Origin of the sequence: Chryseosolibacter histidinae (assembly GCF_018598225.1) — a bacterium.
Taxonomy (GTDB): Bacteria; Bacteroidota; Bacteroidia; order Cytophagales; family Cyclobacteriaceae; genus Chryseosolibacter; species Chryseosolibacter histidini.
Window position 1 is genome coordinate 57672 of record NZ_JAHESF010000019.1, and the last position, 57671, is coordinate 115342.

At 50.0% G+C, this 57671-nt stretch carries 47 protein-coding genes (2 of these 47 cut by a window edge); 26 read left to right on the forward strand and 21 right to left on the reverse strand.

Going from position 1 to position 57671, the window contains the following annotated elements:
* Nucleotides 1-270 carry the 5' end (the start) of a 2-oxoglutarate dehydrogenase E1 component gene (locus KK083_RS18750; RefSeq protein WP_254166043.1) on the reverse strand. Its footprint begins 2451 nt before the window's first position, so only the first 270 of its 2721 coding nucleotides appear in the window; the start codon lies at nt 268-270; the stop codon falls past the left edge of the window.
* A 300-nt stretch (nt 271-570) separates the two neighbouring features.
* Between KK083_RS18750 and KK083_RS18755 the strand changes: the two genes are divergently transcribed.
* The 7 genes from KK083_RS18755 to KK083_RS18785 all read left to right on the forward strand — a co-directional run bounded on the left by KK083_RS18755 (nt 571) and on the right by KK083_RS18785 (nt 7834).
* On the forward strand, nt 571-1104 hold the full coding sequence (locus tag KK083_RS18755) for a 30S ribosomal protein S16 (protein ID WP_254166053.1): 534 nt from the start codon (nt 571-573) through the stop codon (nt 1102-1104).
* Between the two features lie 69 nt (nt 1105-1173).
* A complete protein-coding gene (gene rimM, locus KK083_RS18760; RefSeq protein ID WP_254166062.1) occupies nt 1174-1686 on the forward strand; it encodes a ribosome maturation factor RimM in 513 nt (170 codons plus the stop codon).
* 104 nt (nt 1687-1790) lie between these two features.
* Nucleotides 1791-2474 carry a tRNA (guanosine(37)-N1)-methyltransferase TrmD gene (gene trmD / locus KK083_RS18765; RefSeq protein WP_254166070.1) on the forward strand — a complete coding sequence of 228 codons (684 nt, stop codon included), beginning with the start codon at nt 1791-1793 and terminating at the stop codon, nt 2472-2474.
* 218 nt (nt 2475-2692) lie between these two features.
* Nucleotides 2693-3046, forward strand: coding sequence for a 50S ribosomal protein L19 (gene rplS / locus KK083_RS18770; protein WP_254166071.1), 354 nt, complete (start codon nt 2693-2695; stop codon nt 3044-3046).
* Between the two features lie 189 nt (nt 3047-3235).
* Nucleotides 3236-4306, forward strand: coding sequence for a class I fructose-bisphosphate aldolase (locus KK083_RS18775; protein ID WP_254166073.1), 1071 nt, complete (start codon nt 3236-3238; stop codon nt 4304-4306).
* Nucleotides 4307-4372: 66 nt separating this feature from the next.
* On the forward strand, nt 4373-5215 hold the full coding sequence (accD, locus tag KK083_RS18780; RefSeq protein ID WP_254166081.1) for an acetyl-CoA carboxylase, carboxyltransferase subunit beta: 843 nt from the start codon (nt 4373-4375) through the stop codon (nt 5213-5215).
* A gap of 171 nt (nt 5216-5386) precedes the next feature.
* Nucleotides 5387-7834, forward strand: coding sequence for an ABC transporter permease (locus tag KK083_RS18785; protein WP_254166083.1), 2448 nt, complete (start codon nt 5387-5389; stop codon nt 7832-7834).
* A 4-nt stretch (nt 7835-7838) separates the two neighbouring features.
* On the opposite strand, the gene hemE is transcribed toward KK083_RS18785, so the two are convergent.
* The 7 genes from hemE to rplU all read right to left on the reverse strand — a co-directional run bounded on the left by hemE (nt 7839) and on the right by rplU (nt 19955).
* Entirely contained in the window at nt 7839-8861 is a 1023-nt protein-coding gene (hemE, locus tag KK083_RS18790) for a uroporphyrinogen decarboxylase (RefSeq protein ID WP_254166085.1), read from the reverse strand.
* A gap of 107 nt (nt 8862-8968) precedes the next feature.
* Entirely contained in the window at nt 8969-10567 is a 1599-nt protein-coding gene (locus KK083_RS18795; protein ID WP_254166087.1) for a RagB/SusD family nutrient uptake outer membrane protein, read from the reverse strand.
* Between the two features lie 20 nt (nt 10568-10587).
* The gene (locus tag KK083_RS18800) at nt 10588-13746 is read right to left on the reverse strand and encodes a SusC/RagA family TonB-linked outer membrane protein (protein WP_254166093.1); all 3159 of its coding nucleotides are present in this window, start codon (nt 13744-13746) and stop codon (nt 10588-10590) included.
* A 466-nt stretch (nt 13747-14212) separates the two neighbouring features.
* Nucleotides 14213-15706, reverse strand: coding sequence for a RagB/SusD family nutrient uptake outer membrane protein (locus KK083_RS18805; RefSeq protein ID WP_254166095.1), 1494 nt, complete (start codon nt 15704-15706; stop codon nt 14213-14215).
* Between the two features lie 18 nt (nt 15707-15724).
* Nucleotides 15725-18814 carry a SusC/RagA family TonB-linked outer membrane protein gene (locus KK083_RS18810; protein ID WP_254166105.1) on the reverse strand — a complete coding sequence of 1030 codons (3090 nt, stop codon included), beginning with the start codon at nt 18812-18814 and terminating at the stop codon, nt 15725-15727.
* Nucleotides 18815-19249: 435 nt separating this feature from the next.
* Nucleotides 19250-19513, reverse strand: a complete 264-nt coding sequence (gene rpmA / locus KK083_RS18815; RefSeq protein WP_254166116.1) for a 50S ribosomal protein L27 — start codon at nt 19511-19513, stop codon at nt 19250-19252.
* A 133-nt stretch (nt 19514-19646) separates the two neighbouring features.
* Complete coding sequence (gene rplU, locus KK083_RS18820) at nt 19647-19955, reverse strand: 50S ribosomal protein L21 (protein WP_254166122.1); 309 nt, start codon at nt 19953-19955, stop codon at nt 19647-19649.
* Between the two features lie 425 nt (nt 19956-20380).
* On the opposite strand from rplU, the gene KK083_RS18825 reads away from it, so the two are divergent.
* Together KK083_RS18825 and KK083_RS18830 are read left to right on the forward strand one after the other, a co-directional pair.
* Nucleotides 20381-21370: a ribonucleotide-diphosphate reductase subunit beta gene (locus KK083_RS18825; protein WP_254166124.1), complete on the forward strand. Its 990-nt coding sequence runs from the start codon at nt 20381-20383 to the stop codon at nt 21368-21370.
* 51 nt (nt 21371-21421) lie between these two features.
* Complete coding sequence (locus tag KK083_RS18830; protein WP_254166133.1) at nt 21422-23887, forward strand: ribonucleoside-diphosphate reductase subunit alpha; 2466 nt, start codon at nt 21422-21424, stop codon at nt 23885-23887.
* Nucleotides 23888-23969: 82 nt separating this feature from the next.
* Here the strand turns inward: KK083_RS18830 and KK083_RS18835 are convergent, their stop codons facing one another.
* The 7 genes from KK083_RS18835 to acs form a co-directional block, all read right to left on the reverse strand.
* Entirely contained in the window at nt 23970-26438 is a 2469-nt protein-coding gene (locus KK083_RS18835; RefSeq protein ID WP_254166142.1) for an ABC transporter permease, read from the reverse strand.
* A gap of 265 nt (nt 26439-26703) precedes the next feature.
* Complete coding sequence (locus tag KK083_RS18840) at nt 26704-27768, reverse strand: helix-turn-helix domain-containing protein (protein WP_254166144.1); 1065 nt, start codon at nt 27766-27768, stop codon at nt 26704-26706.
* A 73-nt stretch (nt 27769-27841) separates the two neighbouring features.
* Nucleotides 27842-28420, reverse strand: a complete 579-nt coding sequence (locus KK083_RS18845) for an HPP family protein (RefSeq protein ID WP_254166146.1) — start codon at nt 28418-28420, stop codon at nt 27842-27844.
* Between the two features lie 70 nt (nt 28421-28490).
* Nucleotides 28491-29975: an MBOAT family O-acyltransferase gene (locus KK083_RS18850; RefSeq protein WP_254166148.1), complete on the reverse strand. Its 1485-nt coding sequence runs from the start codon at nt 29973-29975 to the stop codon at nt 28491-28493.
* Nucleotides 29953-31197 carry a GDSL-type esterase/lipase family protein gene (locus tag KK083_RS18855; RefSeq protein ID WP_254166157.1) on the reverse strand — a complete coding sequence of 415 codons (1245 nt, stop codon included), beginning with the start codon at nt 31195-31197 and terminating at the stop codon, nt 29953-29955. Before KK083_RS18855 ends, KK083_RS18850 begins: the two co-directional genes overlap by 23 nt.
* Nucleotides 31198-31240: 43 nt before the next feature.
* Entirely contained in the window at nt 31241-32602 is a 1362-nt protein-coding gene (locus KK083_RS18860; RefSeq protein WP_254166158.1) for an SGNH/GDSL hydrolase family protein, read from the reverse strand.
* 72 nt (nt 32603-32674) lie between these two features.
* Nucleotides 32675-34567, reverse strand: a complete 1893-nt coding sequence (gene acs / locus KK083_RS18865; protein ID WP_254166160.1) for an acetate--CoA ligase — start codon at nt 34565-34567, stop codon at nt 32675-32677.
* A gap of 151 nt (nt 34568-34718) precedes the next feature.
* Between acs and KK083_RS18870 the strand changes: the two genes are divergently transcribed.
* From KK083_RS18870 to KK083_RS18930, 13 genes are all read left to right on the forward strand, one after another.
* Nucleotides 34719-35561: a glycosyltransferase family protein gene (locus tag KK083_RS18870; RefSeq protein WP_254166162.1), complete on the forward strand. Its 843-nt coding sequence runs from the start codon at nt 34719-34721 to the stop codon at nt 35559-35561.
* Nucleotides 35558-36766 (forward strand): hypothetical protein, encoded by a 1209-nt coding sequence (locus KK083_RS18875; RefSeq protein WP_254166164.1) that lies wholly within the window; start codon nt 35558-35560, stop codon nt 36764-36766. The genes KK083_RS18870 and KK083_RS18875 overlap by 4 nt, the downstream gene beginning before the upstream one ends.
* Nucleotides 36767-36847: 81 nt before the next feature.
* Nucleotides 36848-37540, forward strand: coding sequence for a glycosyltransferase family 2 protein (locus tag KK083_RS18880; protein ID WP_254166166.1), 693 nt, complete (start codon nt 36848-36850; stop codon nt 37538-37540).
* A complete protein-coding gene (locus KK083_RS18885) occupies nt 37530-38357 on the forward strand; it encodes a glycosyltransferase family 2 protein (RefSeq protein WP_254166168.1) in 828 nt (275 codons plus the stop codon). Before KK083_RS18880 ends, KK083_RS18885 begins: the two co-directional genes overlap by 11 nt.
* Nucleotides 38350-39696: an O-antigen ligase family protein gene (locus KK083_RS32670; RefSeq protein ID WP_254166170.1), complete on the forward strand. Its 1347-nt coding sequence runs from the start codon at nt 38350-38352 to the stop codon at nt 39694-39696. Before KK083_RS18885 ends, KK083_RS32670 begins: the two co-directional genes overlap by 8 nt.
* Complete coding sequence (locus tag KK083_RS18895) at nt 39683-40615, forward strand: nucleotidyltransferase domain-containing protein (protein WP_254166172.1); 933 nt, start codon at nt 39683-39685, stop codon at nt 40613-40615. The genes KK083_RS32670 and KK083_RS18895 overlap by 14 nt, the downstream gene beginning before the upstream one ends.
* A 1-nt stretch (nt 40616) precedes the next feature.
* Nucleotides 40617-42074 (forward strand): B12-binding domain-containing radical SAM protein, encoded by a 1458-nt coding sequence (locus KK083_RS18900; RefSeq protein WP_254166174.1) that lies wholly within the window; start codon nt 40617-40619, stop codon nt 42072-42074.
* 12 nt (nt 42075-42086) lie between these two features.
* Entirely contained in the window at nt 42087-42884 is a 798-nt protein-coding gene (locus KK083_RS18905; RefSeq protein WP_254166176.1) for a methyltransferase domain-containing protein, read from the forward strand.
* 6 nt (nt 42885-42890) lie between these two features.
* On the forward strand, nt 42891-43706 hold the full coding sequence (locus KK083_RS18910; RefSeq protein ID WP_254166178.1) for a class I SAM-dependent methyltransferase: 816 nt from the start codon (nt 42891-42893) through the stop codon (nt 43704-43706).
* Nucleotides 43703-44497 (forward strand): class I SAM-dependent methyltransferase, encoded by a 795-nt coding sequence (locus KK083_RS18915; RefSeq protein ID WP_254166180.1) that lies wholly within the window; start codon nt 43703-43705, stop codon nt 44495-44497. The genes KK083_RS18910 and KK083_RS18915 overlap by 4 nt, the downstream gene beginning before the upstream one ends.
* 97 nt (nt 44498-44594) lie before the next feature.
* On the forward strand, nt 44595-46349 hold the full coding sequence (locus KK083_RS18920; protein WP_254166182.1) for an ATP-binding cassette domain-containing protein: 1755 nt from the start codon (nt 44595-44597) through the stop codon (nt 46347-46349).
* Nucleotide 46350: 1 nt separating this feature from the next.
* On the forward strand, nt 46351-47262 hold the full coding sequence (locus tag KK083_RS18925) for a glycosyltransferase family 2 protein (protein ID WP_254166184.1): 912 nt from the start codon (nt 46351-46353) through the stop codon (nt 47260-47262).
* Nucleotides 47263-47281: 19 nt separating this feature from the next.
* Nucleotides 47282-48355 carry a glycosyltransferase gene (locus tag KK083_RS18930; protein ID WP_254166186.1) on the forward strand — a complete coding sequence of 358 codons (1074 nt, stop codon included), beginning with the start codon at nt 47282-47284 and terminating at the stop codon, nt 48353-48355.
* Here KK083_RS18930 and KK083_RS18935 read toward each other — a convergent pair.
* Both KK083_RS18935 and KK083_RS18940 read right to left on the reverse strand, forming a co-directional pair.
* Entirely contained in the window at nt 48327-49421 is a 1095-nt protein-coding gene (locus KK083_RS18935; RefSeq protein ID WP_254166188.1) for a glycosyltransferase family 4 protein, read from the reverse strand. The two genes, KK083_RS18930 and KK083_RS18935, sit on opposite strands and share 29 nt — an antisense overlap.
* Nucleotides 49422-49424: 3 nt before the next feature.
* Nucleotides 49425-50501 carry a hypothetical protein gene (locus KK083_RS18940; RefSeq protein ID WP_254166190.1) on the reverse strand — a complete coding sequence of 359 codons (1077 nt, stop codon included), beginning with the start codon at nt 50499-50501 and terminating at the stop codon, nt 49425-49427.
* Nucleotides 50502-50545: 44 nt separating this feature from the next.
* On the opposite strand from KK083_RS18940, the gene KK083_RS18945 reads away from it, so the two are divergent.
* Both KK083_RS18945 and KK083_RS18950 read left to right on the forward strand, forming a co-directional pair.
* Nucleotides 50546-52054, forward strand: a complete 1509-nt coding sequence (locus tag KK083_RS18945) for a B12-binding domain-containing radical SAM protein (RefSeq protein ID WP_254166198.1) — start codon at nt 50546-50548, stop codon at nt 52052-52054.
* The gene (locus KK083_RS18950) at nt 52051-52743 is read left to right on the forward strand and encodes a HemK2/MTQ2 family protein methyltransferase (protein WP_254166200.1); all 693 of its coding nucleotides are present in this window, start codon (nt 52051-52053) and stop codon (nt 52741-52743) included. Before KK083_RS18945 ends, KK083_RS18950 begins: the two co-directional genes overlap by 4 nt.
* On the opposite strand, the gene KK083_RS18955 is transcribed toward KK083_RS18950, so the two are convergent.
* The 3 genes from KK083_RS18955 to KK083_RS18965 form a co-directional block, all read right to left on the reverse strand.
* Entirely contained in the window at nt 52715-53737 is a 1023-nt protein-coding gene (locus tag KK083_RS18955; RefSeq protein ID WP_254166202.1) for a radical SAM protein, read from the reverse strand. The two genes, KK083_RS18950 and KK083_RS18955, sit on opposite strands and share 29 nt — an antisense overlap.
* 223 nt (nt 53738-53960) lie before the next feature.
* The gene (locus KK083_RS18960; protein ID WP_254166204.1) at nt 53961-54728 is read right to left on the reverse strand and encodes a ZIP family metal transporter; all 768 of its coding nucleotides are present in this window, start codon (nt 54726-54728) and stop codon (nt 53961-53963) included.
* Nucleotides 54729-54736: 8 nt separating this feature from the next.
* Nucleotides 54737-55687: an FAD:protein FMN transferase gene (locus KK083_RS18965; protein ID WP_254166206.1), complete on the reverse strand. Its 951-nt coding sequence runs from the start codon at nt 55685-55687 to the stop codon at nt 54737-54739.
* 193 nt (nt 55688-55880) lie between these two features.
* Between KK083_RS18965 and ruvB the strand changes: the two genes are divergently transcribed.
* Nucleotides 55881-56909 carry a Holliday junction branch migration DNA helicase RuvB gene (gene ruvB / locus KK083_RS18970; RefSeq protein ID WP_254166214.1) on the forward strand — a complete coding sequence of 343 codons (1029 nt, stop codon included), beginning with the start codon at nt 55881-55883 and terminating at the stop codon, nt 56907-56909.
* 115 nt (nt 56910-57024) lie between these two features.
* Here ruvB and KK083_RS18975 read toward each other — a convergent pair whose 3' ends face one another.
* Nucleotides 57025-57444, reverse strand: coding sequence for a nucleoside-diphosphate kinase (locus KK083_RS18975; protein WP_254166216.1), 420 nt, complete (start codon nt 57442-57444; stop codon nt 57025-57027).
* Nucleotides 57445-57653: 209 nt separating this feature from the next.
* Between KK083_RS18975 and KK083_RS18980 the strand changes: the two genes are divergently transcribed.
* Nucleotides 57654-57671, forward strand: partial view of a DHH family phosphoesterase gene (locus KK083_RS18980; RefSeq protein ID WP_254166218.1) — the 5' end (the start) only. The gene runs 996 nt beyond the window's last position; 18 of the gene's 1014 nt are visible here — the first part of the coding sequence; the start codon lies at nt 57654-57656; its stop codon lies beyond the right edge, outside the window.

Here is a 57671-nt window from a genome sequence, read left to right on the forward strand (position 1 = left end):
GTTTCTTCGTTCCCGTACGGGATTGGTCTTTGATACCAGGTGACCGAAAGATCTGTAAGCGAAGATCAGGTTCCGTACCTGTGTTTCCTTGATCGATATGGGATCTTCTGCACCATGGCCGTTCTCTCCGTAACGTTGCGTGGAGAAATCATAGCCTTCAAAAAATTTCTGCCAGGTAAGATCCACAGAGGAGGGATCTTTCTTGTAGTTCTGATAAAGCTGGTCGACATAACCAACGTCGGCGTTGCTGATATAGGAATATTTATCCATGATTGTAAAGTGAAGCGAACAAATGTAGAAAACGATATCAATAATATAAAACCGGGTAATCGACTACGCGATTATTCACAATATTTTAACCATTACTTGAAGGGAAAAGTGCCATTTATGGCTGATTTTCAGGCATTTTTGACGTTCAGAGGCGCAAACATAAAATAAAATGCCCCAGCAGGCTGGCGGGCATATTCTGAAATGTGCGATTTTACCTTTCCGGGATTGCCAAACCGGAAATTACCCTTAAATTTGCACCCTTGTTTAATAAAAACGGACGAGTTCCACTAATTACACACCATGGTAAAAATCAGATTGGCCCGCAGAGGCCGCAAGAAACTGGCGATGTTCGATGTAGTCGTTGCTGACGCCAGGGCACCACGTGATGGTCGCTTCATTGAAAAGATCGGTACTTACAATCCTTTGACAACTCCGGCTTCTATCGTGCTGAACGATGACCGTGCTTTTCATTGGTTGATGAACGGTGCACAACCTTCTGACACCGTAAAAGCTATGCTCTCTTTAAGGGGCATTATGCTGAAGAAACACCTTCAGATCGGTGTGATCAAAGGTGCTATCACACAGGAGCAGGCAGACGGCAAGCTTGCTGACTGGGTAAAAGCTAAGGAGACCAAGATCCAGGCTAAACGCGATACGCTGGCACAGAGCAAACAAGCTCAGGCCAAAGCCCGCAAAGAAGCCGAAACCAAAGTTAAAGAAGCCCGCGCTGAAGCCATCCGCAAAAAGCAACAGGTTGCAGCTGAGGCAGCAGCACAAGCTCCCGCAGAAGGCGCAGAAGCTCCTGCTGCAGAGGGTGCAGAAGCTCAGGCTTAATTCGATTCAGAATCTTCCAAATGCCAATACGTTAAAGCGTGTTGGCATTTTTATTTCATCCTATACAACATGGACATCAGCACGTGTTACAAGGTCGGCTATATCTTAAAGCCCCATGGCCTCAAAGGTGAGGTTACCCTTTCGCTCGATCCTGGCGGTCCTGACTTCGACTCACTCGAATCGCTGTTCATTGAAAAGAACAACAGGCTGATCCCGTACTTCATCGAGTCGGTTTCGGTGCGGGGAGACAAGGCCTTTGTAAAATTCGAAGATGTCGATTCGTCGGAAGGTGCCAGCGCCATCTCCAAATGTGCAGCGTATCTTCCGAAAGCATCACGCGAGAAATCAGGAAGGGGTGAATTTTACGACGACGAAATCATCGGCTTCGAAGTGAGCGACAGCGAGGCCGGCGTGCTTGGAAAAGTGGTGGAAGTAACGCAGGCTGGTCCTAACAAATTGTTATCTGTAGACCGCAACGGACAGGAGGTGCTCATTCCCGTGAACGGTCCTTTCATCACCAGCATCAACAAATCGAAAAAGAAGATCAGTGTTGAATTGCCGGAAGGGTTTCTGGATATTTAATGCGTCTCCCGCAGATTTCGCAGATCAACGCAGATGTGAAGAGAAAATAAAATCTGCGCAAATCAGCGGGATCTGCGGGACATGCATTTCTATTAACTTGCAGCATGCACATCGATATTATTACCTGTCTTCCGCGGCTGATCGAAAGTCCTTTTAACGACTCCATCCTGAAGCGCGCACAGACCAAGGGCATCGTAGAGGTCAACATCATTGATCTGCGGCCGTACGCCACTGACAAGCACAAGTCAGTGGATGATTATGCCTATGGCGGCGGCGCGGGAATGGTGATGATGATCGAGCCGATAGACCGGTGCCTTACCGAGCTAAAAGCGAAGCGCAGCTACGACGACATCATTTACATGAGTCCTGATGGGCAGCTGCTCACGCAATCCCTCGCCAACGAGCTGAGCCTGAAGAAAAATCTTGTGCTGCTTTGCGGCCACTACAAAGGTGTGGATGAGCGCGTGCGTGAGCACCTGGTGACCCGCGAGATCAGCATCGGCGATTATGTGCTTTCGGGTGGAGAGTTGGCTGCGGCAGTGGTGGCCGATGCGGTGGTGAGGCTGATCCCGGGCGTGTTGTCTGATGAAACTTCGGCCTTAAGCGATTCATTCCAGGACGACATGCTGGCGCCCCCCGTCTATACCCGCCCGGCTGAGTACAATGGCTGGAAGGTGCCCGACGTGCTGTTGTCGGGGCATGAGGCTAAAATCGAGCAGTGGAAGCATGACCATGCGCTTGAGCGGACCCGGCAGCGCAGGCCAGATCTGCTGAAAAAGCATCAGTAAAGTTTAAGGTTTAAAGTTTAAGGTTTAAAGTTGGGCCAGCTGGAAACGGGGTTTCTGATCCGATTCAGGGGTTTGAGCTTAAAATCCGTGAATTTTCGACGTTCCCGTTGAGCCTTGAAGTAACTCCCAAGAACTTTAAACTTCAAATTTTAAACTTTCAACTGGAAATCCCCGATTCTTTCCATACATTTGCAGTCCGTTTTAAAAACCATCGAGTTATGGCCGATCTAATCAAAGTTGTTGAGCAGGAATTTGCTAAGGTGCGCGAGTCTATCCCTAACTTCAAACCTGGCGATACCATTATTGTTCACGTTAAAATAAAAGAAGGGAACAAGGAAAGGGTTCAGCAGTTCCAGGGCACTGTGATCCAGCGCAGGGGTGCAGGAACCAACGGTGAGTCATTCACTGTAAGGAAAGTATCCAACGGCATCGGTGTTGAGCGCATTTTCCCGATCGTGTCACCTTCTATCGATAAGATCGAGGTCATCAAAGAGGGTAAAGTAAGAAGGGCGAAGCTCTATTATATGAAAGGCCGCCAGGGCAAATCAGCCCGTATCAAAGAGAAGCTTTAATCTCAAAGGCATATACTTTTATGAAAGCCATTCCGCTTGCTCCGGGATGGCTTTTTTTATGACCAAAAAGTTAAGGACGGTAGCTAAAACGTTTGAAATTGCACTAAAAACGCGCTTTTCGGGGCAATTAGCATACTATTAAATTATTAATAACTTTGTCACCTCCTTAAAACCAACCAGAACGAGTCTATGGCAAGAAACATTGCAGAATTACTTGGAAAAGACGCAGAATTCCTGCTCAAGCACAAGAGCAAAACCATCTCTAAAGAACAACTTCATACCCCCAGCCCCGATTTTGTAGACAGGATATTTGCGCCTACTAACCGGAACACACAGGTGCTCCGCAGCCTGCAGTCATTGTTCGGTACAGGCCGTCTCGCCAACACCGGATACCTTTCTATTCTGCCGATCGATCAGGGCATCGAGCACAGCGCGGGAGCGTCGTTTGCCAAGAACCCCATTTACTTCGATCCGGAAAATATCGTGAAGCTCGCCATTGAAGGTGGCTGTAACGGCGTTGCCACAACCTACGGCGCGCTGGCCATGGTATCGAGAAAGTATGCACACAAGATCCCTTTCATTGTAAAGATCAACCATAACGAGCTGCTGACGTACCCTAACAAACACGACCAGATCATGTTCGGCTCTGTAGAAGATGCCTGGAACCTGGGCGCTGCAGCGATCGGTGCCACCATCTATTTCGGCTCCGACCAATCTACCCGCCAGATCATTGAAGTGGCTCAGGCATTTGAGCGCGCGCATGAGCTGGGCATGGGAACGATCCTGTGGTGCTACATCCGGAACAACGCCTTCAAAAAAGATGGCGTGGATTACCACGTGTCTGCCGACCTCACAGGCCAGGCCAACCACCTTGGCGTAACCATTCAGGCGGATATCATCAAACAAAAGCTCGCCGAGAACAACGGTGGCTACAAAGCGCTGAACACCGGCGGAAGCAGCTACGGAAAACTGGATGAGAAGATCTACACCGAGCTGAGCTCCGACCACCCGATAGACCTTTGCCGTTACCAGGTACTGAACTGCTACATGGGCCGCGCAGGCCTCATCAGCTCAGGCGGTGAGTCAAAAGGCGCAAGCGACCTGGCCGATGCCGTGCGCACTGCCGTGATCAACAAGCGGGCAGGTGGTACAGGCCTGATCTCCGGAAGGAAAGCATTCCAGCGTCCGATGAAAGAAGGCGTAGAGATCCTGAATGCCATCCAGGATGTTTACCTCGACAAGTCTGTCGATCTCGCTTAAGAAGCAATAAAGGATTGCCGGTGCATATATTTGTACCGGCATATTTTTTTAACAAAATTTCACACTATGTCTTGGTTCAAACGCAGTGATAAGGGCATTTTAACTCCTACCGAAGCCAAACGCGAAGTGCCCGATGGGCTCTGGTTCAAATCGCCGGCAGGAAAGATCGTTCACACCCGTGAGCTTAAAAATAATGCGTATGTGGTTCCTGAAGAGGAGTATCACGTGCGCATCGGTTCGGCGGAATATTTCGAAGTGCTGTTCGACAACAACACCTTCACCGAGCTCGACGCCAATATGGAATCGGCAGATCCGCTGAATTTCAAAGACACCAAACCGTATCCCAAGCGCATCAAGGAGTCGCAGGCAAAGTCTGACCTGAAAGACGCTGTTCGCACAGCCTACGGAAAGATGAACGGCCTAGACATCACCATTGCGTGTATGGACTTCAGCTTCATCGGTGGCTCTATGGGCTCTGTGGTGGGTGAAAAAATTGCCCGCGCCATGGACCACAGCATCAAAAACAAAAAACCTTTCCTGATGATCTCCCGCTCCGGCGGCGCGCGTATGATGGAAGCGGGATTGTCGCTGATGCAGATGGCCAAGACCTCCGCCAAGATCGCGCTGATGGACGCTGCCAAGGTCCCTTACATCTCCCTGCTGACGGATCCTACCACGGGTGGGGTAACAGCTTCTTACGCCATGCTGGGCGATTTCAATATCGCAGAGCCTGGCTCACTGATCGGTTTCGCGGGTCCGCGGGTGATCAGGGAAACTATCGGTAAAGATCTTCCGAAAGGTTTCCAGAGCGCGGAGTTCGTGCAGGAACACGGCTTCCTCGACTTTATTGTAGACCGCCGGAACCTGAAAAGCAGGCTTACCACGCTGCTGAGAATGCTCCAGAATTAATGATTTGACTGTCCGGAGGCGAACGATTTTTCGCTTTTTCGAACATGATGGTTCCCGCAGATCACGCAGATCAACGCGGATGCTGTGATGAACGATAATTCCCGACGTACTTATTGCGAAGGTGCGTGGCATGGCTATTGCGCAATTCTGCGCTGAAAAACCTATGCTCCTATGATCCGGAATTATCTGAAGATCGCCTTTCGCAGTCTGCTCAAACAACGGGTTTATACCCTCATCAACATTCTCGGCCTCTCCACGGGCATCGCAAGCTGCCTGCTGATCGTGATGTTTGTGCAGGATGAGTTCTCTTACGATCAGTTTCACCTCAAGCGCGACCAGATCTATAAGATTGTGCTCGAGCGCAAATACCCGAATCATTCCACCTACTACGCCATCATCCCTCACTCGTATGCCGATGTGATGTCGCGCGACTTTGCCGAGATCAGCGACGTGGTGAAAATGGGAGGTCCGTTCAATAATGTAACCGTTACGTATAAGAACAGGCAGGACGAAGAAAAACAGTTCGAGGAAAATTTTGTAATGGCTGCCGACTCGAATTTCTTCCAGATGTTCAGCATCAAACTGTTGAAAGGCGACGCAGGCAACGTGCTGCTCAACACCAATGACCTGGTGATCACAGAGGCTACCGCCAAGCGCTACTTCGAAAACGAGGAGCCCATCGGAAAAACACTGCGGCTGTTCAACCAGGATTATACCGTGACCGGCGTTTGTGAGAACGTGCCTGAGAACTCTCACTTCAAATTCGATTTCCTGGTGCACTGGACCGATCAAAACTTTGGCGGAGGACGTGAAACCAACTTTATCTCATTCTCGGTACATGCATACCTCGAGCTGAAACCCGGCACTGATCCCAAAGCGCTGGAGGCAAAATTTCCGAAGATGGTCGACACTTATGCGGCTGCGCAGATCGAGCGTGACCTGGGCAAGTCATGGGAAGATTACAAAAAGGAAGGCAATGGCTACCGCTACTTTCTTCAGCCGCTCACCAGCATTCACCTCAACCCGTTGAACATCGAAGCGAAAATGCGGCCCGGGGGCAACATCAACTATGTTTATTTTCTCATTGCTGTTGCTGTGCTCATTCTTGTGATCGCCTGCATCAATTTTATGAACCTGGCCACCGCCCGTTCTGCCGAAAGGGCAAGAGAAGTTGGCGTACGCAAAACCATGGGCTCACTGAAAGGCCAGCTTGTATCGCAGTTTCTCACCGAATCCGTGTTGCTGAGTCTGCTCGCTACGGCGCTGGCCATCGGCATCGTCTACTCCGCGCTTCCTTATTTCAACCAGCTCGCCGGTAAACAGCTGGCGCTCACGTTCGGCTTCGGGCTTGTGCTGGCGTTGCTCGGCGCAGCGCTCTTCGTAGGATTTCTCGCGGGCAGTTATCCGGCGTTCGTTCTGTCTGCGTTCAATCCAGTGATAGTGATGAAGGGAAGCTTCAGTGCAAGTGCCAAAGGCGCATGGCTGCGGAACGGGCTTGTGGTGTTCCAGTTCTTCATTTCTATTGTGCTGATCGTAGGTACACTGGTGGTGACGGAGCAGATGCAATACATGCAGAACAAATCACTCGGCTATGACAAAGACCAGATCATGGTGGTGGAGCGGGCTTTTGCGCTGGGCAACCAGTATCAGACATTTCTCGATGAGGTAAAAAGTTTTCCCGATGTGCAGCAGACTGCGGGTGCGTTTGCCATGCTGGGAAGGCAACGCGACTTTTACGGCGCACAATGGCAGCCCGAGGGGTCATCGGAGATCCTCACCACCAAGAACATGGCCATCGATGACGACCTTGCTGCCACCATCGGCTTCGAGTTCACAGAAGGAAGAGGATACGCCAAAGAAACGAACGACTCGCTTTCCATTATCCTGAACGAGACAGCTGTGCGCACGCTGGAGCTGAAGGATCCCATCGGTAAAAAACTCACACAGATGCAACGCACGCCGAACGGGAACATCGCCGTACAGTACACCATCATCGGTGTGATCAAAGATTTCAATTTCCAATCATTGCGAGATATCATTACACCCCTCACCATTCAAAGCACTGAAAGTTTTGGCGGAGGTATCGGTTACGCTTATATCAAGATCAAGGGTGAGCATATCGCTTCCGTGGCCAGCGCCGTTGAAAAGAAGTGGAAGCAATTTGTACCGGGTCAGCCGTTCAAATATTCGTTCCTGGATGAGAACCTCAACACGCTTTACGAAGACGAGAAACGCGCAGGACAGATCTTCGGTGTGTTCTCCGGGCTGGCCATTCTCATTGCCTGCGTGGGATTATTCGGCCTGGCTGCTTACACCGCCAGCCTTCGCACCAAAGAGATCGGCATCAGAAAAGTGTTAGGCGCCAGTGTTCCGGGTGTGATCCTGCTGCTGTCAAAAGATTTCACAAGACTCATACTGATAGCCTTCGTTCTGGCTGTGCCGCTGGGTTGGTATGTGATGAACACCTGGCTGCAGGGATTCGCTTACCGCATCGAGCTGGGCGCCGGCGTGTTCCTCATCGCAGGAGCTATAGCGCTTGTGATCTCGTGGATCACGGTGAGTTATCAATCCATCAAAGCTGCTGTGGTCAATCCGGTGAAGTCGCTGAGAAGCGAATAGCAGATCAATGCTTATACTCTTTCACTGAATCGATAAAACACTTCACCTTGTCCACTTCTGTATCGGGATACAGACCGTGGCCGAGGTTGGCGATGTGTTTTGATGATCCGAAGGCTTTGAGCATTTTTTGTGTTTCGCTCTTCACCTGCGCCAGCGAACCATAGAGAGCACAGGGGTCAAGGTTTCCCTGCAGGGTTTTATTGCCCAGCAGTTTGCGTGACTCGGCGATGTCCATATTCCAGTCGAGGCCAACAACATTACAGTTCATGCTGCTCATTTTCTCCCGTGCGAAGAAAGCTCCTTTTGCAAAAACGATCTTGGGAACTTCATTGATGGCGTCGCAGATCCTGGAGATGTACTTCAGGGAAAATTCTTCGTATTGTGCAGGCCCGAGAATACCGGCCCACGAATCGAAGATCTGAATGATGTCTGCGCCGGCTTTGATCTGGCCTTTCAGGTAATTGATAGTGCTTTGTGTGATCATGTCCAGCAGCTTGTGCGAAAGCTCCGGCTCCGTATACAACATCTTTTTGGCGTTGCTGAAAGTTTTGCTGCCGCGGCCTTCGATCATGTACGAGAAGATGGTCCATGGCGCTCCCGCAAATCCTATCAGGGGTACTCTGCCGTTAAGCTCTTTTTTGGTGAGCGCGAGGGCATCGAGCACGTATTGAAGCTCTCCTGCTTCGGCAATGTGAAGCGTGTTCAGATCGCTTGCGGAGGTGATCCTTTTCGGGAACACGGGGCCTTTCTTCTCCTCCATCTCATAGTTGAGGCCCATGGCTTCGGGGATTACCAGGATATCGGAAAAAATAATGGCAGCGTCTACACCCAGGATATCAACCGGTTGAATGGTGACTTCCGTGGCCAGCGCCGGGTTCTTCACCAGGGCCTTAAAATCTCTCGCTGTTTCTCTTACTTTCCTGTATTCGGGCAGTATCCTGCCAGCCTGGCGCATCAGCCATACGGGGGTTCTTTCTGTTTTTTCGCCTCTTGCCGCGCGTAATAAAAGATCGTTCTTCAATTGCATGCGGCAAAGATGGTTCTAGAAAAGAAAACCCCCAAAGAAAAACTTCGGGGGTTTTAAGCATAAATTTTGATGGCCTTAAAATTGCCCTTTTCGGGGGCTCAGGATTTTTAGAATCCAATCACAGGCACCGACGGGTTGCTTGGCGTATTAAAATCCAGCTCGTGTAAAGGCACGTCCCAACGGCTCAGGTAGTTATAATCGATGGTAGCATTGGTATCAACCACACCACCCGAGTAAAGAACCACTGCACCCGTACGACCACCACCCTGCTCGAGAGGTTTAAGAATTCCCCAACGTCTTGCATCATAGAATGACACGTTTTTGTTGAGCAAGCCGATCCTGCGCTCGCGACGCAGCTCTTCGTATGCCTGTGTCTCATTAAGTCCGGTGCCAGCAACAGCAGCCAGTGATGCATTTTGATAGGTCCTGACCTGATCAATAAAACCGAGGCCCACGTCGATCTGGTTCAATTTGATATTGGCTTCTGCCAGCATCAGCTGATTCTCTTCATAAGAACAAGCCAAAGGAATTTCAGCCAACTCAGATACTGTGGAGGAGTAATTTCCTCCGCTCTCGATCGGAATCATATCCCAGCGGGTACCGTACTGGAATCCACGGCCGCTGTTATTTACAATAGGGCTTGTTCTCGCTTTGAAGTTCCTTGTAAAGCGGGCATCTCCGGGTTTAAAATCCTGGATCAGGCGTTCGCTGATATAACACCAGCCGATCAAAGATCGTCCCGGCATCCAGGCAGCGTTATTGCCACCGGCGATCACCGCGTTCTCGGCAGCTGTACGCATGGTGAAAATGATATCGTTTGCCCTGATGCCATTGTTCGCGAGGGTGATAATGGCATTCCAGTCTGCCGGAGTCATTTCCGTCAGCGACTTGTTCACCAGTATATTCCTTGCTTTGTACGTATTGATGTTCCGGATCCACTCTGCCGGTTTGATCACGCCACCTTTACCTTTCTTGAGGAAAGAAGGTGTGACCGCGCTGATGATCTCTGTATAATCGACATCTGTTTCAGATATGGTTGACAGGATCTCTGCAGCAGCGTCAAAATTCTTATTCGCTTCAGCAATGATCGCAGGATATTCCACAAAATCAGCATTGGTTTTGTCAGGCGTGTCGGTGATAACACCCGCGATATAGATCGATCCTATCCGTGAGTAAACAAAACCTTTCCACCAGTATGCCCAGGCCTGCAGCGCTTTCTTCTTTGTTTCGCCATTACCTGAGAATGTCACGTTCGAGCTTTTAAGAACATCCAGGATGAGGTTGGCCTGGTTGTTCATAAAGTACAATTCCCACTCGTGGTAAAAAACATTTTCATCACCAAAAGAGCGGTTGTTCCTTGCTTTCAATTCGCTGATCTGCGAGCCGCCTTGCGGGGGTGTAAGCGTGGTACCGTTGCTCAGGATAATCTTTGTAGGCTGGTTTACCCATCTCCACGCAAAATTCCCAACAGATGAGAAATAAGAGTCGCCCATGATCTCATGGTCAGTTAACGCATACCACAGATAATAGAGGCTGGAGAATTTGTTGTAAACACCCATTCCGGCGCGTTTCAATCCTTCCTCACTTTGCAGCGCAGGGCGTCCGGGAGAGTTGGGGTTTTGCAGATCAAGCTCCTCTTTGCTACATGCATTAGCAACAAACAGTGCTGCTGTTAAAAGAATGCATTTATATATATGTCTTCTCATGATCATTTAATGTTAAATGTTTAAAATCCCAGATTCAATCCTACCTGATAAGATCTGAAGTTAGGGAAGGAATAAAGATCGGCTCCCCTTCTGAGCGGATCGTTAAGGTTTGCAGAAGCCTCAGGATCCATACCGGAATAATCGGTGATCGTAAACAGGTTCCTTCCTGAAAATGTGATCTGGGCATTGCGCAGGATCTTGTTGTTGAACAGTGGCGCCAGGTTGTAGCCCACAGACAGATCTCGCAAACGCAGGAAAGATCCTTTCTCTACGAAGTAAGAGTTAACCTGGTTGGTGTTATACAAGCTGTTGTAGTATGCCACAAAAGCACCTGACTCTTCACCAACGGTTACAGACTTGTCAAAGTCAGCGCTGCGCCGGTCTCTGTAGAGCCACTGGCGGGTGAGGTTGTAAATGTCGTTGCCGTACATCCAGTCGAACTGAAAGGAAATGGTCAGGTTATTCTTAACGGTGAAGTTGTTAATGAACGACATGTTGAATTTAGGTGTCGGATCACCGATCTGGGTCTGATCGCTGGTGAACATTACAGCCTTGGTGCTCTTGTTCACCACCATACCATTAACGATAGTATACAATGACTCATCCGCTTCGGCGATATACCTCGCGCCAGTCGGGCCGACTTCCTGCAGATTTCTCAAAGGACGTTTTCCAAAGAAAGCACCAACGGTAGCACCTTCTCTCAGCACAAACTGTCCTGATCCGCTTGAGCCGATCACTACATCTCTATGGTTTGAGATCTCTTCAACGATGGTTTGCTGCTTCCCGAAGCGGGTTCCAAAATCCCAGGTCAGGTTTGCCGATGAATACATATGAGCGTCCAGCGCGAACTCAAAACCTTTTCCATCCAGTGTGAAGGCGTTGTCGCGGATGGTAGAAGACCCGGTTGACGGCGCAACGGCAATATCATAGATCGAGTTCTCAGCTTTCCGTTTCCAGTAAGTAGCACCCAGCGTGATGCGTTGCAACCAGTTGCCGCTACCCAATGACAGACCGATATCGGTTCCGAATTCTGTTTCCTTGGAAACCTGCACATCGAGATTAGGATTGCGTGCACCTGACGGAACAGCAAGATAACCGCCCGTGCCGATGGAACCGGAGTTCAGAATCACAAAGCGGTCGTAGGCCTGAGGCTGTACACCTGCTTCGCCATACGCGGCGCGTAATTTAAATTCAAAAATGGAGTTGCTCTTCAGCAATTCGCCAAGCCTGAAGTACGCATCACCACGGGGAAACACGAATGCTTTGCTACCGGCACCGAACGCCGAAGAATAGTCAACCCGCACACCACCCGATAATCCGAAGAGTTCTCCGTAATCAACTTTCTGGTTGATCAGATAACCGAAGGTCACAAATTCTGTATTGTTCTCGGTAGCGCTTTTTGACGCCGTGGTATTCATTGTATAAGGCGGAAATGGAGCAAAATCAGAGCCCTGTGTGGTTATATTCTTATACATTCTCTTCCTGTAGTCATAGGCAAAGTGCGTGGACGTTGTGATAGGAAGGTCCATATTAAAGTCCTTTGCAAAGTCAGTGCGTACAAAGACTGTGAACAATGAGTTCTGCAACGTTTCATTGTCTCTGTTGTAGGTGATACGTCCTCCACCATTCACAACACTGTATGCGGGTGTGGCCGTATTCTTCTGATAAGCCGCAAAGTCCTCAAAGTCGTAACGGTAATTATCGATACCGTATTTATAATCAAACTCCACAAACTTCGGCAGTTTGTAGTTAAGGCTTACATTCTGGATTATGCGGGTTGTGTTCGCTGAGTAACTCCGGAACTGGTAGTTGTAAAAGGGATTTACCACGTTCTCGATAGCGGGATTCTGGTTAAATACATAGTTGCCTTTTGTATCGATGAATTTCATATCCCACCATCCCGGAGAGTTGATAGCTGTGCCCAAACCACTGGTAACGTTGTTAGCACCTGTAATACCACCGGTGTTATTCTCAGAATAGATAATCTGGGTTGATGACCTTACTGAAAATCCCTTGAATACATCTGCGCCAAGGTTCAGGGTGAGGTTGTTTCGATTATATTTTCCATTGAGCACACTCTCCTGATCGAGGCGTGAAATATTGATAGCATAGTCATATTTACCACCTCCACCAGAGATGCCCAGGGTATTGTTGATGGTTGCCACATTATTTTTGAACAATTGATCCACATGGTCATAGATCTGCTCCATGTAAGGCTTGTTGTTCAAGGTTGTGCCAGTTACTACAGGCTGTTCGGGCTGAGTCCATATACCATTCTCATCATGTGAAATTCTGGTAGCAGGAACCGAAGATGTCGGAGCTGTTAAAATATAACCTTCGGCATCGGTATTGAACGCATGGTACTTGGCAAGCTCAAGGTTGCCCTTGAGAGGATTGTCGACACTATACCGTGTAGACACATCGATCCGTGTGCGTTCATTCCGCTGACCTTTTTTAGTAAAGATCTGAATCACACCGTTGGCACCTTGCGCACCATAAATAGTGGCGGCGGCGGCACCCTGGATCACCTCTACACGCTCTACGTTAGAGAGGTCAAGGTCGGCAAGTCGGGAAGACACGTTGGTGGAGCTACCATTGTTATTGTTGCCGGCATTTACCTGAATTCCATCCACCAAAATCATAGGCTGGGTGGTGTTCGATCCGTTGAATGAGTTGATACCCCTTAACAGGATGGAAGCCTGCTGACCAGGCTGACCGGAGATGGATTGGATCTGTGCCCCCGCAACTTTTCCGATGAGCGCCTGATCAAGCGATGCGCTGGGTACTTTGGAAAGATTTTCTGCGCTGACGGACTGTACCGCGATGGCAACTTTCTTTTTGTCTGTCGGCGTTCCAACGCCGGTTACAACAACTTCCGTGAGTTGGGTAACGTCCATGTCCATCTGTACGTTCACCACGGACTGGCTGCCGATCTCGACTTCCTTGGATCTGAGGCCAATAAAAGAAAACACAAGAATTCCTTCGGAGGGGACACTCAGGGAATAGTTTCCATCGGAGTCGGTTACTGTTCCATTGGTAGTGCTCTTAACGATTACGTTTACTCCGGGTAGCCCGCTCCCGTCTTCAACGGCGGTAACGCGACCGGTCACGGTTCGCTCTTGCGCTGCTGAATATAGCGCAATAGCTAACGCGAAACATGTTAGTAGAAGCTTCTTCATAGTATAGATTTAGGTTAATAATCCCTGAATTTATGGTATGTAATACAAAAAGAAAATACCGCACATTGAATTACACATGAAAGGAAATGCATCCTTTGTACTACAAAACCGAAGATCGTAGTCACGCATGGGCTACTACAACCCTTTGTTTACAGCTGATTTGGTGGTTTTTTGCTTCGTTAACCCTGTAGCTAACGTTAGGAGGATGTGATATTCGAGACCTCCATTAGATTTCAATTAGAATGCGCAAAATGAGGGAGAGACAGAGAGAGTTTACATGAACGGTAGAATTTTGCTAGGCCTGGGCCGGGCACAACAGCCCCTATAGGCGCAATCACATTAAAATTCAATTAGAAAATTGATTGAGGGAATGTCGACAGAAAAGGGTCGCCGTAACAAAAAAAGAGACTGCCAAATTTCTTTGACAGCCTCCCGAAGAGAACTTACTTAAACTTAAACTTACGAGTTATCTCCAGCCTCCGTTGGAAGTGCTCAGACCATCGGCCCTGGCTGTAGTTCCAAAAGTGTAGAACGTCTTTTCTCCAATGGTTTGAAGGAAAGTAGCAGGCAATGGCAGGTGCAACGGAGTGCCCTTTTGCAAAAGATTCAGCTTTCTCATTTCGAAGAACTGTATGCCCATACCGGTGGTATAAAGCTCTACGTGTCTTTCGTGATGGATCGCCTTCAGAATATCATCGAGGTTTTCTGCTACCGGAGCGAGTTGTCCCCTGGTAACACGGGTTCCTGCATTGATGATCGCGGCCGCTCCCGGCAGATCTCCGGCATAGGCTCTTGCTTCGGCCCTGAGAAGATCATTTTCAGCAGTCTTCACCAACGCTTTTACACCCATCCCCCGGAAAGTAGGATATACAGCATCAAGTGCTTTGTACCTGTAGGCGCTGTAATGATAATATCCCCTCGCAGCGAGGAAGTCATTGGATGCCAGGTATGCAAAATCAGATGTTAAACGTTTATCCAAAGGATTTGCAGGTTGGGCAGGTTGAGGGAAAGTGGGTGTATCATCCCAGTGCTGCGGCAAAGACGGCTCCATCATATGTGCAACGTACATATCGGTTCTTCCCCAACCCACCGCTGTTAAATAATAGGTGGCCGCAAAATTCCATCGGTCTGTACCATCCATCTGAATAGTCCAGTCTGCTGTGATGCCAGCGTCTGCATAAGCTTTCACTTTCGCCCAATCGATGCCGGCAAGCTCAGTCTTGTTTCTGGGGAGGTAAGAAATAAGACGGGCCGCCGAAGTGTTGATCATCTTCTTAAAAGTAGCACTGGTTACGTTTGCCGGAGTTCCCAGCCAGCTCGCGGGAATGGTGAACGTTTCGTTGGATAAAGCCGAAGCCTCATCAAAATACGCCAGCGCGGCAGCTGCCACTTCCTGGTAAGGAACAGCGGTTCCAAGAACGGGTTCAACTGTTTTCATGTTATCAACGAGATGCGCCCTGTCATACACCAAAGCGAGATTCGCGTACGTTGTTCCCAGTATAAATTTTGCAACCGCAGTAGCCCGGGCGTTATCAACGCCGTTGGTGCCGATCTGAACTCCCGAACCAATTGCTTTCAACACATTGGAGGCCGTGAGTATTGCGGAGTACCACTGATCATAAGAATATTTTGTTAGGCCAGCATTGGTATACGTGGGCGCATTGTTCCAGGCCATATCCCGGGGTTCCCACGACATATCTCTCATACCAAAGTTTCCCCACGAACAGGTTGCATGGTCTGCCGCTACAGCCAGCATCGCATGTACACCACTCGTACTATGATCTCCGGTGAAAACTGTATTGTAAAGGCCAGAGGCCACAGCTTCAACATCGGCGCCTGTTTTAAACACCCTTCCAAAATCCGGGTTGTTTCCATTCTCAACGTCCAGGTCTCCACAACTGAACAATAACAAACCTGCAGAAGCCAAAGCTGCTACAAGAAATCTGTATATACCTTTCATGTTTGTTGCTTTTTTGTTTTACAAGTTAAATCCTAAAGAGAACGCAACGTTGCGATAGATGGGGTTGGCTCCAATTCCATCAACAGGTTGTCGCAACGTACCAACTTCAGGGTCATATCCCGAGTATCCTGTAAAGGTGTGCAGGTTCCTGCCTACAGCTTTGATCGAAACACCTTTTATGGTTCCCCTCAGGAATCCGCTGAGAACTTTTGCAGGTATGGTGTAGCCGATAGCCACTTCCCTTAACTTCATATAGCTCGCATCTTCTACCCAATAGGCATTGGCGAAGTTGGCATCGTACATACCCGCTGTCCAATAAGAGGCTGCTTTCTTTTTACCTTCCGCCACATTGGTCATATCCTGACGCTTGCTGATGTTGTTAAACGCCAAACGCTGATCGTTACCATTATAAACATCACCACCATTTTTCCAGTCGAACAAAATGTAGAGCGTTAGTCCCTTGTAGTTGAATGTGTTGGCGATGCCCATGTTGAATTTGGCATTGCCGTCGCCGATCTTGCCGGTCCATACCTCACCGTTTTCCCTGTAAAGAATCGGTAGCTCGGCCGTTGTGCCTTCTGTTCCGGCAGGGATCACGTATCCTTCGCTGTTGACCTCATAATTGCTGATGGATCCTCCTTCCGGAAGCTGACGCGCCATTTCTTCGAGCGTTCTTACCATTCTGTGACCATGAATGGCGCCATAGCTCTCACCTTGCGCTATCCTGAACATTTTCTGGTCGCCGCTGGGGGCCTCATCAACATTGGCAATATCTCCTAACCAATACGGCGGGATCGGAAGCTCTGTAATTTCCTGGCGGATCCTGGAGAATACAAAATTCGAATTCCATGAGAAGTCGTTTGTCTTCACCCAGTTGGCGCCCAAGGTAAATTCAAGCGTTTTAGATTCGATGGTACCCGCGTTCCGCCACTGACTGCTGAATCCGTCATTTGCGAACGGAACCAGGGGCACATTCAGAAATTGATCGGTAGTAACCGAGTGCGCATACACTCCTTCAAAAGTAAATCGCTGAAGGAAATTGGCGTTGAGGCCGAACTCGGTCTCTGCGGTCTGTGAAGGTTTCAGCATGGAGTTACCCCTTTGCCTTGCAACAGCGTTCCCTTGCGTGAGGGTAAACACCTCGTATTGCCAGGCGAAATTCGGGCGTATACCCGCGGTACCGTGCGCCACCCTCACTTTTAATTCATCTATGCCGGGAATGATCACGTCCTGAGAGATGCGGTAAGCGCCTGACAACCTGTAGTAAGGATTCCAGCGGGCATCGGGTCCAAAAAGTGAAGATCCGTCGTAACGGAACATGCCATCAAACAAATACCGGTCTTTGTAGTCCAGGCCCAGGATGGCAAAATAGTTTTGTGCTCTTTCTGTTGTCTTTCTCGACGTGGCGTTATTGATCGACGGAAAGTTATTGAACTCTTCTATTCCATAAACCTTGAATCCCGTAGCGCTTGCATCTGTATATTCATAGTGACGATCTTCATACAGGTAAGAGAGCTTGGACTTAATGATCAGGTCACCCAGCTGCTTATTCAAGTTGAGGGTAATTTGCGTATTGGCCGTCACTGTTTCGCTGTTCTCATGCGTCAGTCCACCGCCCGTATACGCGTTCGAAGTGTTCCATGTATCCCTGGGATTGATCAATTCCCTCTTGTAGTTTTCAATCTCGAATGTTTGAGTCACATCGAGGTTAACCCAGCTGGCGAAGTTGACATTGGCCGTGTAGTTACCCAACCAGCGGCGGGTGGTCCTGTTGTCTTTCTGTTTGTAAAGACTGTACAACGGATTGGTCACTTCACCGTTAAAATGGTTCACTCTTAAATTATAAGGCTGACCATCCGGATTGAGTGCGAACAGATCGACATCTTTTTCCATACGCGATACCGCATAGAAGATGCCTGATGGCTGCTCTACTTTTCTGTTGATATACAGATTGCTTGCACTTACGGTTAACCAATCGTTGAGGTGCTGATCAATATTGAAACGGAAGTTTTGACGTGAATATCCGTCGCGGTATTGTACTACACCCTCCTGAGAATTGTTTTCAAAAGACAGGAAGATGTTATTCTTATCTGTTCTGTTGGATACACCGATATAGTTGGTCATTGTTTGGCCCGTCTGAAATACGTCAGCAGGATTAAAACGCCTTACGCCATACGGGTTGTCCATGTAGCCATCGGTATCGATCGATCTGGATCCGGTAATACCTGCGTTGTAACCACTGGTATAACCTGCAGGGTAAGTAACGCCAGCGTACTTTGTGTACTGACCTTGGTAGTCTTCCCAATCGGGCGCAAGTCTGTACAGATGAGACTCTGCTGTTTTCAGGTAATGCTGAAGGCTTTGAAAACCTATTTCGTTTCTGATCGTGATCTGTGGCGATCCGCTGGGACCATTTTTTCCCCGCTTGGTGGTAATAGAAATTACGCCGCTACCGGCACGGGAACCGTACAAGGCAGAAGCCGCGGCACCTTTGATCACCTCCATAGACTCCACATCATCAACGTTGATGTCGGCAAGACTGCCATTCATGATGATGCCGTCAATCAAGATAAGTGGCGATGCGCTTACGTTCAGAACGTTATCACCCCTGAGGAGGATATCCGCCTGTTGTCCTGGCGCGCCACCCACGGAAGATGTACGCAGGCCGGCCACTTTTCCGGTCAAGGCTGAAGCCAGTGAGAGGGCTGGTACGGCCGTGAGCTGTGCCTCACCAACTTTTGTTACTGACACGGTCATTTTTTCCCTGGTAGTAGCACCGGCAACGCCAGATACAATGATCTCGCTGAGCTGCGTTACATCCAGGCCGAGTGACACATTAACAATAGTGCGATCACCAATTTCGATTTCTTTGGATTCGAGTCCGATAAAGGTGAAGATCAGGGAACCGCCGGAAGGTGGGATGGTGAGACTGTACTTTCCGTCGGCGTCGGTAGACGTACCGGTGGTGCTGCCTTTTAAAACAACGTTCACACCGGGTAAAACACTGCCGTCCTCTGTGGACGTGACTGTTCCGCTTATCGTTCGCTCTTGCGCTATTGAATATAGGGCAATGGCTAACGAGAAGCATGTTAGTAGAAGCTTCTTCATTAGTATAGGTTTAGGTTAAGTCTATACCCCAATTTACGGTATGCAATACAAAAAGAAAATACCGCACATTGAATTACTCATGAAATAAAATATGCCATTTATATCATAAAACAGAAGATTATAAATCACCTACTCCGATTGTTTAAGGTGATTTTGCCAGTTTTTTGCCGCCAACCCGGGCGCTAAAATTCGGTAGATCCAGTGCGTGAGACCACATTAGATTTTGATTAGAAATGCAGAAATTGAGGGGAAGACGGAGGGGGTTTACATGAACGGTGGAAAATTAGAAGTCAGGAGCCAGGAGTCAGGAGCCAGAAGAGGCAGGATTTAGAAGGAGTAAGGAGTAAGAATTAAGGAGTAAGAAGGAGGCGTAAAAAATAAAGGCCGATCCTGTTTTGCAGGAACGGCCTCAATATTATTAAGGAGAATGCTTTCTTAAGCTTCGGCCATGGGTTGAACCGATACGAAAGATTTGTTCTCTCTTCCTTTCTTAAAAACAACAACACCGTTGGTCAGTGCAAAGAGTGTGTGGTCTTTGCCGATGCCTACGTTCTGTCCGGGGTGATGTTTGGTGCCGCGCTGGCGTACGATGATGTTGCCTGCAATTACTTTCTGGCCACCGTAGATCTTGATACCAAGTCGTTTGCTTTCTGATTCGCGACCGTTCTTTACTTTACCTTCGCCTTTTTTATGTGCCATGGTTAACCGGGATTTTGGGATTTACAGGACTGCAGGATTCCTGCTCCTTGATAAATCTAATGTTAGTAATTCAATTTTTTTCGCCTGTTGTCAATTGTCCCGATAGCTATCGGGATTGCCAACTGTCAACTCTTTAACCGATGTTCTCGATTTGTACTTTGGTGAATTGCTGGCGGTGGCCATTTTTCACCTGGTACCCTTTTCTGCGTTTCTTTTTGAAGACAATCACCTTGTTGCCTTTTACGTGCTCCAGGATCTTACCTGAAACAGTGATTCCTTTAACAGTAGGGGCGCCAATATTGACCTTACCTCCATCGTCAGTGAGAAGCACGTTATCAAATTTTACAGATGAACCTGCTTCGCCTTCCAATTTAGGGGCATAGATATATTGATCTTTAGCCACTTTGAACTGTTTTCCGGCAATGTTTACAATTGCGTACATAGCTTTTTCAAAATAGGACTGCAAAGGTAACAAAAGAATCGGGATTTCAGTCTGGGGCCTTAAGAATTTTGGAACGGTTTCACAACAAAAACGAACCGTCAGTACAAAAAAATATTTTTTACGAAATCAGGCCTTTATTACACTGAAACAAAGGACTGACCAGACGGCGTATAAACGGCTATTTTACAGTAACTTATCTTCCACAAAACATCAACAAAGTTATCCACAATTGTTGAATCCAGCCTGAAAACCCACTTTTTGAATTTTCCGTTTCCTTCTTTTCATTTGTACACTTGATAGCTGACTGAAACGGAAACTCCACCCGTTTCTTCAAAGCCAAGCAAAAACTTTACGGAAACATTACAGGTAAAAACCGTGTTTTTTACCTGGTTTTGATATTGGGATAACCTTAAAAAAATTACAACATGAGCGGAGCACCATTAGATGAACCCATTTTACGCGAGAACAAGGACCGGTTTGTTCTTTTCCCGATCCGCCAGCCCGAGATCTGGAAGTTTTACAAGCAGGCAGAGGCCAGTTTCTGGACAGCCGAAGAAATTGACCTGAGCCACGATCTGCGCGACTGGGAAAATCTCAATGATGGTGAGCGTCACTTCATCACCCACGTGCTCGCATTCTTCGCTGCCAGCGACGGTATTGTAAACGAGAACCTGGCCGAACACTTTGTAGCCGAAGTTCAGTATACCGAAGCAAAATTCTTTTACGGTTTCCAGATCGCCATCGAGAACATCCACTCCGAAACCTACTCTTTGCTGATCGATACTTATGTAAAGGATCCCAAAGAAAAAGATAAACTGTTCCACGGCATCGAAACCATGGAATGCGTGAAGAAAAAGGCAGACTGGGCCCTGCGCTGGATCGGTGAAGGCACCTTCCAGGAAAGGCTCATCGCTTTTGCTGCAGTAGAAGGTATCTTCTTCTCTGGCTCGTTCTGCTCCATCTTCTGGCTCAAGAAAAGAGGACTGATGCCGGGACTGAGCTTTTCAAACGAGCTGATCTCCCGCGACGAAGGATTGCACTGCGACTTCGCCTGCCACCTCTACACCCAGCACGTGGTGAACAAACTTCCGAAAGAAAGGGTGATCGAGATCATCAAAGACGCCGTGGAGATCGAAAAAGAGTTTGTGACCGACGCGCTTCCGGTGAACCTCATCGGCATGAACGCCACACAAATGCGCCAGTACATTGAATTCGTTGCAGATCGCCTTCTCAACGAGCTCATTGGCACAAAAATTTATAATGTTACTAATCCGTTCGACTTCATGGATATGATCTCACTGCGTGGGAAGACGAACTTCTTTGAGAAACGTGTGGCCGAATACCAGAAGGCAGGTGTGATGAAGAGCACAGAAAAAGAATCTGCGCCCAAGTTTTCACTTAACGAAGATTTTTAATACATTCAATCACTTTTTAAACTTTTCTTTTAACAACAACCCGTTCTTACGATGCTAGTACTTAAACGCGATGGACATCGAGAATCCGTAAAGTTTGACAAAATCACCGCCCGAATCGAAAAACTTTGCTACGGTCTTGATCCTAAGTTCGTTAACCCTGTAGAGGTGGCCATGAAGGTGATCAATGGCCTGTACGACGGTGTATCTACGCAGGAATTGGACAACCTGGCCGCCGAGATCGCGGCTACGTTGACGACCCGCCATCCTGATTTCGCAAGGCTTGCAGCACGTATCGCAGTATCCAACCTGCACAAGGTTACAAGCAAGTCGTTCTCCAACACCATGAAGCGGTTATACCAGTACGTTGATCCGAAGACGGGTCAGAACGCGCCGCTCATTTCGAAGGAGACATGGAGAGTGATCAAGGAGCACGCATCGCAACTGGACGAGGCCATCATCTATGACCGCGACTTCAGCTACGATTATTTCGGCTTCAAAACCCTGGAGCGCTCGTACCTGATGAAGATCGACGGCAAAACCATCGAACGCCCCCAGCACATGCTCATGCGTGTTGCCGTAGGGATCCATGGCGACGATCTTCCCGCAGCCATCGAAACTTATAACCTCCTGTCAGAAAAGTGGTTCACCCACGCAACACCAACGTTGTTCAATGCAGGAACGCCGAAGCCCCAGCTTTCGTCATGCTTCCTGCTCACCATGAAAGACGACAGCATCGACGGCATCTACGATACACTGAAACAATGCGCCAAGATCTCCCAGTCAGCGGGAGGTATCGGTCTCAGCATTCATAACGTCAGGGCGAAAGGCTCTTATATTAAAGGAACAGGCGGTACCTCCAACGGTATCGTGCCGATGCTCCGGAATTTCGACATGACTGCACGTTATGTTGACCAGGGCGGTGGAAAACGCAAAGGAAGCTTTGCCGTTTACCTCGAGCCGTGGCATGCCGATATCTTCGACTTCCTCGATCTGAAGAAGAATCATGGTAAGGAAGAGCTGCGCGCACGCGATCTCTTCTACGCACTGTGGATCCCCGACCTGTTCATGCAGCGCGTTGAGAACAATGAAATGTGGTCGCTCTTCTGCCCTAACGAATGTCCCGGACTGGCAGACGTTTACGGCGAAGAGTTCGAACGCCTCTATCATAAATATGAAAGCGAAGGAAAATTCCGCAAGCAGGTAAAAGCACAAGACCTGTGGTTTGAAGTGCTGGAAGCGCAGATCGAGACCGGAACTCCTTATATCCTCTACAAGGACGCGGCCAACAAAAAATCGAACCAGAAGAACCTCGGCACCATCAAGTCAAGCAACCTGTGTACAGAGATCATCGAGTACACTGCGCCTGATGAAGTTGCCGTGTGTAACCTGGCTTCTCTTGCCCTGCCGAAATTCGTTACAGAAGACGGCAAGTTCGATCATCAGAAATTGTACGACATCACTAAGGTAGCCACCCGCAACCTGAACAAGGTGATCGATATCAACTATTATCCCGTTGAAGAAGCACGCAAGTCTAACATGCGCCACCGCCCCATCGGCCTCGGCGTACAGGGACTGGCAGACACGTTCATCATGCTGCGCATGCCTTTCGACAGTCAGGAAGCACGTGGCCTGAACAAGGACATTTTCGAAACCATCTACTTCGCAGCCATGGAAGCTTCTATGGAAGAAGCGAAGAAGAACGGCCCTTACGAAACCTTCAAAGGTTCACCGGTATCCAAAGGCATTTTCCAGTTCGACATGTGGGGTGTTACACCTACCTCAGGGCGCTGGAACTGGGACAAACTGAAGCAAGAAGTAAAACAGCACGGCGTACGCAATTCCCTGCTGGTTGCTCCGATGCCTACTGCGTCTACATCGCAGATCCTGGGCAACAACGAGTGCTTCGAGCCCTACACATCCAACGTTTACACCAGGAGAACCCTGTCAGGCGAGTTCATCGTTGCCAACAAGCACCTGATGAAAGACCTGATCAATGCAGGGCTGTGGAGCGAGACAATGAGACAGAAGCTGATCGCCACCAACGGATCAGTGCAGCCCATCGCCGAGATCCCGCAGAACATCAAAGACATTTATAAAACCGTTTGGGAGATCTCCCAGAAGGCCATCATCGATATGTCTGCCGACCGTGGCGCGTACATTTGCCAGTCGCAAAGCCTGAACATTCACCTGACCGATCCTAACTTCGGCAAGCTCACTTCCATGCACTTCTACGCCTGGAAGAAAGGTTTGAAAACAGGTATGTACTACCTGCGCTCCACTGCAGCTGCCGATGCCATCAAGTTCACGCTTGACAAGTCTGCCATCCAGCAACCCGCTGTTGTCGCTGCAGAAGCTGCTACCGTAACAGTTACAGAGCCTGCGGTAGCGATGGTGAATGAAGCACAGCAGTCATTTCACTACGAGCAGCAGCCAAGCGCTGCGGATTATGACCAGAAACGTTCAGACATGGCGTGCTCACTGGATAATCCCGATGCTTGTGAAGCTTGCGGAAGCTAATGCAACACTGAGTTTTAAGTTTGTATTTTTAAGTTTATATCAGGTGCCCGGTTCAAAAGACCGGGCTTTTTTTTTGCACACATCATTCGCGCCGCAGCGAACTAACGGGGTTGGCACGCGCAGCCCTGGCGATCTCATAACCCACTGTAACCAGCGTGATCACCAACAAACCCACCAGCGACAAAATAAAGATGAGCGGATTCAACGCTGACTGGTAAACGAAATCTTTCAGCCAGTAAACCGCCAGCAGATACGCCAGTGGAATGGCAACGATGCTGGCCATGAAAAAGATGCGCAGGAACAACCACACGAACATGGCCACCACCTGCCGCACCTCGGCGCCCAACACTTTGCGGATACCCACTTCTTTTGTTTTTTGCTCTGCCGTATACGATGCAAGCCCGAAAGCGCCCAGCACTGTGATGAGCACTGCCAGCACCGCGAAACTCTTGGCCAGTGACGCCACCCTGCCCTCGTTCAGGTACATGCGGTTGAACTCATCGCTCACAAACCAGTAATCGAAACCGATCGCCGGAAAGATCTCCTTCCACTTCTTCTCGATGGCCTGGATCTTCTCCTGGAATTTTCCGACGGGCAGCTTGACGTAGGCTATCTTGTCGATGAAGTGCAGGTGCGGATTCAGCATCAGCGGCTCGATGCTCTGGTGCATGGAGCGGAACGGAAAATCTTTTACAACACCGATCACCTTAAACGTGCGGTTGTTGTTATTGAATCGTACTTCGGTCACGGAAGTGCCCATGATCTTTTCTATGGGCTGGTTCAACGCTTTGACCGCAGCTTCATTCAGGATCACCGACGATGAGTCTGCAAGATTCGCTGCATCAAAATCGCGGCCGGCAACAAACTCGAGCTGATAGGTTTTAGCAAAATCAAATTCAACGTTCAGCTGGTTCCACTGCAGCGATTTATCTGTGAGCTCAGGAAACTTCACTTCAGCGCCGATCCACCCGAAATAGTTCAGGCGCGGCAGGTGGTTGGCCATGGTCACATGCTCGATGTCCTTGTCTTCGAGCACAGCCTGCTTGAAGGCGGCAAACTTGCTGTCGGGTGCCGTACCGCCGTAGCGAATGGAGAGCAGCTGACTTCCCTGTTCGTTCAGCTTGGTGTTTTGCATGTGGTTCATCTGGCGGATCACCACAAATGTTGAAATGATGAGCACCAGCGACACCGTATACTGCACAGCCACCAGCGATTTTCTGAAAACTTCAGCGCCAATGCCTCTCACGGCCTGTCCTTTCAGCACCTCCACAGGCCTGAACGCCGACAGGTAGAATGCGGGATAACTTCCCGATACAACTGCCATGAACACAATGATCACCAGCATAATGGCGATCATGTACGGATCCAGCAACGACGCGAGCGTAAAAGTTTTGTGGGCCAGCTGATTGAATGGTTGCAAAAAGATGATCACGAGCAGCAGCGCTATGAGCAGTGAGCCAATGGTCATCAGCGACGATTCATAGAGGAATTGCCTCGCGATCTCCCGGCGCCCGCTGCCCAGAGATTTTCGCAGCCCCACCTCTTTTGCCCTGCGCGCGGACCGTGCAGTAGCCAGGTTCATGTAATTGATGCAGGCTATCAGCAGGATGAGCAAGGCAATGGCGCTGAAGATGGTGAGGTATTTTTTATCTCCTTTCGTGCTGTCTTCCCAGAGGTTCTTCTGATCGAAGTGAAGCTCTGAAAGCGGTGTGACAAAGGCGGTGAGCTTCCATCCGGCAGCAACTGTTGCCGAATCAGACAGGGCCATGTGCTGCGCATAATCCTGCAGCGCTGCTCTCACCGGCGCCACCGAAGCGCCAGGCTGCAGCACGATATAACTTTCAAACCATGAAACGTTGCCCTGGAACCGCGAGCCTTCCATGTAAATGTCGAAATTTTCAACCACCGCACGAAGGGCATTGATGTTGAGGATATAGTGCGGCTTGAAATGGGAGTTCGACGGATAATCACGATACACGCCGGTGATCACCACATTGATCTCCCTGCCCTGCGTTGCAAAATTGTGCTTGACGGAGATTACCTGGTCCATGGGATCGGCATCGCCAAAAAGTCTGCGCGCGCCCGATTCACTGATGATCATGCTGTTGGGATTATCGAACATCTTAGCCCTGTTGCCACGCACCAGCTCAAAATCCAGGATCTCATCAAAGCCAGGTTCGGCCCAGCGGATCTGCTCTGTAAGAATGATCTTGTCTGTGGTTTTGTGATGGAGCGACGTTGGGTACCCGATGTATTCGATGCGGATGGCCTTCATCACCTCCGATCTATCTTCTTTCAGCTGCCGGATGAAATAACCGGGCGCCACCGTGTTGTCAAACGTTTGCCCGTTCGGGTTAGACCAGGTGGTGCCTATGCGGTAAGTGTCGTTGTAATACGGATGCATCACATCATATTGCAGCTCGTCGCTCACGTACAAAAAGATCAGGATGGCGCTGGCCAGTCCCAGGGCGAGGCCGAACATATTCAGGAATGCAAAAAACTTCTGACGTTGAAAATTTCGCAGGGCTACCACTAAGTAATTTCTGATCATAACGGGAAGGTTTGCGTTGTTGAAAAGGACTCACCAGAGGTTATCAATTTCATGCAGCATGCCGGAAGACCGGAGAGGGAACTGCAGGACCGGGTAAACGTACGATACATAAATAAAAAAATAAGTAGTGACATTGCTCCTTGTAGAAACGTGACTTATATGGATACGAATACGTGAAAACGTATGATAATGCTTCTGTTCCGATAGGACTGGAAGTGAAAACATTATCAGGTGAAGAAATTATCCCGCCAGAAGGGTGATTTTATTACGCGCTCATTTTGTTGAGGTGCTGTTCACGAAACTTGGAAGGTGTGGTTCCATAGTGTTTCCTGAAGGCTTCATTAAAGCCTGACACGGCGCTGAAGCCCGAATCGTGGGCGATGGCAGCAATGGTATAACGCAGGTTTGAAGGATCGCTCAGCCTTTTGCACGCCTCCTGAAGCCGCAGCGCTGTGATATAATCACCATAAGTTTTGTTGAGTTTCTCATTGAGCACCTGCGAGAGGTGATGCCTTGACGTGTTGATCCTGGCCGACAGTGAATCGATGGTCAGTGTTGTATCGAGAAAAAGTTTGTCGTGGTTCATCAGCTGCTGAAGCTCGGCTTCAATCCGCAATGCTTCTTCCGGCTTCAGGCCCGAGTGTGCATACTTGGCAGTCTTACGCAAGCTCAAAGGAACAACCGTTGCGTGCGCCCCTTCGAGGAACAGGTCTGGTTTTGAAATGGCCTGGTAGCTGATCCAATAGATCAGCAACGTGAGCACCACAAACAGCAGGCGCACATCCGGAAAACGGCCATAGTATACTACCATCACGGCCAGGGTGACGATGATGATCGCTTCGGCAAGAACCACCCGTTTTATAAAACCATTCAATTCAGTGTTGCCCAACTGCAGCGCCAAGGCACCATAGATGATGAGCTGTAACAGCTGCAGCACTGCCTGCGTGTATGGATGCACATAGAGATTGTAAGATCCGCCGGTAAAAAAAGTAACGAGCGCGTTGAACGTAAAGATCACAAATGGAGCAAAGTGAAGCAGATCGGTTTGTGTGAATACATCTCCGCGACGGGCTTTGATGTACAGGTAGAGCAAAGGTCCCACCAGGTACGGTAGTTTGTACGACAGCATATACGCGAACCACACGTGATCCATCATCCAGCTTTTGGCGATCACTTTTAACGTGAGCTGAAGGCCAACAACGACGAGGAACAACGCGAAGTAAAGATGCGCACTGTTCTTCTTCCGGTTCCTGAGAAACCAGATGCTGAGCAACAAACCCTGCAGGGCGCCGAACAGCAACAGGAAGATGTTTACCTGATGAGCAGTCATTGAATGAATGTACATCAAAAATTTCAAAGCTCCTGTGATGAGTCGATGAGCGGTGAGAATTTTGTGTGACTGCTTATCTGTATTTTCTTCTCCAGACCTTGAACCAGTGTTTGTTGGCGGGATAGCTGCGGTGTGAGGTTATGTTGTTGAAGACCAGCGCCACGAGCAGAAGAATGATCACACCCGTTAAGATCGGGCTGAGCACATAGGCATAACCGAAGCTCTTGATCTTTTCGGAACCGATGATGGCAATGAGTGCTGTGGCACCACCGGGAGGGTGAAGTGTTTTGGTGATCTGCATGAGCACAATGGCAATGGCAACCGCCAGCGCCGCCGCCAGCCATGCTTCGGGGATGAGGTAGTTGATGGTGACCCCCACAATGGCGCTGATGACGTGGCCGCCGATCAGGTTGCGCGGTTGCGCCAACGGACTGTTGATCACGCCATAGATCAGCACAGAGCTTGCGCCAAACGAACCTACAAGAAAGAGGTTATCAGAAACGGAGAGGTAGCTGCTGTGAAGAAAACCGATGAGGCCTATGCCGGTAAATGCGCCAAGAAACGTCCATAAATGCTCGCGGATGTCGACAAGGGTTTCTTTGTAAATAACATACCGTGCAAAGCGCATGTGGCGCCTGATCCTCTTCTTCATATTTTAAAAGCGGTGCAAAAATAGATCAAATCGTGCTACAGAAAATTCCTCTAACCGGATTTTAATGTCATCAGAACTGAAAGTAAATGAACGGTTGGATCTCGGCCGACCTGGTCTGCACTACCAGCATGATGATGATCACCATCCAGGCGGCTTTGAGGGCCAGGGGCATCTCCGTTACGAATGTTTGGAAGGCCTGCGACGAGCGCGATGGCATAAAGTGCAGCAGATAACCGATGACCATCAGCGACAGCACAGCTTTATAGCCACTGATAAAGTCGAAAAATATCTGCGGATTGAGCTGGGTCATGATCTGGCCGATCATTGCACCGGCAGACTCCATCGACGAGGCCCTGAAGAAGATCCAGCAGAAGCACACAAAGTGGAAGGTGACCAGAACATTGAAGCGCTTCGTCCATTTTGACGCTGGCTTGTCTTTCTGCTCGTCGCCCTGCCACGCCACAAACATCTTGTGAACGCTGAGCGCCGCGCCGTGCAACGCACCCCAGATGATGAACCGCCACGACGCACCGTGCCACAGGCCGCCCAGCAGCATGGTGATCATCTGGTTGAGATACGCTCTCACTTTTCCTTTCCGGTTCCCACCCAGCGAGATGTATAAATAATCCCTGAGCCAGGTTGAGAGTGAAATGTGCCACCTCCTCCAGAATTCGGTAATGTTCCGCGACTGATAAGGAGAATCGAAATTGAGCGGGAAATGAAATCCCAGCAAAAGTGCAATGCCGATGGCCATGTCAGAGTAACCGGAGAAATCACAGTAGATCTGCAGCGCATAACCATAGACGGCAAACAGGTTTTCCAATCCTGAATACAGTGTGGGAGCTTCAAAGACGCGGTCAATAAAATTGGCGCTGATATAGTCGGAGATCACCGCTTTTTTGAACAATCCACAGCCGATGAGAAAAACACCGCGGCCAAACATTTCGCCAGTGACAAAGGTGGGTTTATGAATCTGCGGCAGGAAATCTGCTGCCCTCACAATAGGCCCTGCCACCAGCTGCGGAAAGAACGAAACAAAGAACGCGTAATCGATGATGTTGTCAACAGGCTTCAGGTTGCCGCGATACACATCGAGCGTGTAACTCAGCGACTGGAAAGTGAAGAACGAGACGCCTACCGGCAGAAAAATATCCATAGGCTCGAACTCCCGGCCGGTGAAACCATAAAAAGATTCGAAGAGAAAATTGGTGTATTTGAAATAACCCAGCATGCCCAGGTTGATCAGCAGTGTGACCGCGATATAAAATTTCTGCTCCCATTTCTCCCTGGCGTTGTAGATCAGTTTGGCAAGTGTAAAATCAATCACTGTTGCAAAGAGCAGCAGCACAAAATAAACCCCGCTGGATTTGTAATAGAAATACAGTGAAAAGAGGATCACAAAGATCATCTTCGGCCGGTGCGTGGGACTGAGCGCCACGTAGATCCACAGGAAGCCCGTGAACAGCCACAGGAAGAATCCGCTATTGAAAAGAAACGGTTCCTGTGCATTGTACACAAACTGCTGTGCGATCTTATGGATGTCGAAAGGAAACATATTGATTGTAGCCTTTGATCAATGCATTGTATAAAAGGTTGCCCTGATAATCATAACCGTCCCTTGTAAAATGGATCCCGTCTGCCCGCAGCAGGCCGACGGTTTTCCATGCCTGTGCCGCATGCTCGCCCCCCATGGCCTTGTACATGTCCCAGAACGCAAGACCGTTCTCCGCAGCGTAGCGGATGATCTGCTCTCTGATCTTGGGAATTCCCGGGTTCGGTTTTATTTTCTTTCTGAACGACTCCGGCGGCGTAACCAGAATAAACTTTGCGTTGGGATTGCTGCCGCGAAGTGAAGTAATGAGCTTGTCGATGTTCTGAAGGAAATTTTTATCGAGGTAGGGATAGTCCAGCGACTCGTTTGTACCCAGCGAGATGATGAACAACTCCGGTTTCAACGCGGCAGTCTGTCCGGCGAGGAACATGGCTGCATTGTAATGCGCATACTTGGCGCCGTTCACACCGATGGCATGGTACAACACGCCGTTCCTTCCGTTCTCGAGGCTCATGCCGAAGATGGTGGCCTGCACCTGCTCGGGTGTGGACTTCAAGGTCTCCAGGCGCATGGCACTCACGCTGTGGGGTAATACAATGCGTGAATAGTTGCTGAACGGCTCGCTGGTGAACGGGCCGATGAATCCCAGCTCCTGGTCGGCTGTGTCTTTTACAGAAAAATGAAAGCTGGTGACGTCTTTCAGAAAGAACAACGTTACGGCGTTGAAAGAATAATCGAACCAGAGGTCTTTCATAAACACATCGAGCCTTGCTCCCGGCACACTGGTGTTGATGGTGATGCCGCCGATGCCGATGGGCAGGGGCTGATCAGGATAGATGCAACGTTTGGCCTGCCAGGTCACATTCGATGAGGTCACAATGTTGAACGCTTCGTTCGTACCGGCTAACCGGGCCGGCACAACCAGTCCTCTGCCCGCATTGCCGAAGTCGCGGTGAAAGTTCTTCCGCACAGCATGGGTCAGGTATTCTGCCTGTATATGAGAATCACCGATATGCACCATGTTCACCACACGGTCGCCCAGCTTCTTCAGCCGGTAAAGGCTCTCGTAAAACTCATCAAGATGCCCAACATTCTGGATCACGTTCATTGAGTCGTTCTCCAATCCGTAACTCTTGTACGTGAACGAAAGCGTATCCTGAGCGTAGGCGGCAGGTGCCAGTAGGCAGTAGGCAACAGGCAATAGGCAATGGAAAACCAATGCCATTGGGAAATTTTTGACTACTGTTACCCCGATAGCTATCGGGAGCCTACTGCCTACTATTCTTCTCATACTTCTCCTTCTCAAAAAGTAAACTCTTCACCAGCGCGCCGGCCAGTTTTCTGCCACCTTTAAATGTGAGGTGGGTGTAATCTTTGGCGGCGAGCGCGGGTTTTGCCTGCACAAACTTCACCATGCTGTTCTCTCCGCCCATGGCCTGGTACATGTCCCAGAAGGCAATACCGGTTTCCTTGGCGATGAGGCGTTGCGCGTTTCGCATGGCCGGTATGGCACTCATGGTCTGAAAATCGCCGTTCACGTTGCTGCTGCGGTCGCTCACGCTGAGCAACAGAAAACTGCAATCGGGAAACAATCTTTTGAGCTGGTTCACCACGCGGATCATCCGGGTTGTATACGCGGTATAGTTCAGCGATTTCTCAACGATCAGGTTCAGCCCGAACTGGAGAATGATCAGCTTGTATTTGCGATAGCGATTGAACTCCCGGTACATATCAGGGTCGATAGCATTCAGCGTCAGGCCCGAGTTTCCGCGAAGTGAAAAGTTATCGACATAGATGCCCGGTCCCTGCTCGAAGCTCGCACCATATACCCAAAGGCTGTCGAAAGGAAAGAATTCAAATCTTACGGTCTTGACGCTCTTTCCATGGAAGGTCCATTCCTGCATTTTGGCAGACGGCTCCAGTGGCTCCGAAGCTTCCACCGTATCGATGTTATAATGAAGGATAGCGTCGCGCAGGCTTTTGTAGTAGAGCTTGATGGTATTGAACTCGCGGAGGTACCGTTGTTTCGAGGGCCTGTACTCCACCCAGTTTCCTTCGCGTGGTATGAAACAGTAACCTGAAGGACCGATGCTGGTCACCGAATCGTTCTTTACCAATGAAACCGTATGCCACTCATCGAACCGGTGCTTGATCGTGTTCCTAAAACCAGACACGTTAGAGGTGATGGGAACGTAGCCTACACCTCTCCCACCAAAAATGGATTGCAATGTGTCGCGAAAGCTTCCACAGAAAACATCTCCTTCAATAAAAGAGTCGCCGTAGAAAGCGACCCGCAGTGTGCCATCGGACCCTTTGACCTTCGAAAGCTCTCTGGTAAAATGTTTCAACGCTGTGCCGTCGCCGCTGTAATCTTCGATGCAGGTGATCCCGGGCGGACAGGTTTCGCGGATCTCCTGAACAATGGAATCCTGCTTGGCCACGATCGAATCAGGGATCTCGGTGCCTTTGGCAACCAGTGTGTCAGGCACGTCCTTCCGAATCTCTGACAGCAGATCGACTTTTTTTAGGGTGAACGGACCGACGTCGATCTCCGGAATTAAAGAAAGAACGAGCAGCAGGCCAATGATCAGGAGGCACAGCAGGAAAGAATGATGCAGCTTGTTCTTCATTTAGCCAGCAAAATAAAAAAATATGGGCGCGTGACACCCATATTTCTCTGTGATTCGAAGTTTAGGCGGGTTCTATAACGCGCCAGCCTTGATCTCGTCTACCACCGCCGGATCGAGCAGCGTGGAAGTGTCGCCCAGATTCGCGGTATCGCCTTCTGCCACTTTCCTCAGGATACGCCGCATGATCTTGCCCGAGCGGGTTTTAGGAAGGCCACTCACAAACTGGATCTTGTCTGGTTTGGCGATGGGGCCGATGATCTTTGACACGGTTTCGCGGATCTCGCCGCGCAGTGTTTCGTCATTGCCCGGTTTATCGTGGAGGATCACAAACGCATAAACGGCTTGTCCCTTGATATCGTGCGGGAAGCCGACCACGGCAGTTTCAACAACGTTTTTGTGCTCGGTGATGGCACTTTCGATCTCCGCTGTACCCAGGTTGTGACCAGATACGATGATGATGTCGTCTACCCTTCCGGTGATCCTGTAGTAACCGTCTTCATCGCGTTTACAGCCATCGCCGGTGAAATATTTTCCGGGGAACGTTGAGAAGTAAGTATCCTTGAAACGTTGATGGTCGCCGTAAATGGTTCGCGCCATAGACGGCCATGGGAATTTGATGGTGAGTCTTCCTTCTATGTTGTTGCCCTTGATCTCGAGTCCGCTCTCATTCATCACGGCCGGTTGCACTCCCGGAAGCGGCAGTGTGGCAAAAGCCGGTTTCAGCTTCGTAGCGTGGGCTATCGGTGAAATCATAAAGCCGCCGGTCTCCGTCTGCCACCAGGTGTCGATGATAGGGCATTTGCCTTTGCCGATGTTCTTGTCATACCAGTTCCACGCTTCCTCGTTGATAGGTTCTCCTACGGTGCCCAACACTTTCAGCGATGAAAGGTCATGGCTTTCAACAAAGCTGATCGGCGCTTTTTCCAGCGATCGTATGGCCGTGGGTGCGGTATAAAAGATGTTGATCTTATGCCGTTCGATAGCCTGCCAGAACCTGCCCCAGTCAGGCCACGAAGGCACACCTTCAAACATGACGGTGGTGGCGCCAGCTGACAACGGGCCGTACAAGATGTAAGAGTGGCCGGTGATCCAACCGATATCGGCTGTACACCAGTATACCTGTCCCTCCTCGTAATTGAAGGCTGTTCTGAACGTATAGTTCGTGTACACCATGTAGCCTCCGCAGGTGTGCACCATACCTTTGGGCTTGCCGGTGGAGCCGGAAGTATACAGGATGAAGAGCAGGTCTTCCGCGTCCATTTCTTCGGCGGGGCACTGGGCATTCACTTTTTTGATCTCTTCGTGCCACCACAGATCCCTGCCCACCTTCATCGGAGCTTTCGTTTTGGTGTGCTCGTATACAATGACCCTTGACACATCGGGGCATTTTTCCAGCGCCTCGTCAACGATACCTTTCAGATTGATGGTTTTATCGCCACGAAAACCTCCGTCGGCCGTCACCACGATCGTGCTGCCGGCATCAGTGATGCGGTCGATCAGCGACTTGGCCGAGAAACCCGCGAACACAACTGAGTGCACAGCACCGATGCGTGCGCAGGCAAGCAGGGTGTAGGCCAGCTGCGGGATCATGGGCAGGTAAACGCATACCCGGTCGCCCTTTTTGACTCCCTGCGCCTTGAGCATATTGGCGGTCTTACCCACTTCCTCCGAAAGCTGCTGATAGGTGATGTGAAGCGCTTCATCCTTCGGGTTGTTAGGCTCCCAGATGATCGCCGTCTGCTTCGCGCGCTGAGGCAAATGGCGGTCAATACAATTCTCTGTGATGTTAAGCTTGCCACCGATAAACCATTTCACCTCGGGCTTGTGAAAATCCCATTCAAGAACTTTATTCCATTTTTTCCGCCATTGAAATTCTCCTGCTATGGTAGCCCAGAAGGCTTCCGGATCTTCAATGCTCTTTTTATACTGTTCCTGATAATCCTCAAAAGATCGGATCGTACCCATGATGTATGTCTCGGTTTTAGTGACGAACGTGAAGCTTAAAATTCTATCCTTTTTGCAGAAAATCAAACAAAAATTACAATTGTGTGCTGCCACACATCGATAATTTTAAACCCTTAATTTTTTTATACCTTGTATTTAAGGAGTGATGGCGATGGATCTTTCAGATTTTCTTCAGGAAATTCTTTTTGTGGTGGTGCTTTACAAAAAAAAGCCGGAGCAATCGCCTTCCTATAACACGCTCATGGAGCTCGCCCGCCACACGCAGACAACACTCTCCATTTTCGTTTATGATAACAGCCCTGCGCCCAGCACCAGCCACGCCAGCCACATCATTTACCGGCACGATCCTTCCAACGCCGGAACAGGCAAAGCATATAATGAAGCTTCAGCGCTGGCGGCAGACCTTGGCAAAAAGTGGATGCACCTGCTCGACCAGGATACGGCAACCACAATATCATATTACCACAAACTTTTCGACGCGGTGGCCTGCAACCCGCAAGGCGTTGTGTTTGTGCCGAGGCTTTATGATCCCGATGGTTTTGTCTCTCCCTTCCGGTGGCGATGGGGAAGCGGTGAACGGATCGACGTAACACAAGCCACCCTTCCACTTCAGGCTTATCGCTTTGTCAACAGTGGTCTTCTCGTGCTTCATAGCACCTTCCGGGAAGTTGACGGATATCATCCAGAAATCCCCCTCGATTTCAGCGACATTGCCTTCGGCGAAAAGTTAAAAACACAGGTGGAACATTTTATCGTGGTAGACGACTCCCTGCGTCATGACCTGTCCGAAACTTCAGCCCTGCCGTGGCGCGCTTCGCTGGAGCGGTTCCATTTCTTTTGCCTCGGAGCTTTCGTGATGGGCCGCGAGTATGGTCCTTTCTATGTATATTTTGGCAGAACCTTTCTGCGTGCTGTTTACCTCACGCTGCTCTACAGGCGGGCCGGATTTATCAAGACATTTTTTGTTCACGCAACACAAGCACCGGGCACATGATCAACCCTTATTTCTGCTATGCTTTTTCTTTCATCGCGGCCATTGTCACTTACCTGCTGGGTTGGTCTGATCTCTACCCGGAGCTCTCCTGGTCACTGCTTGCCTTCCTGCTCGTCACCATCGGCTTTCATGTGTACCTGGGCACACGCATCCGCAGGCCAGGCAATATCTTCACATCCATAGCACCTTTTTCAGAAAAAGGGGCCCTGCGGGTTACACTATTCGTGTATGCGTTGTGGGCCTGTGAGTTTATGTATGCGGGCGGCATCCCGCTGATGAAGCTCCTGCTGAACCAACCTTATAACTACAGAACGTTCGGCATACCTTCGCTGCATGTGTTCATTGTTACCTTCAGCTCGTTTTATACAGTTTGTCTTTTTCATCTTTATCTCTCGTCACGGCGAAGGATCATCCTTGTTCTTTACCTCGTAAACCTGTTTGCCGCCATTCTCATTTACAATCGTGGCATGTTCCTGTTCAACCTGTCGTCAAGCTTCTTTTTGCTGCTCATGTCTGTGAACCGGATCCCGAGGATCTGGTGGCTGGCGTTGCCTGTGTCACTGGCGGTGCTGTTGTACCTGTTCGGTGTGCTGGGCTCGCTGCGGGTATCACGTGAGGCGCGGAAGCCGTACACCACTGAGCTGTTCATGCAAACCGGGCGTGCCAACCACCGGTTCGTTACGTCGCATGTGCCCAGGGAATATTTCTGGGCTTACATTTATATCTCATCGCCGCTGGCCAACCTTCAGCATACCGTTAACACCAAAGATGCCGGTGACCCGAGCGTTGGCAAACTGGCGGAGATGATCAACAACGAGCTGCTGATGGATTTTATTTCCAAAAGGATCAACACCCGTTTTCATCTCGAGCCCGAAAAGGAGAACACCATTCCGGGTCCGTTCAATGTTTCCACGGTGTATGCCCGCTCTTTCAGTTACTGGGGATGGGCCGGCATGTTCCTGATGGCCTGCGCCGTGGCTGCGATACCCTGGTTGTACATGAGAACGCTCCCGGCAACCTCACCTTTTTTTCTCAGCGGCTTTTCCATTCTCTGCACCATGTTCCTTTTCCTGGCGTTCGACAACACCATCCGGTTCACCGGCTTCAGCTTCCAGCTGCTCTATCCTTTTCTTCTTCATTATCTTTCAAAAAAGTTTCCCGAGACACAGAAATTTTTCGTCAACAACAAGGTGACAAATCCCTGAATTCAAAACTTATTGAAACCTCTAGCTTTGATTTATAGGCGGAATCATTTAATTTAATCGGGTACGATGATCTCAGTGTGTATGGCTACAAAAAATGGAGCAAGCTACGTTGCCGCGCAGATCGATTCCATTTTGTCACAGCTGAGTGCCGCCGACGAGCTCATCATTTCAGACGATGGATCCACGGATGACACCGTTCAGATCATTCAATCGTACCAGGATCAACGGATCAAGCTGATCCGGCACAACGTCTCCCAAGGTGTAACCCGTAATTTCGAAGCCAGCCTGAAAGCCAGCAGCGGTGAGTTTATTTTTTTGGCCGACCAGGATGACATATGGTTGCCCTCGAAAGTTGAAGTGATGCTCCAGCAACTGAAGGAGCACGACCTGGTGATCAGCGATTGCCTGGTGGTTGACCACTCCCTTAACATCAAGAACAGATCTTTTTTCACCCACAACAAATCTGGCAAAGGGTTGATCAGGAACATCCTCAAGAACTCCTACATGGGTTGCTGCATGGCCTTCAACCGGAGGCTGCTCAACCGCGCGCTTCCTTTTCCGAAAGACATCCCCATTCATGATTTCTGGATCGGCCTGATCGGAGAAATGTACTTCAGGGTGCAATTCATCCCCGATGTGCTGGTATATCATCGCAGGCATTCCTCCAACGCCTCTTCTACCGGAGGGACCAGTGTCTTTTCGTTGCCACGGAAAGTGGTGAACCGTTACCGTATTATCAAGAGCCTTTTTTTACATAAGTCTTATGCAGGATAAGATCACCGCTTCGATCGTTATTTATAAAAACAATCTCGAACAGCTCAAAGGGGCCGTTCAAAGCTTTCTCAAGAGTACAACAGATTCCACGTTATACCTGATCGATAATTCACCCACCGATGAATGCAGGCAACACTTCGTTCATCCGCGTATCAACTATATTTTCAACAACAAGAACATCGGTTTCGGCGCCGGACACAACATTGCCCTGAAGGATGCGATGGAGAGACAATCGACGTATCACATCATCCTGAATCCTGATGTGTATTTCGAACACAACGTGGTAGACAAGCTGCGCGCCTTTATGGATGCGGAGGGCCAGGTGGGACTGATCATGCCCAAGGTGCTCTATCCCGATGGCCGCCTGCAGCCGCTCTGCAAACTGCTGCCGTCTCCTTTCATTTTATTTACCCGCCGGTTCCTGCAATTCTTCCCTTCGTGGCTCGACCGTTTGAATCACTGGTACGAAATGCGTTTCTCCGGATACGACAAGGTGATGGATGTTCCGTTCCTTTCGGGATGTTTTATGTTCCTGCGCATGGATACGCTTCGCAGGGTAGGCTTGTTTGACGAAGAGATCTTTCTGTACACCGAAGACACAGACCTCACCCGCAGGATCCACAAACATTACCGCACCGTTTTTTTTCCCGAAGCCGTTATCTATCATTACAACCAGCGGGGTTCTTACAAGAACTACCTGATCCTGATCTATCACATCCTGAGTGCCATCAAATATTTTAACAAATGGGGATGGTTCAATGACACAGAACGCGAGCATATCAACCAGCAGATCTTATTAAAATTCTCGGGTGACTGACCGGCACACCATAGTGAGCAAGAACCTGCTGTTCGCGGCGCTCAGCATGGCCGTGGTGGCTTTGCCTTTCTCCGTAACACTCTGCCATACCGCCTTTGTGTTTCTCATTGTGCTGTGGATCATCGAAGGCCGATGGGCTGAAAAACTGGCGGTTATTAAAAAAAGTTTTCTGCTCAAAGTCCTGCTGCTCTTCGCCCTCTGGCTCGTGATCGGCTTACTGTATACGGGCAACATGAAAGAAGGGGTATTTTCATTCGAAAAGAAATTGTTCTTCTTCCTGGTTCCGCTGGTGCTCGCTACTACCGCTATCAAACTGGACGAGACAGACATCCGGCGCCTTTTTTATCTTTTTGTGATGGCGTGCCTGGCCGGAACGTTGATCTGCCTCGGGTACGCGGTGTGGCAAACCAACCTGCATACTCCCCACGTACCGGACCCAACCATCAGCTACCTCAATGGTTCGGAATTCGACACGCTGCATCCCACACGGGAATATACGTGGTTGTTCTTCTCTTACACCGCGCTTGCCGAAGGTATTGCCATTCATCCCGCCTACTTCTCCATGTACCTGGCGTTCTGTATTTTTTTCCTGCTCCATGAAATACTGTCCGTGCAGCTTACGCGTGTGCAGAAGGTTTTGATGAGCGTGGCCATTCTGCTATTCTCCATAATGATCATATTGCTCTCTTCGCGGATCATCATCATTTCGCTGATCACGGTGTATCTTTTAGTGGCTGGCTACCGGCTTGCCGTCCGCAGGTCGTTCACCACATCGCTGACCATAATTTTGCTGATGCTGGTAGCGCTAGCGTTGTTGTTCGTCAATCCCGTGAGCCGTTACCGGAACCTGCAGGAGCTTGGTATGAGCTCGCTGGAGATCCGCGAAAAGTCGCTTTATAAAACTTCTACCGAGATCAGGGCATCACTGTGGTGGCTGGCGCTCAAAGCATACGGCAGAACCAATCCGCTGCTCGGAAGCGGCACAGGCGATGTGATCGGGCTAATGAAGCAAACCGGCGATGCCTATGAGATCACCAACGTGATGGGTACACACGACCCGCACAGCCAGTACCTTTACCTGCTCATCGGCAATGGCATTCCGGGACTGCTGATCTTTTGTCTGTACCTGATCTTTCCGCTGATCTGCGCCTGGACGGTGCGTGATTATTTATTCCTTGCTTTCAGTTTTCTCTTTGCCGCGTTGTGCCTGACTGAGTCGGCGCTCGAGGTTCAGAAGGGGATCGCGTTCTTTGCCGTGTTCCAGTCGCTGTTGGTTTTTCAGCGGCGGTCTTTCCAGTCAGAGGTTTTTAAACTAAAGCTCTTCAGTGCAGGAAGTTAACCATTATACCACCCTCGATCAGAGCATCATCAGAACACTGATGTACTATGACATTTTCAATTATCCTCTGAAGTCAAGGGAAGTTTTTCAGTTCCTGGGCATCGGTGATGTGACGAAGGAAGAAGTGACCGCAGCCCTCGACTCACTGGCCAGCCAGCAATACCTTTACCGGTTCGGAGAGCTTTACAGCCTTCAGCCAGATGAACAAAATGTGCATCGGCGGTTAAACGGAAATGCGGAAGCGGAGAAATGGCTTCCCAAAGCTAATAAGGTGGCAGCGTTCATTTCCGGTTTCCCCTTTGTGCGGGCAGTGATGGCATCAGGATCTTTGTCCAAAGACTACATGGACGAAAATTCAGACCTCGATTTTTTTGTTGTCACCGCGCCTAACCGATTATGGATCAGCCGCACATTGCTGGTGCTCTACAAGCGCATCTTCCTCAACAATTCTCACAAGTTCTTTTGCGCAAATTATTTCGTAGATACCCAACACATGGTGATCGAAGAGCAAAACCTGTTCACGGCAACAGAGCTGGCTACGGTCATCCCCCTTCAGGGTGCGGAGTATTACGAGCAGCTCCTGAAGAAAAATAATCCCTGGCTACTCCGGTACTTCCCCAACTTTGTACCCCGGCAGGTAAAGGAAGTTCCCGCAGCCAGACACGGTCTGCTGAAAAAGATCATGGAAGCAATGTTGAACATTTTCTTCGGCAATGCGCTTGAACGTTTCTTCATGTTTACCACGCTCCGCCGCTGGAAGAAACTTTACCAGGAAAGTTATGATGCGGCTGATTTCGGGATCGCCTTCAAGACCAAGAAATACGTTTCCAAAAATCATCCGAAGAACTTCCAAAAAAAGGTGATGGAGCGGTATCAGCAAAAGCTGGAAGCCTTCGCGAAAAAATTTGACCTCGAATGAAATGAGCACGGTGCTATTCACACATTCTTACTTTTATAAATTCGATGCGAAGCAATGGAAGTTCAAACAGCCGTATCCGCCGCTGGGAACCATTCAGGCGGCAGCTGTGCTCAGGGATGCGGGCTACAGTGTCTCGCTCTTCGATACCAACCTGAGAGACTCGCCACATGAGCTCATGCCCATGCTGCAGCGCATACGGCCTCGCTACTTCGTTATCTATGATGATGGCTTCAACTATCTCACCAAAATGTGTCTCACAAAAATGCGTGAAGCCGCTTTCGTGATGAGCACCGAAGCAAAAGCATTGGGATGCATCGTGATCGTATCGAGCTCCGATGCCGCCGATCATTATGAGAAGTATTTTTCACATGGCGCAGACTATGTGGTGCGCGGAGAAGGTGAAGAAACACTGAAGTCATTGTTGCTGACTCTCGATCAGGGTGGAGATGCCGCGCAGGTGCAGGGCCTTGCTTTCAGAAGGGCGGATGAAAACATGCTCACCGGCACAAGACCTGTGATCAAAGACCTTGACAGCTTGCCCCTGCCCGCGTGGGACCTCGTGGATATAGCTGCTTACCGCAAAATATGGTTGCGTCATCACGGTTATTTTTCGCTGAACATTGCTACCACCCGGGGCTGCCCGTTCAAATGTAACTGGTGTGCCAAACCGATCTATGGCAACCGGTATACTTCACGGTCGCCGCAGCACGTTATTCGTGAGATAGCGTACCTTCTGGAAACATACAAGCCCGATCATTTCTGGATGTGCGATGATATTTTCGGTCTAAAGCCGGGATGGGTGTGTGAGTTCAGGGATCTGGTGAAAGAAAGACGGCTAAGTTTTCAGTATAAGATCCAGTCGCGTGTGGATCTCTTGCTGGAAGAAGATACCATTGACGCCCTGGCACAATCGGGTGCGGAGACTGTATGGGTGGGCGCGGAATCGGGTTCACAAAAGATCCTCGACGCCATGGATAAGGGAACCACGGTAGAGCAGATCGTGGACGCTAGCCGGTTGCTGAAGCAGAAGGGTGTGAAGGTTGCTTTTTTCCTGCAGTTCGGATACCTGGGTGAAAGCCGCGACGACATCGGCAAAACCATCCAGATGGTGGTGGATCTTTTGCCAGACGAGGTAGGGATCTCCGTTTCCTATCCCCTGCCCGGCACAAAATTTTATGAAAAAGTGAAAAACCAGCTCAGGGAGAAAAAGAACTGGAGTGAATCGGATGACCTGGACATGATGTTTGAAAGTACCTTTAAAACCGCTTATTATCGGCAATTACACCGTTACGTCCACAGTATTTACCGTAAACACAAAGGTTATCATACATTGCGGAAACTCTTGAGCAACCCTTTGCGTCTTAGCTATAGGGACCTGCGCACGGGACTGGCGACGTTTTATTATATCCCGAAAGCCTTTGCACAACAGATCAGGCTTAAAACCCTGGAAACAGCATGATTTAAAAAAGTTATGGCAGTGCCGTTCGATCATATCGCATCTACTTACGACTCCGTTTTCACCCGGAGCACGATCGGCCAGTTGCAGCGCAAACAGGTATGGAAATACATTGAAAGTATTGTGCCCCAGCTGCGCGGTTTCGAGATGCTGGAACTGAATTACGGCACCGGCGAAGATGCAACCCTGTTCGAGGAGCGCGGCTTTAACATCGTGGCTACCGATATCGGCCAGGAGATGCTGAAGGTGACCCAGAAAAAATCCGAACAGTTTTCGATGCAGCACAGCATCAGCTCGCATTACCTCGACCTCGACAGCTTCAGCGAAACCTTGTTCGATAAAAAATTCGATCTCGTATTTTCCAACTTTGGCGGCCTCAACTGCATCAATCCCGAATCGTTTAAAAAACTGCTGGAGAAGCTTCCCGAGATACTCAATCCTGGAGGACGTTTTATCGGCGTGGTGATGCCCAAGTTCTGCGCATGGGAAACCATCTTTTTCCTGCTGCGCTTTCAGTTCAGGAAAGCCTTCAGGAGGCTCACCTCCAAAGAAGTGATCTCAGATTTTTATGGTACCACCGTTAGAACGTGGTTCTATCAGCCTTCCCAGATCAAGACGTGGGCGAAGCCCAAATTCCGCCTGGTCTCCCTCAAACCCGTTGGGCTCGCGCTGCCACCTTCTTATATCGAGAGACTTTTTTCACTCAAAAAACGCTGGCTGCTGCGGCTGAACGAGTTTGAAAAAAAGATCAACACCTCCCCTGCATTCTCGGGCATGGCTGATAACTTTATCATTGACCTTCAGTTAATGTAATATCATTTGATCCAGGCGATAGACCATCAGGAAGCAGTGAACCGGGCTTTCACCCGGCAATCGACTCGTTATGACGAAGAAGACCGCGCCAATCCCGTGTTACAGGATATGCGCCATCAGGTCTATGAACACCTGGACCAGTTTCTGAAACCCGGTAGCCACGTGCTGGAGCTCAATGCAGGCACAGGCATCGATGCGCTGCACCTCACGTCGCTGGGCCATCGTGTACATGCCATCGATATCTCTGATGGAATGATCCGCGAGATCGAAAAGAAGATCGCCACGCACCAGCGCTCCGGCATGCTCACATGCCAGCAGCTTTCATACGACCAGCTCAACCAGGTGGAAGGAGAATTCGATTACGTGTTCTCGAACTTCGGAGGACTGAATTGTATTCGTAACCTTGCTGAAGTTACCCGTCATTTGCCAACGTTGTTGAAAAAAGGCGCTTATGTAACCTGGGTGATCATGCCCCCGGTTTGTGTGTGGGAATTGCTGTGGATTTTCAAAGGGCATCCGCGGCAGGCGTTCAGGCGCTTTGGCAGCGAAGGAGTGCTCGCCCATCTTGAGGGAGAATTTTTCAGAACCTACTATCATTCCCTGTCAGATATCAGGACTGCCTTTGGGCCTTCTTTCGAATTTATTAAAACAGAAGGCCTGGCGGCGCTTTCACCGCAACCGCACCGTGGCGATTTTCCGCGCCTCCACCCCCGCCTGTATGCCACCCTTAGAAAAACAGATGCTTTGCTCAGGAATAATTTCCCGTTTAACCGGTGGGCCGATCATATTATTGTAACTTTCCAGTACAATCCACCGATATGACCTTGCGGGAGCAGCTGACCCACAACGCAGCATTTGTATTCAACAATAAGATCTTTTATCAGTCAGGGATCGAAACGAACCTTGAATTTGAAAAGAACTACGTTGAGCTCAGGCAACGTGAGAAACGTGTGTATACCGATAGCGTTGTAAAAGAGCTTCCCAGCATTGCCCCTGACCATCACCTGAAAAAAGAATGGAAGATCAGGCAGACCTCTCTCAGAAAATTGTGCGGTTATCTGGAGGCAAAAAAAAGTCCGAAACGGATCCTCGAGCTGGGCTGCGGCAATGGATGGCTTTCGCATCACCTGGCCTTGCTCGCCAACACCGAGGTGCTGGGCATGGACCTCAATGAAACAGAGCTGCTTCAGGCCGCAAGTGTTTTTAATCCTGTCAACCGGCTTTCATTCGCTTACGCGGATATTTTTACAACCGGCGCTCTTCCTGAGTTTGATTACATTATCCTGGCCAGCAGCCTCCAGTATTTTCCCGATGTGAAGAAGCTTACCGGCAAACTGTTTCGTCAGCTTTCACCCGGCGGAGAGATCCACATCATCGATACGCCGATCTACGACAGCGCCGAAGTGATCTCTGCACGCGCCAGATCTGCTGAATATTTCAACCTGCAACAGTCAGGTATGAAACCGTTTTATCATCATCACGATTGGAAAACGTTTGATGACTTCACGTTGCAATTGCTGCACGACCCCCGCTCCATCACCAACCGCCTCGCCGGACTGGTCTCCGTGCAGTCGCCTTTCCCCTGGATCTGTATCAAGTCGTCGGACCACTGACACGTGCGCATGCCGGCGCGCAGTAGTCTGACGACTCTTCAGTTACCGTTACGCTCAAGGCTGCACAAAATAATTTCCTTATCTTCCTTCCCGAAAAATGAAGAAGAACCTGCTGCAACATGCGCTTGGCCTCATACCCCGCCACCAGAGAAAAAGTGGTGTGTTGCTGATCCTGTTGCTTACGCTGAATGCGTTGCTGGATCTTTTCAGCCTGGCTTCGTTCCTGCCCCTGATCATGATCATCATCCGGCCTCAGCAGCTCTCCGGCGATTCGTTGCTCCACACCCTGTACCGCAGCAGTCCTTTCAACGATCCGGTGCAGTTTGCCATTGCGCTCACCGTTATCGCCGTCGCATTCATCTTTATCAAAAGTGCAATGAGCAACTGGATCACGCTGCGCAAGGCTACCTATGCTTATGGCGCGGCAAACCAGATCGCTGCAGGTGCATTGTCACGGTACCTGAGCATTCCATACAACATGTTCTCACAGATCGATCACACGCGCGAAATGAACCGCATTGCCACGCTGCCCCTGACGTTTGCCAATAATTTTATCATTCCTGCGGGTACCATTGTTTCAGAGGCGCTCATCACACTGCTGCTGCTCGCTGCCCTGGTCTTTTACGATACCCGGCTGGCATTTTTCCTGATGCTGGTGCTCATTCCTTTCGGCATGCTTTACAGGATGAAACGGCAAAAGATCAGGCACAGCAGTGAACAGGTAAAACAAACTTATCCGCTGCTGCTCAAGCACACCCTGCAGGCCGTGGAAGGGTTGCCCGAGATCAGGGCCTTTGGAAAGGAAAAATTCTTCTGGAAAAAATTCACCGATGCTTTTGAAAAAGTGGGGGTGATCTTTTCCAGGGATCACGTGCTCCATACCGGCACCTCGCGCGTAACGGAATCAGTGGCCGCCTTATGCATCGGTGTGTTGATCATTTACGTGCTCGTAACCCGTAAGGCCGCGGACGAAGCGGTGCTGCTGCTGAGCATCTATGCCGGCGTGAGCTTCAGGGTGATGCCCTCCGTGAACAGGATCTTCGCGGCGGTGCTGCAGATCAGAACCCATGAGTATGTGTCGGAAGAGCTGATCCAGATGGGAGCGCTTCCCCATGAACAGGCCTCCCCGGGGGAGCAGGTGTCTCGTGTCGCGTTCAACGAAAAGATCGAGCTGCACAACATCACTTTCGGACATGAGGCGCATCATGCTTTGCTGAGAAATGCTTCGCTTACCATTCACAAAGGTGAGAAGATCATTTTGCTCGGGCGTTCAGGAAGTGGCAAAACAACGTTGTTCCTGCTGCTCATGCGTTTCCTGAGGGAAAGATCGGGGCAGTTGCTGCTGGATGGTAAAGTTATAGAAGATGCACACACACCCGGCTTGCGAAAGCTCATCGGTTATGTCTCACAAAATCCGTACGTGCTCGATGCTTCCGTGCTGGAGAACATTGCTTTCGGCGTGCCCGCTATGGATATCGATGTGAACAAGGTGAAGCAGCTTGTCCGCGACCTCGACCTGGATTCGTGGGTTGAGTCATTACCCGAAGGTGTCAACACCGGCATCGGCGAAAAAGGAGTGAAGATCAGCGGCGGCCAACGCCAGCGCCTGGCCATTGCGCGGGCCCTCTACCACGATGCCGAGATCCTGTTGCTCGATGAAGTTACCAGTCAGCTCGACCGTGAAACGGAGCACGAAGTGATGCAGGCCATCTTCCGCATGGAATCGAAGCATAAGACCATCGTGCTGATCACGCACCGCCCGGAATTGTGGACGTCTTTTGATCACGTGTATGAGCTCAAAGACGGATGTTTTTCGAAAGCGGAGCTCAAAACCTTTCAATCGAGTTTTTAATATGGCAGGTACCCGGGAACAACCTCCGCTGGTGAGCATCATCATACCCACGTATAACCGTGCTGCGCTCATTGGCGAGACCATTGAATCGGTACGGCAGCAGACATGGACCAACTGGGAACTGATCGTAGTGGATGATGGCTCAACCGATCACACGCCCGACCTGATGCAGCAACTGAACGATCCCCGCATCAGATATTACAGGATAGCACATTCCGGAGGTTTCGGCGTTGTGAGGAACCACGGCATCTCGAAAGCCAGCGGTGAATTCATTGCCTTTCTGGATTCAGACGACCTCTGGCATCCGCGCAAGCTCAGCGCACAGCTATCATGCTTCGAAGCCGAGCCTGGCACCGCGTTTGTTTTTACACACATCGAGCTCTTCGGGGCTACCAGCGTTGTGCTGCCCGAATACAACGCAATCCATGGAGATCATTTGCTTTCACGTTACCTGCAGGAGGGGCATTTCGCCTTTTATCCGTCAACGCTCATGTTCAGGAAATCTGTTCTTGCACAAACCAGTTTCATGAACGAGCAGCTGCCTACCGGTGCCGATACTGATTTTTTTCTGAACCTCTGTTGTCACTTCAAAGGCTCGTTCCTGGGTGAACGGCTGGCGAAGATCCGCAAGCACGATCACAATACATCGGCGAGCGACCCGTTATTCAGTTACCCGGAAACCGTGGCATTGGTGCAGCGCCTGCATAAAAAGGGATACCTGACACATGCCCTCTACCGTGCCACCGTAAGCAAACTGTATTATAAAATGGGATTGATCTTCAGGCAGCACAAACAGCACAAAGAGTCGTTCAAATGTTTTCTGCTGTATTCACGCTTCAGGCCTTTGCACTGGAAAGGATGGATCAGGTTACTACAGATCCCGGTAGATTACCTCGGAAGTCTCTCACATTAGGCCGATCCGGAATACAGTCATGCCCCGCCAGCAAACACTCGTCATCATATCACCTGGTTTTCCCTCGGATGAGCGGGACACTACCTGCCTGCCGGCACAGCAATTGTTCGTGAAGTCGCTGAACAAACTTTTTCCAGACCTTCGCGTCATCATTGTAGCGCTCCAGTATCCTTATCGCCGCGACCGGTATCTATGGTTTGGCAATACCGTGATCGCTTTAAACGGCAAGTCCGTGCCCAAGTGGCTGCGGCCGTGGGTGTGGATCAATGCCTATTATCAGCTCGAAAAGATCCACAAGCAAACCGGTATCACAGGCCTGCTCAGTTTCTGGTGCCACGAGACCGCCCTGATCGGGAAACTTTTCGCTTCCAGAAAACGGATCACCCACCGGATCTGGATCAAAGGCCAGGACGCAAGAAAGAGCAACTTCTTCGTGCGCATGATCCGGCCCGCCGCCATCGAGCTTGTAGCCCTCTCGGAATCACTTGCTGAAGCTTTCGAAAAAAATCATTACGTGAGGCCGGCGCATATTGTGACTAACGGAGTGGATACAGGCATGTTCGGGAAAAAGAAGGTCAAAAAGGAGATCGATGTGCTGGGCGCAGGTTCACTCATTCCACTGAAGCAGTATTCGATCTTTATCAGCGTTGTGCGGTCGCTCGTCAAGGTCAAACCCGATCTCAAGGTGGTGCTGATCGGCGCCGGCCCCGAGTTGCAACGCCTGCGTACAGCGATCCAGGAAAACAACCTGGAAGAGCACATCGTTATGCCCGGAGAAGTGCCACACCAGGAAGTGATCTCGTGCATGGAGCAGGCAAAGATCTTCCTGCATCCTTCTGCTTACGAAGGTTACAGCACAGTTTGCCTGGAAGCATTGGCCGCGGGATGCCACGTGGTAAGCTTTGTGTCGGCAGAGAAACGCGCCATCGAGCACTGGCATATCGTGAAGAACGAAGCTGCAATGACGGCTGCCTGTGCCGCATTGTTACTCTCTGAAACCTCTGATTTCACACCCGTAGCGGTGCACACCATGGATGACAGTGCCCATAAGATGGTAGCGCTGTTCAATGTGATGACGAGATCACCGCATTGATCTTCGTGGCAATGGCTTCGAACGAAAGCGCTGCAGCAAACTGATCCAGCACTTTACGCTTCTCCTCCTTCCTGTCTAGCGTCACACTTTTTTCCAGTACACTGACCAGCGCTGCCACATCGCCACGGGAGAACAGCGCACCACACTTCCCATCACCGGTCATCATGCGGAAGGCAGGAATGTCGGTAAGCAAGGGAATACAGCCGCACGACATGGCTTCGCACACCGCCACACCACTTCCTTCGTAGTGCGAAGTGGAGATGATAAAATCTGCCGCGTTGAACCATTGCGCCATCTCATGGTGTGGCACTGCTCCCACCAACTTGATCTGGTTGGTCTTTTTCAGGGCGAGAGCTTGCACGGTTTCGATCAACGTGTTGCCCGTGAAGATCATGTATAACGTTGCGGACGGGTGACGCGTTGCAAAATCGATAAATGCTTTAAGAAGAGTTTCCGGATCTTTATTCCGATCGAGTCTCCCCACCCATAGATAAACAGGATCGCCCTGCACACCGCAGGCAACTTTCGCTGCAGCCGGGTCGGTGGCTGTGAATGTGGACGAAACTTCCATTACCTCGTGCACCTTTGCCGGGTCTCTGATCACACCTGCATCCTGCCACATTTTTCCCAACGCAGCTGATGAGAAGAAATATCCTTCCACAAAACGGTCGGCCCATCGCGCCAGCAAACGTTTATGATATCGCACAGGCCGCTCCGCGTGATGCTGCATAAAATATCTTACCCTGGGGCCAAGCATCAGCCGGAGACACAACAATGGCCATGAGAAATGAAGGCCATGAACAATGACCACGTCAGGCCGGAGCGTCTTCACACAATGGTTGACTGTGGAGGGAAGAAGCCGGTGCCAGCGACTTACTTTTAAAAAGTGATACTGCGCACCGCCATGCGTCACAACACCTTCATAATCGATACAATGAATACTGCTAACGTCATGCGTTTTGGCCATCTGCGTAACAATGCCCGTAAAAAAATTAATGGCCTGTAACCATTGCTGCGGATGATGATGCCCGGAAGTGGCGGCATAAGAGACATGAACGATCTTCATGGGTTATCGCAGCAACAGGTGAGTAGGCATTCCATGGTCAAGACGCCACTGGGCATAGTACTGGTGGATGTGCGCCAGCGTCAGACCTTCCTTCAATTTTTCTTCGTGCACCTGCTCGTAAAAATGAATCCGATGGATGCCTGCATCGAACGATCCGGTCTGGTTCAGCTCCCGATAGCGAATCGCCTCCCGTGGCAACGGTATCTCATACGTCTTCGAAACATGCGGAGCGCAGTTGAACAATGCACGCTCGCGCAGCTCCTGCATGTGATTTTTTCCCAGCGCATACACATCTTTGAATGCCTGCACATCCATGTACGACAACGCAAGCCTCTTCAACCGGTCTACCTGGCTGTTGGCTTTGCCGTTGAGCCGCAGCGAGCTGATGTAAAATTTTGATAACACGGGTCCGTGCAGGTCTGTGGGAAACATATTCATTTTTTCGCCCTCACGAAGTGTGATCAGCGGAATGATCCTGGGCACCGCATAGGCTATCCGCACCATGTCGTGCAGGTTGCCCGGCAGGTTCACGTTACCAACCGGGTTGGGTCTTATCTTTTCGCGTTGCCTGTTCACAAACTGGTGCCAGGAGCTGATGAACGAATGCCGGCCCTGCACACCTTCATAGAACAAAACACGATCTTCGCCCAGCACTTTTTCGTAGATGCGTTTCAGCACCAGCCTGGCCACCGCTTTTGAGTCAGTGACAAAGCCCGACCACCGGCTGTTCGCCACAAACGGTTGGTGATGGAAATTCAAACAGATGGTATCAGCCCGGTCAAAAGCTTGTTGCGGCTCCCGGGATGAAAGCGTGACGGCGATGATCAGTGGTTTGTATCCTATAAACAGGTGTCTCTGGGTAACATCGAGTGTATGATCTTCACCGGAAAAGGTAAGGGTAACAGCAAGGGGTGAAGACAGCTCTTCCAGTGCTACACAAACGTATTGCTGGGGAATACCAAGGCCGGTTATTAATTTTTTAAAGACGGTGTTGATGTGGAATGCTGTGTTTGGCTGTTTTAAAATTAACCATCCGTCCAGGAATATAAAAATCGCGTTTTGTAATCGATATTGTGTCAACCGCAAATTCCTTTTCAAAAAATTCATTTGCTATCTTAGGAGCGATGAGTGAGGTTCTTCTTTTCAATCCGCGGAGCGCGCGGGCCAAGCACCGGATCCCGAATTCAATTCTCCAGGTAGGCGCTTCCATCGAGGGTAAATACGATTACGTTTTTGTGGATGGAAATCTCGAGCACGATCCGTGGCAGACCATAGAGCGGCATCTGAAAAAAGGAACGTTCCGTTATTTCGGCTGCACCGCCATGCCAGGCCCTCAGCTCAGGCAGGCCATTCCTTATTCAAAGAAGATCCGGGAACAGTTTCCGCAGATCACCATCATCTGGGGCGGATATTTTGCCTCCAACCAGTATCGCTCCGTGATCGGTGCTCCTTTCGTGGATTATATCATCAACGGCCCCGGCGACGACGCCTTCCCGCAGCTGCTCCAGGCGCTGGATGAAAAGAAGCCTGTGAACAACATCCAGAACCTGATCTTTAAACAGGGCAACGAGATCATCAAAACTTCCCTGGCGCCGCTGCTTGACCAGGATAAGCTGCCGCAGCTTCCCTATGAAAAGCTCGCCACTTTCTATCCGCTGAATCGTTACCTCGGAAAGACATTTTTAGGTGCACGCACTGCGGCCTATCACTCCAGCATGGGTTGTCCTTTCACATGTTCGTTCTGCGCGGTGGTTCCCCTCTACAATGCGCGGTGGAAGGGAAAATCGGCACAGCTCATTTACAAAGACATCAAATACCTGATCGATAACCACGGTGCCGACTCGGTTGAATTTCATGACAACAATTTTTTCGTCAGCGAAAAACGCACCGTGGAATTTGCCAGGCTGATCCGGTCCGAGAACATTTCTTGGTGGGGCGAGGGGCGCATCGACACCATTGATAAATACAGCGATGAGTCACTGGCACAAATGCGCGAGGCAGGTTGCAAGATGATCTTCTTCGGTGCCGAGACCAGCAACGACGAGCTGCTGAAAAAGATGGACAAAGGAGGCACGCAAACCACGGCACAGATGAAACGGTTTGCGGCCCGAATGAAAAAGTTCGACATCATTCCCGAATACTCTTTTGTGCTGGGATTTCCCGCAGAAACCGCACAGCAGGTAGAGCAGCAGATAGACCGCGACATCGCTTACATCAAGGAGATCAAGAACATCAACCCCGACACAGAGATCATCATCTACGTTTACTCGCCGGTGGCCACCGAAGGCTCAGAGATGTATGAGAAAGTAAAGGCCGCGGGTTTCAAGTTCCCCGAAAAGCTGGAAGACTGGCTCGAACCGGCGTGGCAGAATTTCGATCTTCGTAAGAATCCACTCACACCCTGGCTCACAGCTCCCATGGTCGACAAGATCCTTGGTTTCGAAACGGTGCTGAACGCCCGCTTCCCTACGGTTTCTGATTTTCGTCTCACTCCTGTCAAGCGTAAGATCCTGCATCTGTTGTCTTCCATCCGTTACCAGAAAAGTTTCTACAAGTTGCCCTATGAGCTCAAGGCGCTGCAGCGGATCTGGAAGTACCGCCAGCCGGAGATCGAAGGATTTAAAATGGAATGACCGTGCGCCGATCGCTGAAACATCTTGCCTCGCTGGTAATGATCCCCGCGGTGCGCTGGTACCTGCGCAAGGAAAGAAAGTACACCTACAACGGTATCACTGCTGTGGTTCTGCCTGGCGTTTTTCACCCCGGACTTTTTTCAAGCACCACGTTCCTGCTCGATTTTCTGAAAACACAAAACCTTGAAGGAAAAACATTTCTTGAGCTCGGATGCGGCTCAGGATTGATCTCGGTCACAGCCGCCAGGGCGGGCGCACAGGTCACGGCCAGCGACCTGAGTATGAAGGCCCTCGAGAACACACGCCGCAACGCTGCACAAAACAATGTTGCCATGAAAGTTGTTTATTCAGACCTCTTCGACAAGATCGGCCGCACCTTCGACTGGATCATCATCAACCCACCTTATTACGCGCAGCAGCCCAACAGTGACAGCGATCTCGCCTGGTATTGCGGAGAGAATTTCGAATATTTCAGCAAGCTCTTCGGAACGTTGAAAGAACATATTCACCAGGGTACGGAAGTGGTCATGGTGCTTACAAAAGGATGCGATCTGCAACGTATTTTTTCGCTGGCCGATGAGAAGGGATTTGCGTTCAACCTCATCCGTGAGAAGAAAGTGATGTTCGACGAAAAAGATTTCCTCTACAGGATCATGCCACTCAGTTCAGCTGCCGGAGCCCGAGCTTAAGGGAGCACACACATTTTTTACAGGTCTCGTCATTACTCATATCGAGATTACGCCTGAAGGCAATGGCCTCGCGGGAATTGAGCAGGTCCGGAAGATTGTTGTCGTAAATGTTTCCATAAGGCTTGTGAAAGAAACAGGGCATCACCGAGCCGTCGGACTCGATCACGGCAGAAACCCAGGGCGCATTGCACACCGTTTCCGGGAAATCGGTAAGTCCGTTAATAGCCTGATAATACTGCACGATCTTCTTCATCTTCACCGGCGACTCTGCGATGAACTTCTGCGCATAAGAGTCTTGCAACGTCTCGAACGATCGCTCCACGATGCTTTCAAGCTCCGTCGTTTCCGCCACCGTCAACGCGATCTCGCTTACCCGTTCCTCCTGCCAGTGTTCGGGCCGGTTAAAGGCTGCGCTTGAAACATCTGCCGCAAGGAAAGAGATCTGGTCGAGGCCAAGGTCTTTGGCAGCCTGCACAATATTGATAAAGTCGGCATAGTTGTATCGTTGCAGCACACAACGCGCGCTCACCCTGAAACCCGGCTTGAGATCTTTCAGCGCTTTCACGCCCGCGGCCAGCTTCCTGAAACCTTGCGGGATATTCCTGATGCGATCGTGGATGCTTTCGCTTCCGTCGAGCGACACGATAACATCGCGGAAATGATCCACGATGGCTTGTGCATTTTTTTCCAGCAGCAACCCGGTAGAGAGCAGCGTGATGCTGATGCGTTGTGCTTTCAATACCTCGCAGAACTGCCACAGGTTGGAGTGCATCAGCGCTTCACCACCCGAAAAAACCACTTCGCGCACGCCCAGTTTTTTAAAATGCACGGCATGCTTTTGCAACTCCTCCACTGACAGCTCGCGCTTCTCATGGTTGGCCTTCCAGATATCGCACATCACGCACCGGCAGTTGCAACGGCTGTGCGGCATCAGCACGATTACGGGAAGGTTGTAGATCCTATGGGTGGCGAAAGTCAGCAGCCTCTTGAACATGCTGGAAATTAAGAAAGAAAGTGCTACTTCTCAGGTGCACCCGTTGTACAAATTTGGTGACGCTTGGTTGCCGGTTACCAGTTACCGGTTTCGGAACATATCCATTTGAAGGCGTATTTTCATATCACAAATACGAAAATACAATCGGAGAATTATAGCAAACTTTAAACTTCAAACTTGAAACTTCTAACTTCTACCCTGCCACCCGGCAACTGGCAACCGTTCAAAGCATATACTCGGCAGCTACTGCAACCAGCGAACCAAAAATAGCAACCGCCAGCTTGCGGGCATTGAAGCGGTGGTCGGGACTGCTTTCAAAAACAATGGTGGTGGAGATGTGAAGAAAATTACCACACACGAGTGCATACAGGTAGATCAACGCTGTAGCGGAGATGATCTCTTCGGAGGCGAGGTAGCTGCTCAGCAACAATCCTATGGGAGCGGCGAATGAAAAACCGATCAGGTAAGGCAATGCCCTGCTGCGCGAACGAAGCTGAAAGGCCAGCACTGTCATCAAAGCAAATGCTGCCGGGGCGCGATGAAGCGCAATGCCAAGCAGAATGGCGTTCACATCATAGGCAGGTCCCATGGTGGCAGGCTCGGCAAGCATGCTCCCTTCCAGGAACGCGTGGATGCAGAGCGCGGTCAGCAGCACCAGCGCAGAAACAGACTGCCGGTGATGGCTGTGGTGATGATGCCCGTGATCGTGATGGTCATGCGTATGGATATGGCCATGCTCCACACCCGAGGTGAAATATTCCAGCAACTGCTGAAGAAAAAATCCGGCGAGCACAAACAAGCCGATCAGCTCGATGCCCAGGTGCTGCCTGTACAGCTCAGGCAGAATGTGGATCACCGTGATAGCAAACAGGTAAGCACCTGCAAACACCAGCAGCAGCTTGTAGTTTGTATTCTTCCCTTTGGGCACGAGATAAATGAGCAAGCCGGAAATAAGCGGTGTAAAAAAAAGAACAAGCAGTTTAAGCGTCATATCTGTTTTCAGGGTTCAATATTGATCAGTTCCCGAATGCCCGGCGTAGCATACACCCCCGTTTTTCCATCGGGTGTAGTATAGAGCAGCAAGGCTTCCAGGTTGGGATGTGTTTTCAGCAATGCTATAGTTTCATCGAGGCCTACCACCATCATGGCGGTATCCCACGCATCGGCGGTAGCACAATCTTCGGCGAAGACTGAGGCACTCAGCAACGTATGTTGTACTGGCGAGCCTGTTCGGGGATCGATGGTGTGCCCGTATTTTTTCCCGTTGATCTTGCGGTAATTAAAATAGTTGCCTGCCGTGGTAAACGACCGGTTGTTGAGCGAAACATAAGCCTTGAAAAACTGGTTGTCGCGGGTAGAATTCGGATCGAGGATGCCGATCTTCCAGTAATCGTTACGACTTAGATTTTTGCCACAAGCCACACCTTCGCCGCCCAACTCCACCAGAAAATCGCTGATACCTTTCGAGCGCAGAAACTGTGCGATAACATCAGCCCCGTAGCCCTGGCCAATGCCGCCGAAGTCGAGCTGAACACGCGCATCATATTTCCGGATGCTGTCCTTGCTGAGTTGTATTTTTTTATATCCCACGAAAGTGCGGAGTGAATCGATTTGCCGGGCATCGGGCACACGCTGCTTTTCAGGACCAAAGCCCCAGGCATTCACCAGCGGCATCACCGTAGGATCAAACGCTCCATTCGTAGCCGCTGCAACTTCGAGCGATTTTTTCAGCGGCGCATACAGGTACGGAAGCTTCAGGGCAATTCCCTGTTTACTTTTATTGAAGGCAGACACTTCTGACGACGGATCGTATGTGTTGATCGACTTGTTCACCAGCCGCAGCAATGAATCAACGGAGGTTTTCAGGTCCCTGTTCTGTGTGTCGAAGTAAGTAATGTGATAGGTTGTGCCCATGGTCACCCCTTCAATGAAGCGGGGTTCCGGAGCCATCAGCCAAACCGCAATGAAAATCAGTGGCAGGGTGAAAGAGTGGATAACGTTACACTGACCAATTTGCATGCGCTTCAACCTGGAATAGGCTGTAAAATTATAGATTTTGGCGTAAATGCAACAATGTTGTAAAAAGAATAATCGGGTTCGTGATCTGGAAGGGAATGTGTAATTTCGTGTATCAATACAAACTATGCGTGAAGACTATCTGCAGGGCGGTGGCGAAGGATTAAGCGCTACAGAAAAAGAATTCGAAAAAGCCCTCCGCCCACTTTCGTTCAGCGATTTTACAGGTCAGCAGAAGACCGTAGATAACATCAAGGTTTTTGTGCTTGCCGCCAAACAACGCAGCGAGCCCCTTGATCATGTGCTGCTGCACGGACCTCCCGGCCTGGGCAAAACAACGTTGTCTCACATCATCGCCAACGAGCTCGGATCAAACATCAAGATCACTTCCGGCCCGGTGCTCGACAAACCCAGCGACCTCGCGGGACTGCTCACCAACCTGGAGCCTCACGACGTGCTCTTCATCGACGAGATCCACCGGCTCAATCCCATCGTGGAAGAATACCTCTATTCTGCCATGGAAGATTTCCGCATAGACATACTGCTCGATTCGGGTCCCAATGCGCGGTCTGTGCAGATTGGCCTGAACCCGTTCACGCTTATCGGCGCTACTACGCGGGCTGGCCTGCTAACCTCTCCGTTACGGGCGAGGTTCGGCATCAACGCACGCCTTGAATATTACGAAGCTCCGTTGCTGACCAGCATCGTTAAACGTTCGGCAAGTATTCTTAACAGCCCCATTCAGGACGACGCCGCCTTCGAGATCGCCCGGCGCAGTCGTGGCACACCCCGTATTGCCAACAATTTATTGAGGAGAACCCGTGACTTCGCCCAGATCAAGGGCAACGGTATCATTGATAAATCCATCTCCCAGATCGCCCTGAAAGCGCTGGATGTAGATGAGAACGGATTAGACGAGATGGACAATCGCATCCTCTCCACCATCATCGAAAAATTCAAAGGTGGACCGGTGGGCCTTAGCACCATCGCCACAGCGGTAGGTGAAGAAGCAGAAACCATTGAAGAAGTATACGAACCCTTCCTGATCCAGGAGGGCTACATCAAGCGCACATCCCGCGGCCGTGAAACCACCGAGCTGGCCTACAAGCACCTGAAAACAATTCCACCCGCGAAAACACGGGGCCTCTTTGATTAGCCACAAGTCTCCAGTTACGAGCTGTAGAATTAAATAGCGCCGAGCTTTCAGCCACGGCCACAAGAAATCAGTCCAGTCACCCCCTCCTTTTGCAAAAAGGAGGGGGCCGGGGAGGTTAGTATTTCTCTTGTCCTGCGAAGAAGAAGCTTCCTTCGATGTCTGCGTTCACATCGCTGTCAGAACCGTGGATGGCGTTGGCTTCGATGGATTTTGCAAACAGGTTACGGATGGTGCCGGGTTCAGCTTTCTTCGGGTCTGTAGCACCGATCAGTTTCCTGAAATCTTCCACGGCATTGGCTTTCTCGAGGATCATCGGCACAATAGGGCCTGATGACATATAGTCACAGAGGTCTTTGTAGAAGGGACGCTCTTTGTGGATGGCATAAAATTGTCCGGCGCGCTCCTTTGTCAGTTGTGTCTTTTTCATCGCCACAATGCGGAAGCCGGCTTCTTCGATCATCTTGGTGATGGCACCTGTATTGTTTGCTCCGACAGCGTCGGGTTTGATCATGGTAAAGGTTCTGTTTCCAGCCATATTCTTTTTTTATTTCTTTGGTTAATCTTCGTAATCGGCCGCAAAAATAACAGTTTCGTCCATAGTCCATAGTTTATGATCTATAGTTTTTAGCACTTTCGTCTCAGTTGCCGGGGCCGAAAAATGTTCTGGCCGGCACACTCAGCGCTGCTAAAGGCATTAACTATTGACTATTTTTTCTCATTTTTGCCCCTCGCTTTGCCCATAACATGCAGAATCTCCCCGCA

Coding starts and splice junctions, on each gene's coding strand:
- KK083_RS18755 (WP_254166053.1), top strand. CDS start 571: ATGGTAAAAATCAGATTGGCCCGCAGAGGCCGCAAGAAACTGGCGATG.
- rimM (WP_254166062.1), top strand. CDS start 1,174: ATGGACATCAGCACGTGTTACAAGGTCGGCTATATCTTAAAGCCCCAT.
- trmD (WP_254166070.1), top strand. CDS start 1,791: ATGCACATCGATATTATTACCTGTCTTCCGCGGCTGATCGAAAGTCCT.
- rplS (WP_254166071.1), top strand. CDS start 2,693: ATGGCCGATCTAATCAAAGTTGTTGAGCAGGAATTTGCTAAGGTGCGC.
- KK083_RS18775 (WP_254166073.1), top strand. CDS start 3,236: ATGGCAAGAAACATTGCAGAATTACTTGGAAAAGACGCAGAATTCCTG.
- accD (WP_254166081.1), top strand. CDS start 4,373: ATGTCTTGGTTCAAACGCAGTGATAAGGGCATTTTAACTCCTACCGAA.
- KK083_RS18785 (WP_254166083.1), top strand. CDS start 5,387: ATGATCCGGAATTATCTGAAGATCGCCTTTCGCAGTCTGCTCAAACAA.
- hemE (WP_254166085.1), bottom strand. CDS start 8,861: ATGCAATTGAAGAACGATCTTTTATTACGCGCGGCAAGAGGCGAAAAA.
- KK083_RS18795 (WP_254166087.1), bottom strand. CDS start 10,567: ATGAGAAGACATATATATAAATGCATTCTTTTAACAGCAGCACTGTTT.
- KK083_RS18800 (WP_254166093.1), bottom strand. CDS start 13,746: ATGAAGAAGCTTCTACTAACATGTTTCGCGTTAGCTATTGCGCTATAT.
- KK083_RS18805 (WP_254166095.1), bottom strand. CDS start 15,706: ATGAAAGGTATATACAGATTTCTTGTAGCAGCTTTGGCTTCTGCAGGT.
- KK083_RS18810 (WP_254166105.1), bottom strand. CDS start 18,814: ATGAAGAAGCTTCTACTAACATGCTTCTCGTTAGCCATTGCCCTATAT.
- rpmA (WP_254166116.1), bottom strand. CDS start 19,513: ATGGCACATAAAAAAGGCGAAGGTAAAGTAAAGAACGGTCGCGAATCA.
- rplU (WP_254166122.1), bottom strand. CDS start 19,955: ATGTACGCAATTGTAAACATTGCCGGAAAACAGTTCAAAGTGGCTAAA.
- KK083_RS18825 (WP_254166124.1), top strand. CDS start 20,381: ATGAGCGGAGCACCATTAGATGAACCCATTTTACGCGAGAACAAGGAC.
- KK083_RS18830 (WP_254166133.1), top strand. CDS start 21,422: ATGCTAGTACTTAAACGCGATGGACATCGAGAATCCGTAAAGTTTGAC.
- KK083_RS18835 (WP_254166142.1), bottom strand. CDS start 26,438: ATGATCAGAAATTACTTAGTGGTAGCCCTGCGAAATTTTCAACGTCAG.
- KK083_RS18840 (WP_254166144.1), bottom strand. CDS start 27,768: ATGACTGCTCATCAGGTAAACATCTTCCTGTTGCTGTTCGGCGCCCTG.
- KK083_RS18845 (WP_254166146.1), bottom strand. CDS start 28,420: ATGAAGAAGAGGATCAGGCGCCACATGCGCTTTGCACGGTATGTTATT.
- KK083_RS18850 (WP_254166148.1), bottom strand. CDS start 29,975: ATGTTTCCTTTCGACATCCATAAGATCGCACAGCAGTTTGTGTACAAT.
- KK083_RS18855 (WP_254166157.1), bottom strand. CDS start 31,197: ATGGCATTGGTTTTCCATTGCCTATTGCCTGTTGCCTACTGCCTACTG.
- KK083_RS18860 (WP_254166158.1), bottom strand. CDS start 32,602: ATGAAGAACAAGCTGCATCATTCTTTCCTGCTGTGCCTCCTGATCATT.
- acs (WP_254166160.1), bottom strand. CDS start 34,567: ATGGGTACGATCCGATCTTTTGAGGATTATCAGGAACAGTATAAAAAG.
- KK083_RS18870 (WP_254166162.1), top strand. CDS start 34,719: ATGGATCTTTCAGATTTTCTTCAGGAAATTCTTTTTGTGGTGGTGCTT.
- KK083_RS18875 (WP_254166164.1), top strand. CDS start 35,558: ATGATCAACCCTTATTTCTGCTATGCTTTTTCTTTCATCGCGGCCATT.
- KK083_RS18880 (WP_254166166.1), top strand. CDS start 36,848: ATGGCTACAAAAAATGGAGCAAGCTACGTTGCCGCGCAGATCGATTCC.
- KK083_RS18885 (WP_254166168.1), top strand. CDS start 37,530: ATGCAGGATAAGATCACCGCTTCGATCGTTATTTATAAAAACAATCTC.
- KK083_RS18900 (WP_254166174.1), top strand. CDS start 40,617: ATGAGCACGGTGCTATTCACACATTCTTACTTTTATAAATTCGATGCG.
- KK083_RS18905 (WP_254166176.1), top strand. CDS start 42,087: ATGGCAGTGCCGTTCGATCATATCGCATCTACTTACGACTCCGTTTTC.
- KK083_RS18915 (WP_254166180.1), top strand. CDS start 43,703: ATGACCTTGCGGGAGCAGCTGACCCACAACGCAGCATTTGTATTCAAC.
- KK083_RS18920 (WP_254166182.1), top strand. CDS start 44,595: ATGAAGAAGAACCTGCTGCAACATGCGCTTGGCCTCATACCCCGCCAC.
- KK083_RS18925 (WP_254166184.1), top strand. CDS start 46,351: ATGGCAGGTACCCGGGAACAACCTCCGCTGGTGAGCATCATCATACCC.
- KK083_RS18930 (WP_254166186.1), top strand. CDS start 47,282: ATGCCCCGCCAGCAAACACTCGTCATCATATCACCTGGTTTTCCCTCG.
- KK083_RS18935 (WP_254166188.1), bottom strand. CDS start 49,421: ATGAAGATCGTTCATGTCTCTTATGCCGCCACTTCCGGGCATCATCAT.
- KK083_RS18945 (WP_254166198.1), top strand. CDS start 50,546: ATGAGTGAGGTTCTTCTTTTCAATCCGCGGAGCGCGCGGGCCAAGCAC.
- KK083_RS18950 (WP_254166200.1), top strand. CDS start 52,051: ATGACCGTGCGCCGATCGCTGAAACATCTTGCCTCGCTGGTAATGATC.
- KK083_RS18955 (WP_254166202.1), bottom strand. CDS start 53,737: ATGTTCAAGAGGCTGCTGACTTTCGCCACCCATAGGATCTACAACCTT.
- KK083_RS18960 (WP_254166204.1), bottom strand. CDS start 54,728: ATGACGCTTAAACTGCTTGTTCTTTTTTTTACACCGCTTATTTCCGGC.
- KK083_RS18965 (WP_254166206.1), bottom strand. CDS start 55,687: ATGGCTCCGGAACCCCGCTTCATTGAAGGGGTGACCATGGGCACAACC.
- ruvB (WP_254166214.1), top strand. CDS start 55,881: ATGCGTGAAGACTATCTGCAGGGCGGTGGCGAAGGATTAAGCGCTACA.
- KK083_RS18975 (WP_254166216.1), bottom strand. CDS start 57,444: ATGGCTGGAAACAGAACCTTTACCATGATCAAACCCGACGCTGTCGGA.